19 protein-coding genes and 2 pseudogenes (1 of these 21 running past the window's edge) are annotated in these 53,031 nt (G+C 72.6%); all 21 read right to left on the reverse strand.

Features of this window, described 5'->3' with window-relative positions:
* Window positions 1-681, reverse strand: partial view of an iron chelate uptake ABC transporter family permease subunit gene (locus A4R44_RS41625; protein ID WP_067594153.1) — the 5' portion only. The gene continues 354 nt to the left of window position 1, outside the view; the window shows 681 of its 1,035 coding nt (coding positions 1-681); it begins with the start codon at window positions 679-681; the stop codon falls past the left edge of the window.
* A gap of 91 nt (window positions 682-772) precedes the next feature.
* A complete protein-coding gene (locus tag A4R44_RS41630) occupies window positions 773-1,825 on the reverse strand; it encodes an iron ABC transporter permease (protein WP_067594088.1) in 1,053 nt (350 codons plus the stop codon).
* Window positions 1,826-1,955: 130 nt separating this feature from the next.
* Complete coding sequence (locus A4R44_RS41635) at window positions 1,956-3,839, reverse strand: glycosyltransferase family 39 protein (RefSeq protein ID WP_067594091.1); 1,884 nt, start codon at window positions 3,837-3,839, stop codon at window positions 1,956-1,958.
* A 62-nt stretch (window positions 3,840-3,901) separates the two neighbouring features.
* Window positions 3,902-4,876 (reverse strand): ABC transporter substrate-binding protein, encoded by a 975-nt coding sequence (locus tag A4R44_RS41640; RefSeq protein ID WP_067594094.1) that lies wholly within the window; start codon window positions 4,874-4,876, stop codon window positions 3,902-3,904.
* Window positions 4,877-4,940: 64 nt separating this feature from the next.
* On the reverse strand, window positions 4,941-13,583 hold the full coding sequence (locus A4R44_RS41645) for a non-ribosomal peptide synthetase (RefSeq protein WP_067594096.1): 8,643 nt from the start codon (window positions 13,581-13,583) through the stop codon (window positions 4,941-4,943).
* Window positions 13,580-26,380, reverse strand: coding sequence for a non-ribosomal peptide synthetase (locus A4R44_RS41650; RefSeq protein ID WP_067594099.1), 12,801 nt, complete (start codon window positions 26,378-26,380; stop codon window positions 13,580-13,582). The genes A4R44_RS41645 and A4R44_RS41650 overlap by 4 nt, the downstream gene beginning before the upstream one ends.
* A 17-nt stretch (window positions 26,381-26,397) precedes the next feature.
* Window positions 26,398-26,808 (reverse strand): condensation domain-containing protein, encoded by a 411-nt coding sequence (locus tag A4R44_RS41655; protein WP_067594102.1) that lies wholly within the window; start codon window positions 26,806-26,808, stop codon window positions 26,398-26,400.
* On the reverse strand, window positions 26,805-33,083 hold the full coding sequence (locus A4R44_RS41660) for a non-ribosomal peptide synthetase (protein ID WP_067594105.1): 6,279 nt from the start codon (window positions 33,081-33,083) through the stop codon (window positions 26,805-26,807). The genes A4R44_RS41655 and A4R44_RS41660 overlap by 4 nt, the downstream gene beginning before the upstream one ends.
* 4 nt (window positions 33,084-33,087) lie before the next feature.
* Complete coding sequence (locus A4R44_RS47030; RefSeq protein ID WP_198545654.1) at window positions 33,088-36,837, reverse strand: condensation domain-containing protein; 3,750 nt, start codon at window positions 36,835-36,837, stop codon at window positions 33,088-33,090.
* A gap of 309 nt (window positions 36,838-37,146) precedes the next feature.
* Window positions 37,147-37,443 (reverse strand): annotated as a pseudogene (locus A4R44_RS52880) (AMP-binding protein); the annotation flags it as partial.
* A gap of 55 nt (window positions 37,444-37,498) precedes the next feature.
* Window positions 37,499-42,388: pseudogene (locus A4R44_RS51510) on the reverse strand (amino acid adenylation domain-containing protein); the annotation flags it as partial.
* A 26-nt stretch (window positions 42,389-42,414) separates the two neighbouring features.
* Window positions 42,415-44,418 carry a multicopper oxidase family protein gene (locus A4R44_RS41670; protein ID WP_067594112.1) on the reverse strand — a complete coding sequence of 668 codons (2,004 nt, stop codon included), beginning with the start codon at window positions 44,416-44,418 and terminating at the stop codon, window positions 42,415-42,417.
* Window positions 44,415-44,642 carry an MbtH family protein gene (locus A4R44_RS41675; RefSeq protein WP_202505688.1) on the reverse strand — a complete coding sequence of 76 codons (228 nt, stop codon included), beginning with the start codon at window positions 44,640-44,642 and terminating at the stop codon, window positions 44,415-44,417. Before A4R44_RS41675 ends, A4R44_RS41670 begins: the two co-directional genes overlap by 4 nt.
* 90 nt (window positions 44,643-44,732) lie before the next feature.
* Window positions 44,733-45,782, reverse strand: a complete 1,050-nt coding sequence (locus A4R44_RS41680; protein ID WP_067594118.1) for an iron chelate uptake ABC transporter family permease subunit — start codon at window positions 45,780-45,782, stop codon at window positions 44,733-44,735.
* Window positions 45,779-46,819, reverse strand: coding sequence for an iron ABC transporter permease (locus A4R44_RS41685; protein WP_067594121.1), 1,041 nt, complete (start codon window positions 46,817-46,819; stop codon window positions 45,779-45,781). The genes A4R44_RS41680 and A4R44_RS41685 overlap by 4 nt, the downstream gene beginning before the upstream one ends.
* Window positions 46,816-48,498: an ABC transporter ATP-binding protein gene (locus tag A4R44_RS41690; protein WP_067594124.1), complete on the reverse strand. Its 1,683-nt coding sequence runs from the start codon at window positions 48,496-48,498 to the stop codon at window positions 46,816-46,818. Before A4R44_RS41690 ends, A4R44_RS41685 begins: the two co-directional genes overlap by 4 nt.
* Window positions 48,499-48,542: 44 nt before the next feature.
* Window positions 48,543-50,234, reverse strand: a complete 1,692-nt coding sequence (locus A4R44_RS41695; RefSeq protein ID WP_167545407.1) for an ABC transporter ATP-binding protein — start codon at window positions 50,232-50,234, stop codon at window positions 48,543-48,545.
* Window positions 50,235-50,245: 11 nt separating this feature from the next.
* Complete coding sequence (locus A4R44_RS41700; RefSeq protein WP_067594127.1) at window positions 50,246-51,100, reverse strand: siderophore-interacting protein; 855 nt, start codon at window positions 51,098-51,100, stop codon at window positions 50,246-50,248.
* A gap of 111 nt (window positions 51,101-51,211) precedes the next feature.
* Entirely contained in the window at window positions 51,212-51,412 is a 201-nt protein-coding gene (locus tag A4R44_RS41705; protein WP_067594130.1) for a ferredoxin, read from the reverse strand.
* On the reverse strand, window positions 51,409-52,095 hold the full coding sequence (locus A4R44_RS41710; protein ID WP_067594162.1) for a TetR/AcrR family transcriptional regulator: 687 nt from the start codon (window positions 52,093-52,095) through the stop codon (window positions 51,409-51,411). Before A4R44_RS41710 ends, A4R44_RS41705 begins: the two co-directional genes overlap by 4 nt.
* Window positions 52,096-52,100: 5 nt before the next feature.
* On the reverse strand, window positions 52,101-53,031 hold a 931-nt coding region (locus tag A4R44_RS41715), incomplete at its 5' end, for a cytochrome P450 (RefSeq protein WP_067594159.1).

Here is a 53,031-nt window from a genome sequence, read left to right on the forward strand (position 1 = left end):
GAGCCGGCTGCCGAACGCGGCCAGCAACGGCAGCAGCACCGCGACCGCGGCCAGCGCCGGCCAGACGTGCTCCCAGCCGCGGCCGTTGAGACTGCCGGTCAGCCAGACCTGGGCGGCCATCGCGGATTCCAGGTTCGCCCTGGTCAGCAGGAAATGCGTGAGCACCTGAAGCATGGCGTTGACCGCGATGCCGACGAGCACGAGCTGGTACCCGCGCGCCTGGCGGCGCACGGTGAGGCCGTACACCACCGCACCGGTCGCCAGCCCGCCCGCCAGCGCCCCGCCCGCGATCGCGGCCATCCCGCCGCCCAGCACGGTCAGCACGAACACCGCGCCCGCCGCCGAACCGCTGGTGAACCCGATCAGGTCCGGGCTGCCCAGCGGGTTGCGCGTCAGGTTCTGGAACACCGCGCCGCTCGCGCCGAGCGCCACGCCGACCAGCACCGCGCACAGCAGCCGCGGCACCGCGAGCCGGTAAAGCAGGAACTCGTCCGAACGGTCGCCGTGCCCGGCCAGCGTCCGCAGCACGTCGGCCGGGCTCAGCTCCCCGGTGAACGCGAGCGAACCGAACGCCGCGACCGCCAGCGCGGCAGCCAGCACCGCGGCCACCACGCACGCCCGCCTGCGCACCCGCACGGAAATCCGGTCCCCGCCGAGCCGCAGCGCCGTCAGCCCGGTCATGCCGCCGTCTTCTTCCGCGGAGCGAGTCCGGCGAACACCGACGCCCACAGCGGAAATCCGCCCCCACCGAGGCGCAGGGTCGCCAACCGCCTCACGCCGCCGCCTTCTTCCGCAGCACCAGCCCGATGAACACCGGCGCGCCGAGGAACGCCACCACCAGCCCGACTTGCAGCTCGCCCGGCGGCGCGACGATGCGGCCGAGGACGTCCGCCGCCAGCAGCAGCACCGGGGACAGCACCGCCGAATACGGCAGCAGCCATCGGTGGTCGGGGCCGACCAGCGCCCGCGCGATGTAGGGCATCGCCAGCCCGATGAACACGAGCGGTCCGGCGGCGGCTGTCGCGGCCCCGCACAGCAGGGTGATCGCCAGCGCGCCGAGGGCGCGGGTGCGGCCGAGATGCACGCCCAGCGCCCGGCCGGCGTCGTCGCCGAGGACGATGGCGTTGAGCGGCCGGGCCAGCGCCAGCGCGAGCACCGCACCGGCGGCGAGGAACGGCAGCAGCCGGCCGAGCACGCCGAGGTCCCGGCCGGCCAGCGAGCCCAGCTGCCAGAACCGGTACTGGTCGAAAACCTGCGGAGACAGCAGGAGCATCGTCTGCACGAACGCGGTCAGCGCCGCCGCGACGGCGGTGCCGGCCAGCACCAGCCGCACCGGCGTCGCTCCCGCGCGCCCGCCGGAACCGACGAAGTAGACCACGACTGCCGTCACGGCCGCGCCGGCCAGGCTGAACCACACGTACTGCCCGGGGGAACCGAGCCCGAAGAAACCGATGCCGGCCACGATCGCCGCCGCGGCCCCGGAGTTGATCCCGAGCAGTCCCGGGTCCGCCAGCGGATTGCGCGTCAGCCCCTGCATCAGGACCCCGGCCAGCCCGAGCGCGGCGCCGACACAGATCCCGAGCAGCGTGCGCGGCAACCGCAGGCTGCGCACGACCACGTCGTCCGGACCGCCGCCGTGGTGCGCCAGCGCGTCGAACACCGCGCCGAAGCCGATCGACTTCGCGCCGACCGCGAGGCTGAGCAAGGCCATCACCGCCAGCGCCGCGGCAGCGAGCAGCAGTCCTCCGGCCCGGCGGAGCGCATAGCCGTGCCGCGGTGTCCGCTCCGTCGCTTCCGCTCGCACTGCCGTCACCGGCCAGACCATTGCAGAGGAACCTACCTCAGGCAAGGCTTCCCTAACGTGATCCTCGTCGGCCGTCGTGCCCGGCCGAAGCGGCGGATTCGGCCGGGCGTCCGTTAGCTCCCGTATCGGAGTCTCCGACGGGTTTCGGCGGCTAGCCGCACCGGTAAAGGTCGCCGACGCCTTGAGAGGCACCGGATTCCGCGGGCGGCACCGACTGGCACCGGGAGCGGACGAACTCGTAGCGGCTGCGTTCCGGCAGGAGCAGGACGAAGGCCGCGTCGCCGCGGTCGATCCACTCGCGGAGGCGGTCCGGGGAGGGGGCCGGGTCGCGGCCGGTGAATCCGGCCATGCCGACCACCCCCCGGCGGGTCGCGAGGAGGAACGGGGCGGCCGCGTCGGCCGTTTCCACCGCCAGCGTCACCTTCGCCGGACCGGCCCGGCGTTCCGCATAGGACAGCAGGGCTGCCGAGGGTTCGTCGAGTTTCCCCGCTGCCGCGCGGAAGTCCCGGGCGCCCCAGCCGCCGAGCAGCTGCCGGAAGTCGTCTCGGACGTCCGGGGCCAGGTAGTCCGTCTGCAGGGACACCGGGCCCGCCGCGGGCAGCATCGGCAAGCCCGCCGAGTAGCCGATCGTCGTCGCGGCGGACCAGGCCAGCGGGGCCGCCAGCACGGCGGCCAGTCCGGTCGCGAGCCCGGCCGTGCGCAGGCGCGGGGAGATCCGCCCGGACACGAGCAGGGCGACCGAAAGCAGCGCCGCCGCGGCGGCGGCCCAGGCGATCCAGCCGTTCCAGTCCGGGTCGCGGCGCACCAGCACCCACGCCCACGCGCTCAGGGCCGCGACTGTCACCGGCAGGAGGGGCCACCCGCGCCCGCCGGCTCGGTAAAGCCGCCACAGCGCGGCGAAAGCGGCAGCCGACAGCGCGGCGACGGCCGGAGCGAGCTGTGCGGTGTAGTACAGCAGCCAGATCCCGCGCATGAAGCTGAACACCACCGCGCAGACCAGCAGCCAACCACCCCAGAGCACCCAGCCGGCCAAGGCTTTCCGCGGCGGACGGCGTCCGGCGAGGGTCAGCACCAGCACGGCGGCGACCGCCGCCAGTGCGAGCGGCAGCAGCCAGGAAGCTTGGCCGCCCAATGACGTCCCGAACAGCCGCCCGGCGCCAGGATCGCTTTGGTAGAAGGATTTCCCGTGGTTCTCCGCGTAGCTGGCCGCCGCGGCGAAGTCCTGTCCGAAGATCCGGCCGAAGCCGTTGTAGCCGAACACGAGATCGCGCGCGGTGCCGTCGACGCTGCTGCCGATGAAGGGTTTCGGCGACGGCCAGAGGTCGACCAGCACGACCCACCAGAACGAGGCCACCGCCAGCACCGCCGCGAAAAGCACGGCCGTCCATGTCTTCGTGCGCGCAGGGGCAGAAGAGCCGACCAGGTAGGCCGCGCCGATCGCGGGCAGGACCAGCCACGCCTGCACCATTTTCGTGGTGAACGCGCATCCGAGGAGCACCGCGGCGAAGACCATCCATCGCCGCTCGCGCCCCGCGCCGTCGAGCGCACGAGTCAGCGCGTATGCGGCGGCGACGAGCAGCAGGAGCATCAGCGGGTCGGGCAAGTTGTCGCGGTTGAGCGCGACGACGACCGGCGTCGCGGCGAGCATCGCGGCGGCGAGCAGGGCGACCCGTTCTCCTTGCCAGCGGCGGACCGCCAGGTACAGCAGCCAGACCGTCGCGACGCCTTCGAGCACCTGGGGCAGGATCAGCGCCCAGCCGTGGAAACCCAGCAGCCGCACGGAAAGCACCTGCACCCACAGCGCCATCGGCGGCTTGTCGACAGTCACCACGCCGAGCGGGTCGAGCGAGCCGAACGCGAAAGCCGTCCAGTCGCGGGACATCGAGCCGACGGCGGCGCTGTAGTACGGATACCCGAATCCGAGGTCCCAGCTCCCCCAGCCGTACGCGACGGCCGAGAGGACCAGGACCGCGGCGAGCCCGGCGCGCGGCCGCCAGGACCTGGCCGGGGCGGGCGCGAGCGCGGTGCTGTCCAATGGTTCCCCCTCACGCGACGGGGCTCGGCGGTCCGCTGTGCACCGCCGAGCCCCGGATCCGGTCAGTACTCCTTGAGGATCTTTTCGATCTCGTCCTGGAACGCCATCGCGGCCTTGTAGTGCAGGGCGTAGAAGTTGCCGGTCGGGAACGACTTGCCCGCCTTGACCGCCCGCAGCCCCTGGTACGCGGGCAGGTCGATGATCTGCTGGGTGTCCGGCCCGGCCTTGCCCTGGTAGTCCGCCTGGTACAGGATCACGTCGGCTTCGTTGAGCTTGTCCAGGTTCTCGATGGAGAACTCCGGCGTGTTGTTGCTCTTGTCGGTGACGCCGCCCCGGGCGAACTGGACGCCGAGGTCTTTGAGGATGGTGCCGCCCCACGACTCGTCGAGGTTCAGGTACCACTTCCCGCCGCCGCCGTTGATCAGCGCGAACTTCAGCTTCGCCAGCTTGTCCCGGTAGGTCGACTTGATCTGCGCGGCGCGGTCCTCGTACTGCTTCTTCAGCGCCTCGGCCTCGGGCTTCTTGCCCACCGCGTCGGCGGCCTGGATGACCCACTGCGGCCAGGCGACGCCGGGTTCGCCGGGCGCCCCGCCGAGGATCGCCGTCGGGGCGAGCTTCTGGTAGTCCTCGATCTTGTGCTTTTCCAGGGAGAGGAACTTGTTGCCGAGGATGAGGTCCGGGGCCTGGGCGCCGACCTGCTCGATGTCGATCTCCATCGAGCCGCCGACCTTCGGGGCCTTGGCGTACTCGGCGGCGTAGGGCGGGAACACCGCGAAGCTGTCGGTGTAGCCGGACGCGGTGGCCTTCGGGTGCACGCCGACGTCCAGCAGGCCGAAGTAGGTGTACTGGTCGAGCGCCACCACCGATTTCGGCGCGACCGGGATCTGCACCTGCCCGCTCGGGGTGTCGAACGGCCGCGTGGCGCCCTCCGCGCCGGCGTTCTCGTCGGCCGAGCCACAGGCTGCGGCGCCCAACGCCAGCACCGCGGCCGAAATCCCGGCCACTGTCGTGCGCCACTTCTGGAACTGCGTCCTCACGACGCCTACCTCTCTGCCAAACCCGCTGGTTTTGGTCATGTCCGTCTAATTAGGGCAGGCTATCCTAATCATCTTTCCGCCGGGAAGAGGTCACCAACCGGTCAAGATTGGCCGTCCAGGACCGCGTGATCCTGGCCACCAGCCCGGCCGGGACCACCTCCGGCAGGTACGACCAGTGCGCGGTCAGCACCCCTCGTTCGACCGACGCGTTGATCGACAACGCGTGCGTGGCCCGGGCTTCCGGGTCGACGTCGCCGCCGATGACGTTCTTCCCGGGCGCGACGAGCCAGTCCTCGTCCCGCGCCTGGCCGGTGTCGTTCTGGCCGATGTAGTTGAACAGCACCTCGGCACTGGGAAGCTTCTCCCCCGCGCCGTAGCGCAACACCCCGTACCCGATTCCGTTGTCGGGCACAGCTTTCTGCTCGCCGGACAACCGGCGGGCAGCGGCGGCCAGATCCTTGTCCAGCGCGACGCGCACCGGGTACAGCGACGTGAACCACCCCACCGTGCGGGACAGATCGGCGTCGCCGAGCAGCTTTTCCGCGCGGCCGTGGCTTTCGAGGTCGACCAGCAGCGCGTCGCCGCCCTGGTGTTCGGCGACCGCCGAAGCCAGCGCTGCCAGCAGGAGGTCCTGTACCCCGCAGCCGAGCGCCGCGGGCACCGGCCCGAGCAGTGCCCTCGTCCTCTCGGCGGACACGTGCACGACGTCGTTGCGGCCTCGCGAGATCGTGTCGCCAGGTCCGAGCGGCCGGGCGGCCACCGGCACAGTGCCCGAGATCCCCTGCCAGTACGGCAGTTCCCCGCTCCGGTCCAGTTCGGACAGCCGCAGCGCCCACTCGCGGAACGGCACCTCCACCGGCGGCAGGTCGAGCCCGCGGCCGAGGGCGGCGAGGTCTTCCGACAGCGCGCGCCACGACACCGCGTCGACCACCAGGTGGTGGATCATCAGCAACAGGCGGCCCGGCCGGTCGCCCGCGTCGAACCACACCGCGCGCACGACGTCGCCGGTGAACGGATTCAGCTCGCGGACGGTGCGCTCGAACTCCGGGAACTCCGTGGTGAACAGGTCGTCGTCCGGGCGGTCGCCGAGGTCGACACGGCGCAGCACCGGCTTGTTCGCGGTGCCGACGTGCACGGTCCAGTCTTCGCCGAGCCGGGCGCGCAGGATCGCGTGCCGGTCCTGCAGGGCGGTCAGCACCTCGGCGAGCCGGTCGAGGCCGGCTCCGGCCGGGACGCGCAGCACCGAATACTGGCTGAGCCTGCCGATCGGGCCGCCGCGCTCGCGCTGGGCGAGCATGATCGGCGTCGCCGGGAAGCTGCCCGTCGCCGGGACCGCCGTCCGCTGCGCGCCGTCGAGTTCGGTCGCGACTTCGGCTAGCGCGGCCACGCTGCGGCGTTCGAAGACGGTGCGCGGAGTGATCCGCAGGCCGGCCGCGCGAGCCCGGCCGACGACCTGCATGGACAGGATGCTGTCGCCGCCCAGTGCGAAGAAATCGTCCTCGACGCCCACCGACGGCAAGCCGAGGACTTCGGCGACGATCCCGGCCAGCGCGTGCTCGCGCGGGGTGCGCGGCGCGGTTCCGCCGCTGAGCGAGGACAGGTCGGGCGCGGCCCAGTCCGCGGTCGCCAGCGCGACGCGGTCGACCTTGCCGTTCGGGGTGACCGGGAGCGCTTCGAGCAGCACGACCGCCGAGGGGACGAGGAAGTCCGGCAGCGACTCGGCCAGCGCGGTCCGCAGCGCGGCTCCGTCCACTGTGGACTCGTCAGCGACGGCGTAGCCGATCAGCCGGTCGTCGCGGACGACCACGACCGCGTCCGAGACCGCCGGGTGCGCGGAGAGCTTCGCCTCGACCTCGCCCGGTTCGACGCGGTGGCCGCGGACCTTGACCTGGTCGTCGGCGCGGCCGCGGAATTCGAGCCGGCCGTCCTCGGTCCAGCGCACGAGGTCGCCGGTGCGGTACATCCGGCCGTTCTCGAACGGGTCGGCGACGAACCGGGTCGCGGTGAGCCCGGGCGCGCCGAGGTAGCCGCGAGCCAGTTGGGAGCCGCTCAGGTACAGCTCGCCGACGACACCGGGCGCGACCGGCCGCAGCGCGTCGTCCAGCACCCGGAGGCGGGTGTTGGCGACCGCGCGGCCGATCACCGGGCCTTCGGTGTCCCGCAGCCGCGCGATGACAGTGTCCACTGTGCACTCTGTGGGGCCGTAGAAGTTGTACGCCTCGGTTCCCGGCAGGCTGCGCAGTTCGGTCCACAGTCCCGGCGGCACCGCTTCCCCGCCGACTCCGACCACGGCGAGCGGGCACTGTCCGTCCCGCAAGAGGCCCGCTGCCGCCAGCTGGACGAAATGCGACGGGGTGACCTCGACGAAATCGATCCGACGCTCGATCAGGAACCGGGCCAGCGCTTCGGCGTCGACCCGGACATCGTCGGTGACGACGTGCAGTTCGTGCCCACGCAGCAGGCCTAGCGAGGGCTGCCAGGAGGCGTCGAAGGCGAACGACCAGTTGTGCCCGATCCGCAGCCGCTCCCGCCCGGTTCGTTCCCGGGCGGGCCCGAAAACGTCTCGGTCGTGGCTGTGCGCCAGGTTGACGATGCCGTGGTGCGGGACGAGCACCCCCTTCGGCTTCCCGGTGGACCCGGACGTGTAGATCAGGTGGACGGGATGCTGCGGCCGCAGCGGGGCGCGGCGGTCGGCGTCGGTGACCGGGTCCGCCGCGAACGCCGTGTCGTCGGGCCAGTCGTCGGCGAGCACCAGCAGCGGTTTCGCGTCGGCGAGGAGGTCCGCCGTCCGGTCTTCCGGCTGGGCGGGGTCGATCGGCAGGTACGCGGCTCCGGATTTGAGGACCGCCAGCAGCGCGACGAAGAACCGTTCCGTCCGGCGCAGGCCGATCGCGACGATCTCCTCCGGTCCGGCTCCCCGCGCGATGAGCGCACGGGCGAGGCGGTTGGCGCGGGCGTCCAGTTCGCCGTAGGTCAGCGTCCGGTCTTCGCAGGCGAGCGCGACCGCGTCCGGACCGCGGCGGACCTGTTCGTCGAACAGATCGACCACAGTGGACTCCGGCACCGGCAAAGCGGTCTCGTTCCACTGATGCAGCACCAGGTTCCGCTGCCGCCGCGAAAGCACTTCGAGCCGGCCGACCGGCGTGTCCCGCTGTTCGGGGACTCCGGCCAGCAAGTCCACAAGGGACTGTCCCAGTTCCGCGATCCGTTCGGCGGCGAAGACGTCGGTGCGGTATTCGAGAATCAGTTCGAGCCGCGGGCCGGGCGCGGCGACGATGGTGAGCGGATAGTGCGTGGCGTCCTCGCCTTGGACGCCGGTGACCTGGACGCCCGCCTGCCGCTCGCTCTCGGCGAGCGCTTCGGCGTCCACCGGGTAGCTCTGGAAGATCAGCAGCGTGTCGAACAGCTCGCCGGACCCGGCCTGGCGCTGGATTTCGGCGAGGCTGAGGTACTGGTGGTCCAGCAGCGCGGCCTGCTCCCCCTGCACGCGCGCGAGCAGCGCGCCGAGCGTTTCGGCCGCCGCGGTGCGGACACGGACCGGCAAGGTGTTGATGAACAGCCCGATCATCCGGTCGGCGCCGGGCAGGTCGGCGGGACGGCCGGAGACGGTCGCTCCGAACACGACGTCCCGGCGGCCGGTCAGCCCGCCCAGCAGCAGCGACCACACCGTCTGCACAACGGTGTTGAGCGTGACGCCGTTCTGCCGCGCCCACGCGGCGAGCCGGGTCGTCTGGTCCTCGGTCAGGCCGGCGGTGAGCTTGTCCGGCAGGCTTTGGCCGCGTCCGATGCCGGGCGGGGCGAGCAGGCTCGTCCCGTCGAGTCCGGACAGGGCGTTCCGCCACGCCGTGCGGGCGGTTTCGCGGTCCTGGCGGCCGAGCCAGTCCAGGTAGTCGCGGTACGGGCGGGCCTTCGGCGGCTCGCCGGTGCGGTACAGCTCCAGCAGTTCCTGGCCGAGCAGCGGCGCGGACCAGCCGTCGAGGACGATGTGGTGGCTGGTGATCAGGAGCCGGTGCCCGCCGTCGCCGGTGTCGAAGAGCGTGAACCGGATGAGCGGCGGCTCGGCCAGGGCGAAGGGCCGCAGCCGTTCCTCGGCGGCGACGGCCTCCGCGTCGGCCCCGGCGAGTTCTCGCCAGTCGAGGCCCGCCGAGCGCGGAACGACCTGCACGGCCCGGCCGGAGGCGAGGTAGCGGAAGCCCGCGCCGAGGTTCGGGTGCCGTTCCAGCAGGCGCGCGGCAGCGGTGCGCAGCCTCGCCGGATCCGCGTCGCACAGGTCCAGCATCTGCTGGGTGACATAGACGTCGAGGCTGTCCTCGTCGAACGACGCGAGGAAGAGCATTCCTTCCTGCAACGGCGAGAGCGGCCAGACGTCGGCCGCGTCGCCGATCTCCTCGACGTCTTCGAGAGTCAGGTCCAGCAACGGGAAATCCGCCGCGGAGACTCCGCCGACGCCGTCTGAGGTCAGCCGCTCGGCCAGTTCCGCGGCGGCGGCCATCCACGCGGTGCCGATGGCCTCGGCATCCACGGTGCCGGGCAGGCAGGCCAAGCTCGCTTCGAGTCCGGCGGGCGTCACCGAGCAGTTGACCTCCAGGGCGTGCGACGCCGGAGTGGCGGGGTCGAGGTCGCCGCCCAGCCCGCCTTCCGGGTGCCAGTCGGCTTCCTCGCCAGGCGCCTCGACGTCGAAGCGGCCGAGGTAGTTGAACAGCACCTCGGGATGCCCGTTCAGGTCTCCGGTGAGGTACCGCAGCAGTGCGTACCCGGCGGGAAGCCGCAGCCGGGCGTCCTTGGCCTGTTTGAGCTGGCGCACGGGATCGGGGTCGGCGGTGATCCGCAGCGGAGCCACCGTGGTGAGCCAGCCGACCGTGCGCGAGAGGTCGAGGTCTTCGTCGCGGCCGTGCCCTTCGGTTTCGATCAGCACCGAATCCGTGCCCCGCACGCGCGTCACGGCGGTGGCGAGAGTGCTCAGCAAGGCGTCTTGGATGCCTGCCCGGAACGACTTCGGGACGCCGGAAAGCAGCGTGTCGGTGATGTCGCGCGGCAGCGTCACGCGGACCTCTCGGACATCGCCGACGGTTCCGGTCACCGCAGTGGTGGTCCCCAGAACTTCGCGCCAGTACGGCAGATCCGCCCGCAGCTTCTCGATGCGCGGCCCCAGACTCGCCGCCCACGCGCGGAACGACACCGGCACCGGAGGCAGCTCGCTACCGGAAGCGGCAGTGGCGAGGTCGTCGAACAGGATCCGCCAGGACACGCCGTCGATCACCGCGTGGTGGATCACCAGCAGCAACCGGCCGGGCGCGCCTTCGTGGTCGAACCACACTGCCCGGACCATGGCCCCGGCTGCGGGGTCCAGAGCGGCTTCGGCGGCCGTCGCTTCGCGGTGCAGCACCTCCTGGTCCGGCTCGCCTGGCACCCGCCGGACGGTGATCGCCGCGCCTGGCGGCGGGATGCGCAGCGTGGTGCCGAGGGCGGCCCGCAGCGCGCCGTGCCGGTCCAGCACCGCTTGCAGCACGCGGTTCAGCTCCGGCTCGGTCAGCCCGCGCGGGGTCCGCACGACGGCGGACTGGCTGAACCGCCGGGGCACGCCGCCGCGTTCGAGCAGGGCCGCGATCATCGGGATCTGCGCGACGACTCCGGCTTCGGACACGTCGGCCGGACCGGCCGCGGTCACCGGCTCGGCCAGTTCGGCGAGCGCCGCCACCGTCCTGGCCTCGAAGACCTGCCGCGGGGTGATCCGCAGCCCGGCCTGCCGCGCCCGGCTCACCACTTGCAGCGACAGGATGCTGTCCCCGCCGAAGCCGAAGAAGTCGTCCGTCACGGAGATCGACGGAAGGCCCAGCACCGCGGCGAACGCGTCGGCCAGCGTTTTTTCCTCGGGCGTGCTCGGGACGGCATCGCCGGTCAGCCCGCTCAGGTCCGGCGCGAACCCGTCCGCGGAAGCCAGTGCGCCGCGGTCGACCTTCGCGTTCACCGTCAGCGGCAGCCGGTCGAGCACCACGATCGCGGACGGCACCGAGTAGTCCGGCATCCGGGCCGCCAGCGCGGCACGCAGGTCGCCGGGCACCGGCTCGGCACCGGGCTCGGCCGTCACGTAGGCGATCATGCGGCGGACGCCGGGCTGGTCCTCCCGGATGACAGCGACCGCTTCGACGACGCCGGGCCGGTCGCACAGCGCCGTCTCGACTTCGCCGAGTTCGACGCGGAAACCCCGGATCTTCACCTGGTGATCGACGCGGCCGAGGAAGTCGAGTTCGCCGTCCGCGGTCCAGCGGACGAGGTCGCCGGTGCGGTACATCCGTTCGCCGGGAGCCCCGAACGGGCAGGCCACGAACCGCGTGGAGGTCAGGCCGGGCAGGCCGAAGTAGCCGCGGGCCAGTCCTCCGGCGACGTACAGCTCGCCGGCCGTCCCCGGCGGCACCGGCCGCAGATCGGCGTCGAGGACGTAAGCCTGTTTGTTCGGGTCGGGCGGGCCGATCACCACGCGCTGTCCGGCCTCGCACCGCCAGAGCGTGGAGTTGACCGTGCATTCGGTGGGGCCGTAGGCGTTGAACATCCGGCGGCCGGGGCTCCAGCGGGCGACCAGTTCCGCGGTGAGCGCGTCGGTGCCCGCGATCAGCGTGACGCCTTCGGGCAGCTCGGCCCCGGCGAGGGCGCCCAGCGCCGAGGGCGGCACGAACATGTGGGTAAGACCTTGTGCGGCCACGAACTCCGCGAGGGGTTCGCCCAGGCGGCTCTCTTCCGGGACGACCACCGCGGTCGCGCCGACCAGCAATTGCGTGGACAGTTCGGCGAGCGAGACGTCGAAGCTCGGCGAGGCGAACCCGAGCACCCGGCTGCCCGGGCCGCTGCGGACCGAATCGGCGAACATCGCCACCAGGTCCGGCACCCCGCGGTGCGGCACCAGCACGCCCTTGGGCCGCCCGGTCGATCCCGAGGTGTAGATCAGGTACGCGGCACTGTCCGGATGCGGCAGCGGGAGATCCGCGGGCGGTTCGGGCAGGTTGCTGTCCAGCACGACGAGCGGGACGCCGTGCGCGCCCATAGTGTCCACAGTGGATGGATCGGCGACGATCATGGCCGGGCGCGCGTCAGAGAGCATGTAGGCGATCCGGTCGGCCGGATACTCCGGATCCAGCGGCAGGTACGCCGCCCGGGCCAGCTGGACGCCCAGCATCGCGGTCAGGAACCCGAGGCCCCGGTTGATCGCCACCCCGACGATCTGCTCCGGCCCGGCGCCGCGTTCGATCAGGACCCCGGCGAGCCGGGCAGCCCGCTCGTGCAGTTCGCCGTAGCTGACCGCGACTCCGCCGTCCTCGACGGCGATCGCGTCCGGTCTCGCCTGCACCTGCTGGACGAACAGCTCCACCAGCGACTCGCCCGCGCGCGGCAGCGTCGCGGAGTTGAACTTGCGCAGCACCAGTTCCCGCTCCTCGGCGGTGGTCAGCTCGACCGATCCGATCCTCCGCTCGGGTGCCGCCGTGAGCAGTTCCCGCAGCAGAGCGGCCGCCCGCCGGACCAGCGTCGCGTCGACGAGATCTTCCCGGTACACCAACGCGACGGCGAACTCGTCGCCGGGCAACGCGACCGCGGTCAAGGGATAGTGCGTGACGCTTCGGGTTTCCTCGGCTCGCACCGCGAGCCCGGAAGCTTCGTCGGCGGCGCGAAGTGCTTCGGCGTCCGCAGGGGCGCTCTGGAACACGGTGAGTGTGTCGAACAGTTCGCTGTACCCGGCTTCGCGCTGGATTTCGGCAAGCCCGAGGTACTGGTGGTCCAGCAGCGCGGCCTGCTCCGACTGCACCCGGGCGACGAGGCCGGCGAGCGTCTCCGCCGGATCGAGCCGGACGCGGACCGGGAGCGTGTTGATGAACAGGCCGATCATCCGGTCGACGCCGGGCAGTTCGGCGGGCCTGCCGGAGACGGTGGCGCCGAAGACGACGTCCCGGCGGCCGGTGAGCTTGCCGAGCACGACCGCCCACGCCGCTTGCAGGACGGTGTTGAGCGTCACGCGCTGTTCGCGGGCCCACGCCGTGAGCCGTTCGGTGTCCGTTGTGGACAGCCGGATTTCGTGCTCGTGCGGGAATTCCGCGGCAGGAGTGGCTCCAGGGGCCAGCAGCGTCGGATCGGCGAGCCCGGCCAGCGATTCGCGCCAAGCCGTGCGGGCAGCTTCGCGGTCTTGCCTGCCGAGCCAGGTCAGGTAGTCCCGGTATTTCGGCGCGGGCGGCAGGTCTTCGCGGCCGTAGGCGGTGAACAGCTCCTCCCCCAGCAGCGGACCGGACCAGCCGTCGAGCAGCAGGTGGTGTGCGGTGATCACCAGTTTGTGGTGCTCAGGGGCCAGCCGCAGCAGCCGGAACCGGATCAGCGGCGGCTTCGCCAGGTCGAACCGGCGCGCCCGGTCGGCGTCCAGCAGCGCGGGGACGTCGGCCTCGGCGACGTCCCCGGCCTGCCACGGCACCGGGACCGCTTCCGGGATCAGCTGGACGGTCTCGCCGTTCTTGCGGGGCCGGAAGGCCGCGCGCAGGTTCGGATGCCGTTCCAGCACGACGGCCGCCGCCGCGCGCATCCGTTCGGGGTCGAGCGCCCCGCGCAGGTCGAACACCTGCTGGATGGTGTAGACATCGGTGGCCGTACTGTCCCAAGTGGACAGGAAGAGCAGACCCTCCTGCAACGGGGACAGCGGCAGCACGTCCTGGACACCGCGGGCGGCACTCACGAAACGCTCCAATCACCCGAGAACTCGGCGAACTCGTCCTCGTCCAGTTCGATCAACGGTTCCGCGGCGGACAGCAGCGCCTCCGCCGCGAGGTCGACAGATTCGGCGGCCTCCGCCAGCGCGGCGGCGGTGCGCAGCTCGAACACCTGCCGCGGGGTGATCTTCAGCCCCTCCGGCCGCACCCGGCCGACCAGGTGCAGCGACCGGATGCTGTCCCCGCCGAGCGCGAAGAAATCGTCGAACACTCCTACGCGATCCAGTCCCAGCACTTCCGCCACGGCCGCCGCGAGCACGCGCTCGGTCCCGGTCCGCGGTGCGGCGGAGCCGGTTTCGGCCTGGCGGTCGGGTTCCGGCAGCGCGGCGCGGTCCAGTTTCCCGTTGGGGGTCACCGGGAACGCGTCGAGCCACACGAACGCCGAGGGCACCAGCTGTTCCGGCAGGCTCTCGCGCAATTCGGCGCGAAGCTCGGCTCCGGAGCGCGACGTACCGGTGAGGTAGCCGACGAGCCCGGTGTCTCGGACCGCGACCTCGGCCCCGGTGATCCCGGGCAGTGCCGAGAGCGCCGCCGCCACCTCGCCGGGTTCGATCCGCACGCCGCGGATCTTCACCTGGTCGTCGCCGCGGCCGAGGTATTCGAGAACGCCGTCGGCCCGCCGCCGGGCGAGATCTCCGGTCCGGTACAGCCTCGCGCCGTCCGGCCCGGCGACGAACCGGGTCGCGGTGAGGCCGGGCCGTCGCAGGTAACCGTGGGCCAGCTGGACGCCGGAGAGGTACAGCTCGCCGACACAGCCGCGCGGCACCGGTCGCAGCGCCGCGTCGAGGACGTGGGTGCCGGTGTTCCACACCGGATGCCCGAGCGGCACCGGCCCGCTGCCGTCCTCGCCCGCGGTGTCCCAGGCGGTGACGTCCACCGCGGCCTCAGTCGGGCCGTACAGGTTGTGCACGCTCGCTTCGGGCAGCAGCTCCCGGGCAGCGAGCACCAGGTCGCCCGGCAGCGCCTCGCCGGAGCAGAAGATCCGGCGCAGCGGCAGGCCCGCCGCCGACGGTTCGGCCAGGAACGGCCGCAGCATCGACGGGACGAAGTGGACGGTGTCGACGCGTTCCTCCCGGATCACCGCGGCCAGCTGCGCCGGGTCCTGATGCGCGTCCGGCGGCGCGACGACCAGCGTGCCGCCGGTGAGCAGCGGCAGGAACAGTTCCCACACCGAGACGTCGAAGGAGATCGGCGTCTTCTGCAGGGTTCTGGTGTCCGCGCCGAACCCGTACTCGTCGGCCATCCACCGCAGCCGGTTGACGACGGCTCGGTGGTCCACCACCACTCCCTTGGGGCGGCCGGTCGAGCCGGACGTGTAGATCACGTACGCGGGCGCGGTGTCGGGGACCCGCACCAGCGGTCGCCGCTCGGCGCCCAGCTCGGGCAGCGCCGTGATCAGCAACGCCGGGGCCGAGTCCGCAGCGAGGAACTCGCGGCGCGCGGGCGGGTAGCCGGGGTCGATCGGCACGTACGCCGCACCTCGCCGGTGGACCGCGTGCAGCACCGCGACCAGCTCGATCGACCGGGGCAGGCTCACCCCGACGAGGTCGCCGGGACCGGCGTCGAGGCTCGCCGCGATCCGGGCGACCAGATCCTCGAACTCCGCGTAGGTCAGCGATCGCCCGGCCGCGGCGACGGCCACCGCGTCCGGGGTGGCGGCGACCTGCGCGGCGAACAGCTCCGGCAGGGTCGCCGGTTCCAGGGCGACCTCCGCGCCTTGCGGTTCTTCTTCGGCGGCAAGGGGAATCCGGCCGACGAGCACCGCCGGATCAGCGGTGATCGCGTCGAGGACGCCGGTGAGCCGCGCCAGGACGGCGTCGGCGTCGACCGTGCCGGGCCGGTGGTCCAGGCCGAGGACGACCTCCTCCCCCGGCTCTACGACCAGGGCCAGCGGGTAGTGGGTGGCGTCCGTTCCCGCGACGGCCTCGACGGTCAGCCCGGCCGATTTCTCGGCTCCGGCGAGCCGGTCGTCGTCCACCGGATAGCTCTCGAACACGACCAGGGTGTCGAACAGTTCGCCAGTGCCCGCCCAGCGCTGGATCTCGGCCAGTCCGGCGTGCTGGTGGTCCAGCAGCCGGATCTGTTCCTCGTCCACCCGCCGCACCAGCGCGGCGAACGGCTCCGCGGCGAGCGTCCGGACCCGCACCGGGACGGTGTTGATGAACAGGCCGATCATCCGCTCCGCACCCGGCAGGTCGGCGGGGCGGCCGTGCACGGTGACCCCGAAGACGACGTCCGTGCGCCCGGTGAGCTGGCCGAGGACCAGCGCCCAGGCGGTGTTGAGCAGGGTGCTGACCGTGACGCCGAGATCGCGGGCCACCGCGGTCACCTTCGCCGACCGCCCGGCACCGAGGGCAGTGCTCGCCCGCTCGGGCCTTACGGTCTCGCGCGCGTCGGCTCCGGGCAGCAGCAGCGTCGGGCCGTCCAGGTCGGCCAGCGCAGTGCGCCACGCCTGCTCGGCGGCGGCTTCGTCGCGCGCTGCCAGCCATTTCAGGTACTCGGCGTACGGCCGGACCGGAGGCAGCTCACGGCCCGCGTAGAGCGTGAACAGCTCCTCGGCGAGCAGTGGGCCGGACCAGCCGTCGGCCAGGACGTGGTGATGCGCCAGCAGCAGCCGGTGCCGGTCTTCGCCGAGCCGCCGCAGGCCGAGGCGGACTGCCGGAGCCTCCGCCAGGTCGAAGCGCCGGGTGGCGAACTCAGTCTCGTCTTCGACGAGTTCCCACGGCAGTTCCGCGTGCGCCGGGACCACCTGCACGGTGACGCCTGAGCGCAGCTGCCGGAACGCGGCGCGGAGATTGGCATGCCGGTCGAGCAGCGCCTGCCCGGCCGCGCGCATCCGCTCCGCGTCCAGCGGCCCGGTCAGCTCGAAGGAATGGCAGACCGAGTAGACGTCCTCGCTGTCGAACGAAGCCTGGAACGCGATCCCTTCCTGCAGCGGCGAAAGCGGCAGGATGTCCGCCGCGGCGGCCAGTTCGTCCACATCGGACTGTCCTAGGGAGACCAGCGGGAAGTCCGACGGCGTGCGGAACGGTTCACCGGCCGCGTCGGCGAGTTCGGCCAGCGCCGCGCGCCAGCCGTCGCCGAGTTCGCGGATGTCCTCGGCGGTGAACACGTCGCGGACGTAGGCGAGGTCGCAGTGCAGCCGCAGGCCGTCGTCGTGGCGCACCGCGACGGCGTTGATCTCCAGCGGGTGGCTGACCGGGGTGGCCTGGTCAGCGCTGCTCTCCAGCTGTGCCGATTCCGGCGCCGGACGCCAGTATCCGGTCGCGGCCGGGCCGTCGAGGCGGCCGAGGTAGTTGAACAGCACCGTGCGGCCTTCGGCCGGGCCGGGGAAGGTGAGCGGTTCGGGCAGGGCGCGCAGCTGTTCCTTGACGGTTTTCAGCCAGGCGACGGCATCGCCGCCGGCCCCGCCGATCCGGGCCGGGTAGACCGTGGTGAACCAGCCGACCGTGCGGGACAGGTCGGTACCGGGCACCAGGTGCTCGTCGCGGCCGTGGCCTTCGAGGTCGAGGACCAGGCCGCCGTCGTCGGGCAGGCCGCGCGCCGCCCGCCAGCGGGACACCGCGAGCGCCAGAGCGGTGAGCAGGACGTCCTGGACCCCGGCGTGCGCGGCGGCGGGGACGCCGGTCAGGAGCTTTCCGGTGAGGTCGGCCGGAATCTCGACGGCGTGTTCCTCGACCGTTTCCCGGGCGTGCGCCCCCGGGATTTCCGTGCCCAGCGAACCGGTCCCGGCGAGGACATCGGTCCAGCCGGCCGTCCGTTCGAGGTCGCGGACCGCGTGCGCCCAGTCGTGGAACGACGTTTCCTCGGGCGCGATCCGGGCCTCGGCGAAGTCGTCCATCAGGATGCGCCAGGAGACGCCGTCCACGACGAGGTGGTGCGCGACGAGCAGCAGCAGGCCGCGGTCGAACCACACCGCGCGCAGCATGACCCCGGCCTCGGGATCCAGCTCGCCGAGCGCGGTCTCGAACTCCTCCCGGACGGCACCGGTGCCGCGCCGAAGGACGTCGGCCGCGGTGACGCTTCCCTCGGGCCGGATCCGGTAGACCCAGCCGGGTTCGAGCTGGGCGCGCAGGGCGTCGTGCGCGGTCAGGATCGCGTCCAGTTTCCCGGCGAGCTGAGCCTCGGTGAGGTCCGGCGGAGTGGTCAGCAGCATGGACTGGCTGAACCGGCGGGTGTCGCCGCCGAGGTCGCGCAGGGACGCCATGACCGGCAGCAGCGGGACGACGCCGGTGCGAGTGCCGGTCTTGACCGTTTCGCTGTCGCGGCGGGCGAACGCGGCCAAAGCCGCCGGGGTGCGATGCTCGAAGATCTCGCGAGGGCTGAGCCGGTAACCGACCCGGCGCAAGCGCGCGATCAGCTGCAGCGACGAAATGCTGTCGCCGCCGAGGCGGAAGAAGTCCGCGGACGCGCCCACGGCGCCGAGGCCCAGCACTGCGGCGAACTCGGTCGCGATGGCGGCCTCGACCGGACTCGCCGGAACGTCGCCGCTGTCCTGAATGGACAGATCAGGGGCCGGAAGCGCCTTGCGGTCCAGTTTTCCGCTGGGCGTCAGCGGCAACGAGTCGAGCACCAGGACCACGGTGGGCACCATCGCCGACGGCAGCCGCTCGGCCAGCCGGGCCCGGATTTCCTCACCGTCGACCGGGCCGGTGACATAGCCGGTGATTACCGGGTCGTGCACCGCGACGGCGGCGGATTCCACGCCGTCGAGGTCACGGAGCGCGTGCTCGATCTCGCCGAGTTCGATCCGCTGGCCGCGCAGCTTCACCTGATCGTCGGTGCGGCCCAGGTAGGCGAGCGTGCCGTCCGGGTTCCAGCGGGCGAGGTCGCCGGTGCGGTACAAGCGCCCGGTGCCGAAGGGATTGGCGACGAAACGCGTCGCGGTGAGCCCGGGGCGGCCCCGATAGCCGTCGCCGAGCTGCGCGCCGGCGAGGTACAGCTCCCCGGGCACACCAGGGGCGACCGGCCGCAGCGCCGTGTCGAGCACGTAGGTCTGCGTGTTCCACACCGGACGGCCGATCGGGACCGGCCGGGTGCCGTCTTCGGCGGCGGTGTCCCAGGCGGTGACGTCGACCGCGGCTTCGGTCGGGCCGTAGAGGTTCCGCACGGCGACGCCGAGCACTTCCCGGGCCCGCAACGCCAGATCAGCGGGCAGAGCTTCCCCGCTGCAGATGACCGTGCGGAACCCGAGCCCAGCTGCCTCGGGCAGGAACGCCGCCAGCATCGACGGGACAAAGTGGACAGTGTCGACGCGCTGTTCCCGGATGATCGCGGCCAGCTGCGCCGGATCGCGGTGCGCGTCCGGCGCGGCGACGACCAGCGTGCCGCCGGTGAGCAGCGGGAGGAACAGCTCCCACACCGAGACGTCGAACGACGCCGGGGTCTTCTGCAAAGTACGTGTGCTGGGACCGAATCCGTATGCTTCGGCCATCCACAAGAGACGGTTGACGATCGCCGCGTGTGCGACCGCGACCCCCTTCGGCCGTCCGGTCGAACCTGAGGTGTACAGCAGGTACGCGGTGTCCTCCGGACGGACCCGCACCGAAGCGAACGGTGCCGAGTCCGCTTCGGACAGCCATTCCGGCGTGACGACCAGCGCGGGTTTGGCGTCCTCCAACAGGAAATCGACGCGTTCGGCGGGCAGGTCCGGGTCGATCGGCAGATAGGCCGCACCACACGCCTGCACCGCGTGCAGGACCGCTACCAGCTCGGCCGACCTCGGCAGCGACACCGCCACCACGTCGCCAGGACCGGCCCGCAGGGCACCGGCCAGTTCGCGGACCCGTGCGGCGAACTCCGCGTACGTCCACTCGTGAGCGCCGTCGACCACGGCAATGGCGTCCGGAGTGCGCTCGGCCTGCGCGGCGAACAGGGCGGGCAGTGTCGTGCGCGGGACGTCGTGCGCGGTGTCGTTCCAGGTGCGCACGACGGCCTGGTGCTCGTCCTCGCTGAGGAAGCCGGTGGGAATGTCGCCGCCGCGGACGAGCCACTCGGCCACCGCGCGCAGCCGCGCGGCGAGGCGGGTCACGTCCCGGCGGTGCCGCAGCGTCAGCACCGGGGTTTCGCCCGGCGCGACGAGCAACGTGAGCGGGTAATGCGTGTCGTCCCGTTCGGCGAGCCCGGCGACAGTGAGGCCGGAGCGGCGTTCGGCGTCGGCGAGCGCGGCGTCGTCGACCGGGTAGCTCTCGAAGACCAGGAGGGTGTCGAACAGTTCGCCGGTGCCCGCCGCGCGCTGGATGTCGGCCAGTCCGGCGTGCTGGTGGTCCAGCAGCCGCGCCTGTTCCGCCTGCACGCGCGCCAGCAACGCGGCAACGGGCTCCCCAGCCCGCAGCCGGACGCGGACCGGGACCGTGTTGATGAAGAGCCCGACCATGCGTTCGGCGCCGTCGAGGTCGGCGGGCCTGCCGTGCACGGTGGTGCCGAACACGACGTCGTCGCGGCCGGTTTCGGCGGAGAGGGTGAGTGCCCACAGGACCTGGACGACGGTGTTGAGCGTGGTGCCGTGTTTCCGGGCCAGCTCGGACAGCCGCGGCGGGAGGTCGACAGCGAGGTCCCGGGCGGGTCCTTCGGCCGCGCCGACCAGGGTCGGTCCGTCCACATCGGACAGCGCGGTGCGCCAGGCTTCTTCGGTGGCTTGCTGGTCCTGGCGGGCGAGCCAGTCGAGGTACCCGGCGTAGTCCGCTGCCGGGGGCAGCGCGGCCGGGTCGCCGCCCGCCGCGTAGAGCAGGAACAGCTCGCGTCCGAACAGCGGACCCGACCAGCCGTCCATCAAGATGTGGTGGTGCGTGAGCACGAGCCGATGGGTGCCCTCGGCGAACCGCACGCAGGCGGCGCGCATCAACGGCGGCTTCGCGAGATCGAAGCCGGTGGCCCGGTCGTCTTCGAGCAGCTTCGCGAACTCCGCGTCGTTCAGCGCCAGCTCCCGCCACGGCAGCTCGGAGTGCGCGGGAAGGAACTGGACCGGCCGGGAGGTCTCGCTGAACGCGAATCCGGCCCGCAGGTTCGGATAGCGCTCCAGCATCGCGTGCAGGCACCGGCGCAGCAGTCCCGCGTCGAGGTCGCCGGAGAGGGTGAAAACCTGCTGCACCAGGTAGCCGCCGGGCTCGATCTGGTCAAGGTAGAGCAGGCCCTCCTGCAACGGGGACAGCGCGCGCGTCGGTCCGCCGGCGGCAGCCGGAGTCTCGTCGGCGAGCGGCGTGGCCGCGGCGGCGAGTTCGCCGATCGTCTGGTGCTCGAACACCTGGCGCGCGGTGATCCGCCAGCCCGCCGAACGCAGCCGCGAGACGACCTGGATCGACGAGATACTGTCGCCGCCGAGCGCGAAGAAACCGGTGTCGACGTCGACCTCGCGCAGGCCGAGCACGTCGCCGAACGCGGCCGCGACAGCTCGCTCGGCTTCGGTCTCCGCGGCGCGACCTGCCGTTTCCGGCGGGGCCGCCCAGTCCGCTGTGGACAGTGTGCGCCGGTCGATTTTCCCGCTGGCGTTCAGCGGAAGGCTGTTCAGCCCGACGATCGCGGACGGCACCAGGTAGTCCGGCAGCGTCGCGCCGAGCTTGCGGCGCAGTTCGACGCCGTCCAGACCGGCCGGGGTGACGTACCCGACCAGCCGCCGCGGCCCGCCGCCGGCACGGGCGACGACGGCGGCCATGGAGACCTCCGGCAGGGCGGTCAAGGCGGCTTCGACTTCGGCCGGTTCGATGCGGAAGCCGCGGATCTTGAGCTGGGTGTCGGCCCGGCCCAGGAATTCGAGGTCGCCGTCTTCGGTCCAGCGGACGCGGTCGCCGGTGCGGTACATCCGGCCGCGGTCGAAGGGATTGGCCACGAACCGTTCGGCCGTCGCCGCCGGTGCGTTCCAGTAGCCGAGCGCGAGCGCGTCGCTGCCCACGTACAGCTCGCCTTGGTGCGCGGGCCGCAGCCAGTCGTCGAGCACGTACAACGTGCGCGCGGTGTCGGCGCGCCCGATCCGGACGCGTCCGGCGAACGGTTCCGGGCAGGCCCAGACCGTGGCGTTGACGGTGGTTTCGGTGGGGCCGTAGGCATTGAACAGCTTCCGCCCGGGTGCCCAGCGGGCCACCAGGTCGGCGGGAACCTCGTCCGAGCCGGCCACGATCGTCGCCGACGCCGGCAGCGACCCGGCCGGGAGGGCTTCAAGCGCGGCGGGCGGGAGGTCGACGTGCGTGAGGTCGTGGCGCCGGGCGAACTCGCCCAGCGCCGCGCCGAGCCGTTCGTTCTCCTCCGGGATGCACAGCGTGCCGCCGGAAAGCACGGACATCGCCAGTTCTTCGAGGTAGACGTCGAACGCGGGCGAGGTGAACTGCAGGACCCGCGCACCCGGCCCGGCGCCGTAGGTGTGCACGGCGGTGTGGACCAGGCTCTCGATCCCCGCGTCCGGCACCAGCACGCCCTTGGGGCGGCCGGTCGAACCGGAGGTGTAGATCAGGTACGCGGCGGGCGCGGCGGGACAGGACTCGCCCAGCGTCCGCACGCCGTCGGCGGTGATCTCGGCGACCGGGCGCGCATCGGCGACGATCTCGTCCCGGCGCGCGGCCGGGGCGCCGGACGCCAGTGGCAGGTAGGTGGCACCGGTTTTGGCCACCGCGAGGAACGCTGTGACGGCCTCTGCACCGCGAGCCAGCTGGACGAGCACGCGTTCGCCGCGACGCGCACCATGCGCGTCGAGTCGCGTCGCCAGCTCGGAACTGCGCGCGTCCAGTTCGCGATAGGTCAGGCCGGAAACCGCTTCCGTGTCCGGGAAACGGGTTACGGCGGAGGCGAACAGTCCGGCGATCGACCGGTGTCCGGGCACCGCCGGGCCGCGGCCGAAGCCGAGCAGGCGCTCGCGGTCGGCCGGGGTCAGCAGGTCGAGGGACGTGATCGGGCGGTCCGGGTCCGCGGCCGCTTCGCCGAGCAACCGGACGAGACCGTCGGCGAGGCGGCGCGCGGCGGCCGGGGTGAACAGGTCGGTGCGGTGCAGGACCGCGCCCGCCACCCGGTCGCCGAGGTCGGCGAACTCGAACTCGAGGTCGAATTTCGCCACCGGGAACGGGAACCGGTACGGCGTCAGGGTCAGCTCGCCGTGCTCTTCGGCCTCGGCGTCCACGTGCTGATAGGCGACGCCGACCTGGAACAGCGGATGGTGCGCGGCGGAACGCTGCGGGCGCAGCTGTTCGACGAGCCGGTCGAACGGCAGGTCCTGGTGCTCGAAGGCGGCCAGGTCCGTCGCGCGGACGCGGTCCAGCAGCGTGCGGAACGCCGGGCTGCCCTCGACTCGGGTGCGCAGCACGATCGTGTTGGTGAAGAACCCGACCAGCTCGTCCAGCGCGCTGTCGGAACGCCCGGCGACCTGGGTGCCGAGCGGGATGTCGTCGCCCGCGCCGCTGAGGTGCAGCAGCGCGGCGACGGCGGCCTGCGCCACCATGAACTGGGTGGTGCCGGTCTGGGCGGCCAGCTCCCGCAGGCGGGCGGTCGTCTCGGCGGGCAGCTCGAACTCGGCCGCGCCGCCGTGCTGCCCGGCCACCGCGGGCCGCGGCAGGTCGGCGGGCAGCTCCAGCAGTTCCGGCAGTCCGGCAAGCTCTTTGAGCCAGAACTCGGCGGAAGGCTCGTTTTCTTTCTGCCACAACGCGAAATCGGCGTACTGCACCGGCAGCGGCAGCCAGTGCGGAGCGGTCCCGCCGAGCCGGGCCCGGTAGGCGGCGAACAGGTCGCGGCGCAGCGGGTGCGACGACCATTCGTCGCCCGCGATGTGGTGCAGCAGCAGGACCAGCACGTGGTCGTGCGCCCCGGTGCGCAGCAGCGCGGGACGGATCGGCGCCTCGGCGGTCAGGTCGAACGGATGCGCGATCAGCTCGGCGACCCGGTCCGCGAGGTCGGCTTCGGCGACGTCGGCGACCGGGCACGGCACCGGGCCAGGGTCGAGAATCCGTTGGCAGGGAACGCCGTCGCGATCCGGGTAGACCGTCCGCAGGATTTCGTGGCGTGCGGTGAGATCGGCGAGCGCGGCTCGCAGCGCGTCGGCGTCGAGGGGGCCGCGGATGCGCCAGACCAGCGGCAGGTTGTAGGTGGCGTTGGGGCCGTCGACGCGATGGAGGAACCACAGTTGCCGCTGCGAGGCTGACAGCGGCAGGAACTCCGGCCGCGGCCCCGGGAGCAGCGGAGGCCGGGCGGTGTCGGCGTCGGCCAGTGCGGCGGCGAGCGCCGCCGGGGTCGGGTGCTCGAACACCGTGCGCGGCGACAATTCGACGCGCAGCGCGGACTTGAGCCCGGCGACGAGCTTGATGGCCAGCAGGGAATGGCCGCCGAGGGCGAAGAAATCCTCGTCGGTGAAGACGCGCGGCCGGTCCAGCACGGCGGCGAACCGCTCGGTGATCAGCTGTTCGGCCGCGGTCCTCGGCTCCCGGCGCACCCCGCCCGGCCCGCGACCGGGTTCGGGCAGCGCGGCGATGTCGAGCTTGCCGTTCGCGGTCGCCGGCAAGGCGTCCAGCGCGACGATTGTCGTGGGCACGAGATAGGACGGCAAGGCCCGGGCCAGCTCCGCGCGCACGGACGCGGGGTCGGCCGTTCCCGGGGTGAGGTAGGCGGCCAGTTCGCCGGACCGGACCACCACCGCCGCGTCGCGGACGTCGGGCAGTGCGGTCAGCGCGTGCTCGATTTCGCCGGGTTCCACCCGCACGCCGCGGATTTTGACCTGCTGGTCGGTGCGGCCGAGATAGCTGAGGGTGCCGTCGGAGTTCCAGCGGGCCAGGTCGCCGGTCCGGTACAGGCGGCCGGGGCCGAAGGGGTTCGCGACGAACCGGCTCGCGGTCAGTCCGGGCGCGCCGAGGTAACCGATGGCCAGCTGCGGCCCGGCGAGGTACAGCTCGCCGGGTTCGCCGGGCGCGACCGGGCGCAGGGCGGCGTCGAGGACGCAGGCGCGGGTGCCGCGGACCGGCCGCCCGATCGGGACCGGACGGCTGCCGTCCTCGGCGGAGGTGTCCCACGCGACGAGGTCGACGGCCGTCTCGGTCGGGCCGTAGAGGTTGAGCAGCGTCGCGGCGGGCAGGATTTCGCGAGTGCGCAGCACCTGGCCGATCTGCAACGCTTCGCCGCCGACCGACACCAGCCGCAACGACGTCGCCGCGGCCGCGGCCGGTTCGGCGAGGAACGCACCGAGCATCGACGGCACGAAGTTGACGACGGTGACGGCCTCGCGGACGATGAGACCGGCCAGATAAGCGGGGTCGCCGTGGCCGTCGGGCCGGGCGAGCACGACGGGCCGTCCCGAGTACACCGGCCAGAACATTTCGGTGAGGAACACGTCGAACGAGACCGGGGCTTTGAAAAGCATCCGGTCCGCGTCGCCCGGCTGCACGGCCGCGGCGAACCATGCCATCTTGGCCGCGATCGCCTCGTGCGAGACGACCACGCCCTTGGGACGGCCGGTCGAACCCGACGTGTACAGCACGTACGCCGGGTGCGAGCCGGGGACCGCGGTGGTCCCGGCGACCGGATCCGCGGATTCCGCCAGCAGCTCGGGAGTGACGACCAGCGCGGCCCCGGAATCCTCGACGAGATGACGGATCCGCTGTTCGGGCAGTCCGGGCTCGACGGCGAGGAACACCGCGCCGAGCCGGTGCACCGCGAACAGGGCCGCGACCAGCTCCGGCGACCGGGGAACCGCGACCGCGACCCGGTCGCCCGGGCGAATCCCGCGAGCAGCCAGTATTCCGGCGTACCGGGCGGCCTGGCGGTCCAGCTCCGCGAAGGTCCACCGGGTGTCTTCGGCGATCACCGCGAGCGCGTCCGGGGACTGCCGCACGCGGTCCGCGAACTGGTCCTGCAGCGTCGTGACCGGCCCGGGGTGGGCGGTGTCGTTCCAGTCGCGGATTACCGTGCGGGCAACGTCTTCGGGCAGCAGCGGCAGCTGCCCGACCGGCCGTGCCGCGTCGTCGGCGAAGGCCAGCAAGGCGGTGACGACGCTGCGCAGCAGGTGATCCGCACGCTCCGCCGAAACCAGATCGGCGCGATGGGACAGGCCGATTTCGAGGCGTGGACCGGGAATCACCGTGAGGCCGACCGGGTAATGGGCGGCGTCAGCGGTCGTCACGGAGCGGACGTCGAGCCCGGCCTCGCGCTGGGTACGGGCCAATTCGTCCTGGTCGACGGGGTAGCTTTCGAACACCAGGAGGCTGTCGAACAGGTCGCGGCCGCCGGCGAGCTGCTGGATCTCGGTGAGGCCGAGGTGCTGGTGTTCCAGCAGGTTCGCCTGCTCGGACTGGACCCGGCTGAGGAACGCGGCCGTGGTCTCGGCCGGGCGCGCGGTGATCCGCGCGGGGACGGTGTTGATGAACAGCCCGACCATCTCGTGCGCGCCGGGCAGATCGGCGGGCCTGCCGTGCACGGTGACGCCGAAGACGACATCGCCGCGGCCAGTGGCCCGGCCCAGCACCAGGCCCCAGGCGGCCTGCATCAGGGTGTTGAGAGTGATGCCGCGCCGCCGGGCGAACGCGGTGAGCCCTTCGGTGTCCTCAGTGGACAGCCGGTGGCCGATCCGGTCCGGAACCGCGACGCCGGAACGGCTTCCTTCCGGCACGAGCAGCGTCGGACCGTCCACATCGGACAACGCGGTGCGCCAAGCGGTGCGGGCGGCGGACCGGTCCTGGGCGTGGAGCCAGCCGAGGTAGTCGCGGTACGGACGCACGCGCGGCAGCACCGACGCGTCGCCCGCGGACGCGTAGAGGGCGAACAGGTCCCGGCCCAGCAGCGGACCCGACCAGCCGTCCATCAGCAGATGGTGGTGGGTCAGCNCAGCAGGAGGTGGTGCTCGTCGTCGCCGAGGTGCACCAGAGTGAACCGGATCAGCGGCGGCTGTTCCGGGTCGAAGCGCCTCGCGCGGTCGGTCTCGGCGATCCGGCAGGCCTCGGCCCGATCGGCCGCGACAACCTCGGCGAAGGGCACTTCGACCCGGCGCAGCACCAGTTGCACCGGCCGTTCGACACCGGTCGCGGTGACCGCCACGCGCAGGTTCGCGTGCCGGTCCAGCAAGGCTTGCGCGGCCGCCCGCAGCCGGTCCGCGTCCACCGTCCCGCCCAGCTCGAAGCGCAGCTGGACGGTGTAGACGTCCTGCTCCTCCCGGTCGAGGGAGGACAGGAAGAACAGGCCTTCCTGCAGCGGTGTGAGCGGGAGAACGTCCTCGAATCCCCCGTGCGTCATGCCTTTCCCCATTTCGCTTCGAGCAGGTCGATCTGCTGCTGGCTCAGCGAGACCAGGCCGAAGTCGGACGAGGTGTGCCCGCCCGTGCCCGGTCCCGCGGTGTGGTCGGTGAGTGCGGCGAGCGCGTCGGCCCACGCGTCGGCGAGCGCCAGGACGTCGGTCTCGGCGACCGCGCCCGGGGCGTAGGTCCAGTCGACGGTCAGCTCGGGCTGTCCGTCGTGCTCGGTGACCACCGCGGTGATTTCCAGGGCGTGCGCCATCGGCAGGTCCGGTTCGGTGGAGCCGTCGACGCCGACGCTGCCCGGTGCCGGCGCCCACGGTTGTTCGGACTCCGGGACGGCGAACCGGCCGAGGTAGTTGAAGCCGATCCGCGGAGCGTCGAAGGCGGCGAGTTCGGCGCTGGCGGCAGGGTCGAGATACCGCAGCACTCCGTACCCGAGCCCCTGCTCGCCCGGCACCGCGTGCAGCTGTTCCTTGACCGTCTTCAACGCGCGTCCGGCCGCGTCGCCTCCGCGCAGCGCGTCGGCGACGTCGATACCGGTCAATCGCAGCCGGACCGGATAGGCGGTGGTGAACCAGCCGACGGTGGCCGACAGATCCGCGCCGTCGAGCAGTTCGGTGCGGCCATGGCCTTCGAGCTGCACCACCAGTTCTCTCGGCCCGCGCTTGGCCGCCGCCAGGGCGAGCGCGGTGAGCAGGACGTCCTGGACGCCCGCGCGATAAGCCGCGGGCACGGTGGTCAGCAGCGGTTCGGTCTGCCCCGCCGGGAGGACCCGGCGGATCCGTTTCGCCGTGCCGACGCGGTCCAGTTTGGGATCGGGTTCGCCGAGACCGGGCTGGACCGGAGCGTCGGCGAGAGCCGCCCGCCAGTAGGGCAGTTCCTCCGCGAACTCGCCGTTCTGCCCCGCTTCGGCGAGGCGGTGCGCCCACGCCCGGAACGACGTCCCGGTCCCGGGCTGCTCGCCGGCCAGCGCGGCGGGCAGGACGCGCCAGCTGACGCCGTCCACCGCGAGATGGTGGACGAGCACCAGCAACCGGCGCCGGTCCGGCTGCCAGACGAACCGGGCCTGGCCGTAGCGCTCCGGGTCCAGGGTCGCGGCGGCCGCCTCGACGTCCGGCTCGCCGAGGGACAGCACGTCCTCGGCGCGGACGGTGCCGGGCGGCGGCACTTCCAGAGCCGAACCGGTCAGCCGGGAGCGCAGGATGTCGTGCCGGTCCACGACCTGCTGGACGCGCTCGGTCAGCTCGGCCTCGGTCAGGCCCGGCGGGGTGGCCAGGAGCTGCGCCTGGCTGAACCGGGCGATCGGGCCGTCGAGTTCGCGCAGCCAGTGCATCACCGGGGTGAGCGGGACCGGGCCGGTGGCGGCGACCTCCGGCGCGGCGGCCTCGGCCGGGGTCCGTGCGGCGGCCAGCGCGGCGAGGTTCGCCACCGTTTTGCGGTCGAAGATGTCCCTTGGCCGGATGTCGAGTCCGGCCGCGCGGGCCCGGCCGGACACCTGGATCGACAGGATGCTGTCGCCGCCGAGTGCGAAGTAGTCGTCGTCGAGGCCGATCGAGGGCAGGCCCAGCACGTCCGCGACGATCCCGGCGAGCACGCGTTCGGCTTCGGTCGCGCCGGTCAGGTCTCCGGTCGCGGCGGGTTCCGGCGGGGCGGGCAGCGCCCGCCGGTCGAGCTTGCCCTGGGACGTCAGCGGCAGCTCCGGCACCGCGACGAACACCGCCGGGACCATGTGGTCCGGCAGCTTCGTCAACGCGGCCGCGCGCACCTCGGCGAAATCGGCTTCGCCCGCCACGTAGGCGACCAGGCGGTTGGCGCCGCGGGCGTCCGGGACCGCGAGCACGGCGACCCGGCGCACGCCCGGGCAGGCGGACAGCACGGCTTCGACCTCGCCCAGCTCGATCCGGAACCCGCGCACCTTGACCTGGTGGTCGGCGCGGCCGACGTACACCAGCGCGCCGTCCGCGCGACGGCGGGCGAGGTCGCCGGTGCGGTAGAGCCGGGTGCCGTCCGGCCCGGCGACGAACCGGGCCGCGGTCAGGCCGGGTGCGCGGAGGTAGCCGCGCGCCAGTCCGGTGCCCGCCGCGTAGATCTCGCCGACCGCGCCGGGCGGAACCGGCCGCAGCCGCCGGTCGAGCAAGTACACCGCGGTGTTGTGCACCGGGCCGCCGATCGGCACCGGACCCGGGCCGTCCTCCGGCCCGCACGTCCACAACGTGATGTCCACTGTGGTCTCGGTGGGGCCGTAGGAGTTGAACATCCGGCGCCGCGCCGACCATTCCGCGGCGAGCGCGGGCGGACAGGCTTCCCCGGCGGCGATCACGACGAGGTCATCCGGCGTCTGCTCGGGCCGGATCGACGCCAACGCGGCGGGCGGGAGGGTCGCGTGCGTGACGCGGTGCTCGCGCAGGAACGCCGCGAGGGGTTCGCCCGCGCGTTCGTCGTCGGGAATGATCACCAGCGCCGCGCCGGTCAGCACGCCCATCGCCAGCTCCCACACCGAAGTGTCGAAGCTGACCGACGCGAACTGCAGGACCCGGCTGCCCGGGCCGACGTCGAACGCCTCGGTCATCGTGTGCACCAGGCTGGCGACCCCGGCGTGGCTGACCAGCGTTCCCTTGGGCCGCCCGGTCGAGCCGGAGGTGTAGATGATGTACGCGCCCGCGGCGGTGGACGGCAGCGGCGCGAGCGGGCGGCCCTCCGGCGGCAGGCCGAGATCGCGCAGGATCAGCACCGGGTCCGCGTCGGCGATCATCGCGGCCCGGCGTTCCGCTGGATAGTTCGGGTCGAGCGGCAGGTAGACGCCGCCCGCCTTCTGGATGGCGATCAGCGCGACGATCAGGTCGGCCGATCGCGGCAGTTCGACCCCCACCACGGCTTCGGGTCCGACGCCTCGTGCGGCGAGCGTGTGCGCCAGTTCGGTCGACCGGCGATCCAGCTCGGCGTAGGTGAGCGTGGTGCCGCCGTCGATCACTGCGGGGTGTTCGCTCCCGGCCACTCGTGCGAACAGCTGCGCGATCGTCAGATCCGGGACGGCGCAAGCAGTGTCGTTCGCCGCCGCCAGTTCCTCGTGCTCCGCCGCGGACAGCACGTCGATCTCGCCCGCGGGCTGATCGGGGTTCGCGAGCATAGTGCGGCAGAGCTGGGTGAAGCGCTCGGCGATCCGCTCGGCCTCTCCCGGGCCGAACGCGTTCTCCGCGTACTTCCAGGTGACCCGCCCGCCCGGTTCGACGACCAGCGCCAGCGGGTAGTGCGTGTCGTCCGACGCGCGCACCGAGCGCAGGTCCAGCTCGCCGGAAACTCCGTTGTCCAGCGGGTAGTTCTGGACGACGAGCAGGGTGTCGAACAGCTCGCCGGTTCCGGTGAAGCGCTGGATGTCGCCGAGACCGGCGTGCTGATGGCCCAGCAGCGCGGCCTGTTCCGCCTGGATCCGGGCGGCCAGTTCGGGCAGCGATCGCGTGCCGTCCGTCCGGACGCGCACCGGGATCGTGTTGGCGAACAAGCCGATCGTGGCGTCGGCGCCGTCCACTTCGGCCGGACGGCCCGAGACGACCGTGCCGAACACGATGTCTTCGGCGTCGGTCAGCCTGCCGAGCAGCAGACCCCAGACCGCCTGGACGACGCTGGTCAGGGTCAGCCCGGCATCCCGCAGCAGCGGGGTGAGATCCGGCAGCGTCGTCTCGAACTGGCGGCCGATCCGCTCGCCGGCGGCCGCCGGGGCCAGCAGCGTCGGCTCGTCGAAGCCCGCCAGCGCGGCGCGCCAGGCCTTTTCGGTGGCCGCGCTGTCCCTTGTGGACAGCCAGGCGAGGTGGTCGCGGAACGGCCGGGACACCCGCGTCGGCGCCCCGTCCCGGCGGTAGGCCTCCAGCAGGTCGCCCACGAGCAGCGGGCCCGACCAGCCGTCGTAGAGCAGATGGTGCGCGGTGAGCAGCAGCGTGCGGCCGACCAGGGCGAGCCGCAGCAGCGGCGGGTCCGCCGGGTCGAACCGGTCCGCCAGTTCGGCGGCGGCCAGTGCTTCGACGTCGCCGCCGGGGTGTTCGGCCCAGCGGGGTTCGAGTGCGGCGGGGACGAACTGGACCGGCACGCCCGACGTGGTGTGGCGGAAGCCCGCGCGCAGGGCAGCGTGCCGGGCCAGCAGTGCCGCCGCGGCACGGCGCATCCGTTCGCCGTCGACCGGGCCGCCGAATTCCAGCCGCAGCTGCATCAGGTACGGGTCGGGTCCGGTGGCTTCGTAGTCGCTGAGGAACAGCAAGCCGGTCTGCAACGGCGTCAGCGGCAGGACGTCCTCGACCGCGCCGAGTTCGTCCACATCGGACTGGTTCAGCTCGGCGAGCGGGAAGTCCGACGGGGTGTGGAACGGCTCGCGCACGGCTTCCACGAGGCCGGCGACGGCGTGCCGCCACCGTTCGGCCAGCGCGCGCACCTCGGGTTCCGGGAGGATGCCGGGGACATACGCCCAGGACGCGCGGACGACGTCGCCGTCGACCGAGGCGTTGATCTCCAGTGCCGCCGCGACCGCCGTCGACGGATCGGCGTGCCCGCCCATCGGCTCGGCAACGGTCCAGTCGCCGTCTCCGCCGGTGAACCGGCCGAGGTAGTTGAAGCCGACCTCGGGCTCCGGCAGGCCCGGCACGCGGTCGAGATAGCGCAGTTTGCCGTACTGCAGACCGGCCAGTTCTCCGCCCGGCAGGCCGCGCACCGCGGTCTTGACGCCCTTGAGCGTCGCGACCGGATCGTCCGCCGGGTCGAGCGGGACGGGGTAGCGCGAGGTGAACCAGCCGACCGTGCGGGAGAGGTCCAGGCCCAGGTCGGCGCGGCCGTGCCCTTCGACGGCCACCAGCAGCGGCTGCCCGGCCGCGGTCACCAGCGCGGCGAGCAGGACGTCCTGCACGGTGCCGTGCGCGCGCACCGCCACGTCGGACAGCCCGGCCCACGGCAGTTCGACCTCGAACTTCGCGGCCGTGCCGACGAGGTCGGCCGCCGGATCGACCGGACGGCGGCCGAGCTTCGGGCACGGCCGGGCCAGGGCCGCCCGCCAAGCTTCCGGGTCGGCTTCGACCCGGACGGCTTCCCTCGCCCAGCGCGCGAAACTGCTGCTCCGCCCTGCCGGAGCCCCGGCGAGATCGTCCAGGATGATCCGCCAGGAGACGCCGTCGACCACGAGGTGGTTGGCCACCAGCAGCAGTTTCCGCTCCGGCGGGCACCAGACCGCACGGAACAGGACCCCGGCTTCGATGTCCAATTCGGACAGTGCGCGTTCGCGTTCGCCGGTCAGGTCCTCGACCACGCGGACCTTCGGCGCGGCGGTGCGGCCGGGCACCAGGCCGCGGGCGCCGAGTTCCGGGTGCCGGGCGAAGAGGGTGCCGAGGCGTTCTTGGAGATCGTTCAGGTCGGCCGGTGTCGTGACGACCAGCCACTGGGCGAACCGGTCGAGGTCGCCGCCGCGTTCGGCCGCCCACGCCATGATCGGGGTGCGCGCGATTTCGGCGGGCTCTTCGACGGGCAGTTCCGCCTCGATCGCACCGGTCCGTTCGGCCAGCGCCAGAGGCGTGCCGAGTTCGACGACGTCGCGGGCGCGGACCGCCAGCCCGGCTGCCCGGGCGCGGCCGACCACGCGCAGCGACAGGATGCTGTCGCCGCCGAGACGGAAGAAGTCGTCCCGCTCCCCTACTGACGGCAAGTCCAGGACGTCGGCGAAGATACCCGCGAAGACAGCCGCCGTGGGATTGCTGTCCCCGGATCCGGTGATCTGAGCGGCGGGTTCGGGTAGCGCGGCCCGGTCGAGCTTTCCGCTGGGAGTCAACGGGAAACGCTCAAGAGCAATGATCGCGTTCGGCACCATGTACGACGGCAGCCGGTCCGCGCAGTGCGCTGTCAGATCCACAGTGGACGTACCGGTGACGTAGCCGGTGAGCGTGTTCCCGCGCGCCACGACCGCAGCTCCGGTGATGCCAGGGGCAGCGGCGAGAACGTGCTCGATCTCGCCCAGTTCGATCCGGAAACCGCGCACCTTGACCTGGTGGTCGGCGCGGCCGAGGTAGTCGATCCGGCCGTCTTCGGTCCAGCGGGCGAGGTCGCCGGTGCGGTACATCCGGCCGCCGGGCCCGCCGAAGGGATCCGCGACGAACCGTTCCGCGGTCAGCGCCGGGCGGCCCAGATAGCCGCGGGCCAGGCCGCCCGCCAGGTACAACTCCCCCGCGACGCCGGGCGGCACCGGGTTGAGGTCGCGGTCGAGCACGTAACAGCGGCAGCCGTCCAGCGGCGCGCCGATCAGCACCCGCTCACCGGCGACGACNGGCGACGACCGGCCAGCTGGTCGCGTAGACCGTGGCCTCGGTGGGCCCGTAGATGTTGACCAGTTTCGCCTCGGGCGCGGCGGCCCGGATCGACCGCACCAGGTCTGCGGACAAGGCTTCACCGGCGAGGGCGAACGTGCCGACTTCGAGGCCGGAGAGGTTCTGCGCGAAGACACCGGCGACCGCCGACGGGACCGCGCAGACCAGGCTGAGCCGTTCGCCCGCCGGAGCGTCGGCCAGTGCGAGAATGTCGGGGACGACGTCGATCCGGCCGCCGGACAGGAGCGGAGCGAAGATCTCGAACACCGAGACGTCGAAAGTCACCGGAGTCGCGGCGAGCACCCGGGAAAGCCCCTCGGCGCCGAAGACGCGGCGTCCCCACTCGACCAGCCGCAGCACGCTCTCGTGCGCGACGACCACGCCCTTCGGACGGCCGGTCGAACCCGAGGTGTAGATGACATAGGCCGCGTTGCCCGGGCGCACTTCGACGTCGGCGGTGCCGGACGGCTCGAATCCGGTCAGGGACAGGTGCTCGAACCCGTCGTAGTGCGCATCGGTGGTGAGGATCAGCGTCGGCTGCGCTTCGGCGAGCACGCCCGCGACCCGTTCGGCCGGGTGGGCGAGGTCGATCGGCAGGTAAGCGCCGCCGGCCTTGTGCACGGCGAGCATCGCGACGATCAGCTGCGCCGACCGCGGCAGCGCCAGCGCGACGACGGACTCCGCGCCGACCCCGCGCGCGACGAGCGCTCCGGCCAGGCCGCGGGCCGCCGCGTCCAGCTCGGCGTAGGTCAGCCGAGTGTGCTCGTCGGTGACGGCGAGCGCGTCAGGCGTCCGGCGGGCTTGGGCGCGGAACGCGTCGGCGAGGGTCCCGTGCGGCTCGATTTCCCCGGTGTCGTTGAACTTCGTGACGACCAGCGCGTGTTCAGCCGGGTCGGCGATGCCGAGCGTGCCGACCGGACGCGCGCTGTCGGCGAGGAGGTCCAAGAGGACGCGGACGAACCGGTCGAGGACATCCGCCGCTCGCCGCGCGCCGAAACCGGGCTGGTACTTGATGCCGACGTAAAGCTGTTCCTCGGGTGCGACGACGAGCGTGACCGGGTAGTGCGTGGCGTCGACCGGCGGCCCGCCCGCGACGCGCACTGCGGGACCGGCGTCCCAGTCCGCGACTGCCGGATAGTTCTCGACGACCACGAGCGTGTCGAACAGGGTGCCGATTCCGGCGATCCGCTGCAGTTCGCCGAGGCCGATCTGATGGTGCTCCAGCAGCCCGGCCTGTTCGCGCAGCACCCGGGACAGCAGGGCGGAGACCGGTTCGCCGGAGCGGAGGGTGACGCGCACCGGAAGCGTGTTGATGAACAGCCCGGCCATCTCGGTGCTGCCGGGCAGGTCGGCGGGGCGGCCGGAAACCGTGGTGCCGAACACGACGTCGGCGCGGCCGGTGAGCCTGCCCAGCAGGATCGCCCAGGCGGCCTGGACCAGGGTGTTCACCGTGCAGCCGAGTTCGCGGGCGCGGGCCGCCACCCGCGCGGTCACCTCCGCGTCGAGAGTGCGGTCCAGCTGCTCCGGCCACTGCGGAGCGGCTCCGCCGGGGGCGAGCAGCGTGGGTTCGTCCAACCCGGACAGTGCTTCCGCCCAAGCGGCCTCGTCGGCATCACGGTCCACTGTGGACAGCCAGGTCAGCTGGTCGCGATGCGGACGGCGGGCCGGGGGCTCGGCACCGGCGTAGGTCGCGAACAGTTCGCGCGCGAGCGCCAAGGACGACCAGCCGTCGAGGAGAATGTGGTGATGGCACACCAGCAACCGGTGACGACCGGGCGCGACGGGCGCCAGCGCGAAGCGGATCAGCGGCGCGCTGCCGAGGTCGAACCGGGCACGCCGGAACTCTTCGACGGCGATTTCGCCTTCCTGCCAAGCCAATTCCGGTGCCGGGCGCACGACCTGGATCGGATCGCCGTCCGTGCGCGGGCGGAATTCCGCCCGCAGGGCGGGGTGGCGGCGGACCAGCTTCTCGGCGCACGTGCGCAGCCAGGCCGCGTCGAGGTCGCCGTCCAGGTCGAACGACAGCAAGACCGTGTAGACGTCGGTTTCGTCGTCCTGTGCCAGCAAACCGGCCTGCAGCGGGGTGACCGGCAGAACGTCCTCGACCTCGCCGAGTGCGTCCGCTTCGGACTGCGTCAGCCGGACGAGGGGGAAGTCGGACGGGGTGTGCCCGCCGCCTCCGGTCAGTGCGGTGACCGCGCGCCGCCAAGCCGCCAGCAGCGTGTCGAGATCGACGTCCGGCGAGCAGGACCAGCGTGCCTTCAGCACCCCGTCTTCAACCAAAGTGGACACTTCGACCGGATGGCTCGCGCACAGTTCCGGATCGGCTCCACCGGCCAGGAAGTCCAAGCCGGACAGCTGGCCGGGACGAGCGGTTCCGAGGTGGTTGACCAGGAACGGCCGGGGCACGCCGGGTACGCGGTCGCGCAGCAGGCCGTAGCCGCTGCCGTCGCCCGGGACCGCGGCCAGGGTTTCCTTGACGCGCTGGAGAACCTGCTCCGGGGTACCGTCCAGACCGACGCGCACCGGATACAGGCTGGTGAACCAGCCTACGGCGGTGTCCGCGCCCGGGACACCGTCGCGGCCGTGGCCTTCCAGGTCGGCGCGCAGAGCGGTTTCGCCCCAGACCTCGCGCACGGCAAGGCCCAGCGCCGCCAGCACGACTTCGCGGACACCGGTGTGGAACGCGCTCGCGATGCCCGCGACCACCTCTGCGGGCAACTCGGCGACCACGTGCCGCAGGTCGCCGACCAGGCCGGTACGCAGCCTGACACCGGTTCCCCCGGCCATCTCGGTCCAGAACGGCAACTCGGCCTCGTCGGCGGCCAGCGCGGCGGCCCACGGCCGGGCGGCGAATTCCGCGGGCCGGTCCGGAACTCCGCTTTCCAGGTCGGCGGCGATGACCGACCACGACACCGCGTCCACGACGAGGTGATGCGCGACCAGCAGCAGCCGGTCGGTGCCGAGGAGGACCGCCCGCAGCATGGTCCCGCCGCGCGGGTCGAGCGCGGCGGCTTCGCGGGCCAACTCGGCGTTCGGGTCGGCGTCAGCGGGTGCCGAGCGGAGCGGAACCTCGCGCGGTTCGCCGATTTCGAGCGTGTCACCGGTCAGCCGGGCGCGGAGGAAATCATGCCGGGCGGCCAGCCGGATCAGCAGCGCGCCGACGTCGGCGGTGGGCGACACCGGCAGCAGCGCCGCTTGGCTGTAACGGTCGATCGGGCCGCCGCGGCCGAGGAGCCAGCGCACCATCGGCGTCGGGGCCACCGGCCCGGTCCGGTCGACGGCTGCCGCGGGCGCGACGGAACCGGCCGTCGCCCGGGCGGCCAGGTCAGCCACCGTCGCGGCCTCGACGACGTCACGCGGAGAGACGGTCAGCCCGGCCCGGCGCAGCGCGGCGACCAGGTGAATGGCCAGGATGCTGTCGCCGCCGGCGGTGAAGAACCCGGTGTCGGCCCCGGCCTCGGCGAGCCCCAGCACCTCGGCGAACGCGGCGGCGACCACGGCCTCCCGCGCGTCTCGCGGCGCGACGACGGCCGCGGTCTCCCCCGGCGGTTCGGGCAGCGCGGACCGGTCGAGCTTTCCGTTGCGGCTCAACGGGAATTCCGCCAGCGGAACGAGCACCGACGGCACCATCGCGGCGGGCAGCGCTGCCGCCAGTTCGCTCAGCGCGGCGGAGACGTCCGCCGTCTCGGGCACGCAGTAGCCGATCAGCCGCCCGGCCCGAGCCACGACCACGGCGGCGTCGACGTCCGGCCGGGCCGCGAGCCGCGCTTCGATCTCGCCCGGTTCGATGCGCTGGCCGCGGATCTTGACCTGGTGGTCGGTGCGGCCGAGGTAGTCGAGCGCCCCGTCGCGACGACGCCGCACCAGGTCGCCGGTGCGGTAGAGCCGTCCGCCGTCCGGTGCCGCGACGAACCGTTCGGCGGTGAGCGCCGGACGGCCGCGGTAACCGCGAGCGAGCTGCACCCCCGACAAGTACAGCTCCCCCGCGACGCCGTCCGGCACCGGCGCCAGCCCGGCGTCGAGCACGTGCGCGCCGGTGTTCCAGACCGGCACGCCGATCGGGACCGGCCGGACGCCGTCCTCGGCCGCGGTGTCCCATTCGGTGACGTCCACGGCGGCTTCGGTCGGGCCGTAGAGGTTGTGCAGCGGCGCGGCGAAGACCTCCCGAGCCCGCGGCACCAGGTCGGCGGGCAGCGCCTCGCCGCTGCAGAACACGCGGCGCACCGAACCGAGGTCGCGGCGCACTCCGGCCGCGACGAACGCGGCCAGCATCGACGGGACGAAGTGGACAGTCGTCACCCGTTCCGCCTCGATCAGCGCGGCCAGCCGCTCCGGGTCGCGGTGGTCNGTGGTCGCCGGGTTCGGCGACCACCAGCGCCGCCCCGCTGAGCAACGGGAGGAAGAACTCCCACACCGAAACGTCGAAGGCGGCCGGGGTCTTCTGCAGCACCCGGTCGTCCTCGCCGAAGCCGTAGCGCTCGCGCATCCACCGCAATCGGTTCACAATCGCGCGATGCTCGACCAGGACGCCCTTGGGACGGCCGGTCGAACCCGAGGTGTAGATCAGGTAGGCCGCGTTGCCGGGCTGAACCGTCGCGGGGCGGAACCCGTCCGCCGCCGGAAGGTCCTCCGCGGTGACGACGGCGGCCGGGGCGGCGTCGGCGAGCAGTTCGCGGATCCGCTCGGCGGGCTGGTCCGGATCGACCGGCAGATAGGCGGCACCGGCGCGCAGCACGGCGACCAGCGCGACAACCAGTTCCAGCGAACGCGGCAGCACGACAGCGACCACCGACTCCGGGCCGACGCCGCGGTCTTGCAAAGCCGCCGCCAGCCGCGCAGTGCGGCGGTCGAGATCGCGGTAAGCCAGGCGCGCATCGCGGAACACCAGCGCTTCGCGGCCGGCGTGCTCGGCGAGCGCCTGTTCCAGCAGCGCGGTCAGGGTCGTGTCCGGCACCGCGTGGCCGGTGTCCGGGGCGAGCCGCTCCCCGGGCAGCCGGACGTCGAGCGCGGCCACCGGCTCGTCGGGCGCGGCCAGCAGGTCGCCGAGCACCTGGGCGAACCGGTCGGCGAACAGCGCGGCCTCGTCCGGTTCGAACAGGTCCCGGGCGAATTCGAGGAATCCGGTGAGCCCGCCGCCGGTCTCGGTGACGTTGAGGGTCAGGTCGACCTTCGCCGTCGCGGTGGGCACCAGCTCGGTCTCCGCGGCCAGCCCGGCGAACCGGCCGGTCCCGTCCGGGGTGTTGCGGTAGGCGAACAGCACCTGGAACAGCGGGTGCCGGGACGTCGAACGCGGCGGCGCGAGGCGGTCGACGACCTCGTCGAACGGGACGTCGTCGTGCGCCAGGGCGGCGAGGCCGGTGCGGCGGACGCGGGCCAGCAGCTCCCGGAACGTCGGGCGGCCGGACAGGTCGGTGCGCAGCACGACCGTGTTGACGAAGAAGCCGATCAGCGGATCGAGCGTTTCGGCGGCGCGCCCCGCCACCGGCACGCCGATCGGCACGTCCTCTCCGGCTCCGCACCGCGCGAGCACGGCGGCGAAGGCGGCGTGCAGGACCATGAACACGCTGGTGCCGGTTTCCGCGGCCAGCTCCCGGATCCGCGGCAGCACCGCGGCGGCCAGGTCGAGGTCGAGGACGATGCCTTCACCGGACGGGCGAGGCGGGCGGGTCCGTCCGGTGGGGACGGCGATCTCGTCGGGCAGGCCGTCGAGTTCGGCGGTCCAGAAATCAAGATCGACCGGCAGGCAGCGTTGCCACAGCGCGTAATCCGCGTACTGCACGGCCAGCGGAGTCCACTGTGGAGCGTGACCGGCGGCGCGCGCGGCGTAGGCGGTTTCGAGGTCGGCCAGCAGCGGCCGCAGCGACCATTCGTCGGTGGCGATGTGGTGCACGGTGAGCAGCAGGAGATGGTCGGCCTCGCCGAGCGCGATCAGGGACGCGCGGACCGGCAGTTCGTCCGCGAGCGAAAACGGGCGGCGGCTGAGGTCGAGAAGCCGCGCGGCGGCGGCCGCGGGCAGCACGTCGAACGGAACCTGTTGCGGCGGAAGGATTTCCTGCCACGGTTCGCCGTCGGTCTCGCGGTAGACGGTGCGCAGCGGCTCGTGCCGCTCGACGACGTCGTCGAGCGCGGCCCGCAACGCGGCGCGGTCGAGATCGCCGCGGAGGCGCAGGCTCAGCGGGAGGTTGTAGGCCGCGCTGTCCGGGCCGGACAGGGATTGCAGCAGCCACAGCCGCCGTTGCCCGGCCGACAGCGGCAGGCGGTCCGGGCGCGGCGCGACCGGTATCTCCGGCCGCGCCGGGGCGAGGCCGGTCAGCCGGTCCGCCAGTTCGGCGGGGGTCGGGGCGTCGAAGATCGCGGCGATCGGGACGTCCACGCCGAACTCCGCGCCGAGGCGCGTGCTCAGGCGCAGCGCGAGCAGGGAGTGCCCGCCGAAGCGGAAGAAGTCGTCGCCGGGCCCGAACCCGGGCACGCCGAGGACGTCGGCGAACAGTTCGCTCAGCCGGGCCGCTCGCGGATCGGCCGCGGCGGGGCCGGAGCCGGTGTGCCTACGGGCGGCCAGCGCGAGACGGTCGACCTTTCCGTTGGGAGTCAACGGCAATTCGGCGACCGGCGCGAGCAGGCCGGGCACCATGTAGTCCGGCAGGTGCCGGGACAGTTCGGCACGGAGATCGCCGGTTTCGCCGGCCGGCACGTAGTATCCGGCCAGCCCGGCGCCCGCGGCGACGACCGCGCAGTGACCGACGCCCGGCGCGCGGCCGAGCACGGCTTCGATCTCGCCCAGCTCCACGCGGAAACCGCGGACCTTGACCTGATGGTCGGTGCGGCCGAGACAGTCGAGGGCACCGTCATCAGTCCAGCACGCGAGGTCGCCGGTGCGGTACATCCGGCCGCGCGCAAAGGGATTCGCCACGAACCGCGACGCGGTCAGCCCCGCCCGGCCGAGGTAGCCGAGCGCGACGCCCGAACCGGCCAGGTACAGCTCGCCGGTCGCGCCGGGCGGCACCGGCCGCAGCGCGGCGTCGAGAACGTAGGCGTGGGTGTTGTGCAGCGGCCGCCCGATCAGCGGCCGCTGCGCGTCCGCCGGGCCGATCTCGTGCGCGGTCGACCAGATCGTCGTTTCCGTCGGGCCGTACAGGTTGGTGACCCCGGCAGTGATCCGGCTGAGCAGCTTCGCCAGCGCCGGGGGCAGCGCCTCGCCGCCGACCAGCGCCCGGATGCCGCGCAGCGCCTCGGGAACCGACTCGGCGAGGGCCTGCCACAGCGAGGGGGTGGCCTGCATCGCGGTTACCCCGTCCAGCAACACCGCCAGCCGGGCCGGATCGCGCACGTCGGCGGAATCCGCCAGCACGACGGTCGCGCCGTCCAGCAACGGCAGGAACAGCTCCAGTGCGGCGATGTCGAAGCTGATCGTCGTGACGGCCAGGAACCGGTCCCGCGCGCGGAAAGCGAACCGGTCGCGCAACGACGCCAGGAGGTTGCCGAGGTTGCGCCGGGTGACGACCACGCCCTTGGGACGGCCGGTCGAACCCGACGTGTAGAGGACATAAGCGGGCGCGTCGGCCGGGACGTCCGGCAGCGCGACCGGTTCGGCCGGTTCGCCCGCGTCCAGCCAGTCCGGATCGACGACCAGGACCGGACCCGCGTCGTCGAGCATGAATTCCACGCGCTCGGCCGGGAACCCGGGATCGACCGGCAGGTAGGCGGCACCGCTTTTCAGCACCGCCAGCAACGCCGCGACCAGGCCGGTGCCGCGGGGCAGCCGGACGGCGACGAGATCGCCCGGACGCACCCCCTCGGAGATCAGCCGCGCGGCAAGGCGATCGGCGCGGTCGTGCAACTCGGTGAAGGTGAGCCGGGAAGTCGCGTCCTCCACCGCGACGCCCGCACCGCGCGGAATCTCGCGCAGCAAGTCGAAACTGTCGTGCGGACTCGGCTCGCTCCGCCCGGCGGCCAGCACGCCGGGCACGTCGGCGGTCACGTCGAAGCGGCCGACCGGCGTTTCCGGCGCCGCCTGGCCCAGGGCCGACAGCACGGCAGCGAACGCGTTCGCGTGCCGACGCACTCCTTCGGCGTCGTGCACGGCGGGGTTGGCGTCGATGTCCAAGACGAGCCCGCCCTCGCCCGGCAGGCCCTGCACGGTAAAGGACAAGTCGTCGACCGGTCCCGCGGCGAGGTAGTGCGTCCTCGCGCGCAGCCCGCCGAAGGACAGCTCGGTGGGGAACGGCTTGATGTTGATCCACGGCCCGACAAGCCGCCGGGACCCCAGCAGCCCCAGATCACGGCGGACGTCCTCGCCGCGATAACGGTGGTGCGGCCGGGTCGTTTTCAGCTCGGCCGCCACGGTCGCGACGAGTTCGGCGACCGTGGCCGAGGAGCGGACCGGGACGCGCAGGGGCAGCACGTTCACCGTCGTCGCCGGAACGCGGGCAGCCGGGCCGAGCCTGCCCATCACCGGCAGCCCGAGCACGATCTCGGCGGCGCCGGAGATCCGGTGCAGGTACAGCGCGGTCGCGGCGATGACGACCTCGGTCCAGCCGGTGCCGATCTCCTTCGCCAGCGCGGAAAGCGCGGCGAAGTCCGGCACGGCCGTGTGTTCCCGCAGGAAGCTGTGCGACGCCGGGACCGCCGCGGGCAGCTCCGGCAATCCCGCCAGGTGTTCCGTCCAGAACCGGCGGTCGTCCTCGAAGCGGTCCGACGCGCGGTAGGCGGCGTCCTGCTCCAGCAGCGCGGCCATCGGACGGAACGGGCTGTCGCCGATCGCTGCCCCGCCGGCCAATGCGGTGTAGACCTCGGCCACGCGTCGCTGGATCAGGCCGAAACCGTATCCGTCGAGCAGGATGTGGTGGCAGCCGAAGAACCAGGCGTACCGGTTTTTTCTGCCCCGGTAGAGGATCTGGGTGACCAGCGGCCCGGATTCCAGGTCGCGCGGCCGCGCCAGTTCGGCCCGCATCAGCGGTTCCGGGTCCCCGTCCACGTCCACGACCGCCAGCTCCGGCCGGGCGGCCGCGCCGGGGCGGGCCCAGGGACCGGACCGGTCGTGCCCGAAAAGGACAGTCAGGCCGTCCGCCTCGGACATCGCCGTGCGCACCGCCGCGCGGAACGCTTCGACGTCCAGCTCGCCGTGCAGTTCCACGTACTCGCCGGTCTGGTAGGCCGGGCTCGGCGGATCGAGCCGCGAGCCGAACCAGATCCCTTCTTGCGCGGCGGTGAGCGGGTTGCGGGCGTCCTCGTACCCCGACGACACAGGTGATCCTCTCGTGGTGCCGGAACTCAGTGAGCGTGACCGCCGCCGGGCGCGGGCGGCAGTTCGTGCTCCATCGACTCGGCGACGGCGATGACTTCCTTCGGCTGCACGAGGAACGGGCGCATCATGCTCATGTCCTCGTGTTCGAGCATGTGGCAGTGGTAGACGAATTTGCCGGTGACGTCGGCGAATTTGGCGATCACGTCGACCGCCTCCCCCGCGTCCGCGTTCACCACGTCCTTCCAGCCCGCCTGCGCCGGCTCGACCGGCGGCGACTCCTTCCAGAACACCGGCGTGGCGGTGCCGCCGCCGATGCCGCCGCCGGGCAGGTCGATGAACTTGAAGCCGTCGATGTTGTAGTAACCGCGCTTCACCGGCTGGAAGGCGCAGACGTGCACGTGCATCGGATGCGGCCAGCCGGACCAGTCGAGGTTGAAGAACCGCCAGCGCTCCCAGGCGCCGGTCGCCACGGTGTACTGCAGCGGATCGGTCCACCGGTAGGCCATCCGCTGCCAGGTGACCACGGTGCCGTCCCGCTCTTTGACCTGCACGATGCCGTCGATCGGCAGCTTGCCCTCGGGCGGGCCGTCGATGCGCTTCATCTCCCACAGGCGGGCGTGCGATACGCCGACCGGGGTCAGCATCACCATCCGCTCGGCCTGCACCGGCTGCTTTTCGGTGACCCGCCGGAACGACCTCGCCAGCGTCTTCGGCAGCCGGAACGCCGAGGGACGGCCGAACCCGCTCACCCGGAACTGCAGGAAGTCCGGCCACGGCCCCGGGTCGTAGTTGACGTTGCGCAGCTTGAGGTTCCGCCCGCCCAGCGCGCGGAAATCGATCAGCACGTCGGCGCGTTCGGACGCGGCGAGGCTGAACCCGTCGCGGACGTCCACCGGCGCGCCGAGCAATCCGGCGTCGGTGCCGATCACGAAGACCGTGCCCGGCGGCACGGGTTTGCCGTCGTCGGTGACCAGCTGCACGTTGTAGGGCCGGGTGTTGGAGGCGTTGGCCATCCGGAAGCGGTACCAGTCCGGCTCGACGTCCAGATGCGGCCAGATCACCCCGTTGACGAGCGTGTACGGCCCGGCGAACGACCGCACCTGCTTCAGCGGGTCGGTGCTCATGATCGTGGTCTTGTGCAGCATCGTGCCGGTGAGCCGGTTCCGCGCGTCGGTGTCGAGGTTCCGGTCGCAGATCACCAGCGGGATTTCCCGCTCGCCCGAGGGCAGCCGGAGGGACCGCTCCTCGTCGTCGCGCAGGATGTACATGCCGAGCAGGCCGGCCATCACGTTCCAGCGGGTGATGTGCATGGCGTGGTCGTGGTACCAGAGCGTCGTGGCGGGCTGGTCGTTGCGGTACTCGACCAGCTGGCTGTGGCCGGTCAGCACGGCGTCCTCGGCCCAGCCGTCGCTGCTGCCGTCGCTGAAGTGCCCGTGCAGGTGGGTCGAGGTCCAGCCGGGCAGCGCCGCCACGTCCGCGCGCGGCGGAACGCCTTCCCGTCCGGGAACATCCCACTGATAGGGATCGGCGTTCTCGTCGAAGGGGATCTCGACGACGGGCACCGGCATGGTCCCGGCGATCTCGTTGCGCCACGTGACGCGCAGCGGGCGGCCGCGGCGGGCTTCGATCACCGGACCGGGGAACAGGCCGTCGAATCCCCAGATCTTCGTCGGCGGCAGCTGCGAATGCAGCCGGACGGTCGCCGCGCGCATCCGGATGGTCAGCTCGCCCGCACCGTTCCCGTATGCCGGCGTCAGCCGGGGAAGCGGGTCGAGGAACGGGGTCAGCTCGGTGACCGTGCCGCGGAACGGCGCGCCGGACGGCTCGCGGTTCGCCGCCGGACGCACCACGGCGGTCCGGTCGCCCTGCGCCCGCGGCCGGACGAGCGCCTTCGGGTCGATCGCGACGGGTTCGCCGCGTCCGGCCGGCATCGCTTCGCCGACCGCGGAACCGATTCCCAGCGCGAGCGCGCCCGCGGCCCCGGCTTTGATCAGGAATCCGCGCCGGTCGGTGCCTTCCCGGTCGTTCACGGCCGTTCGGCCGCTTCCGCCGCCATGCTCTCGACGAGGCTCTTGGGCCGGATGTCGGTCCAGTTCCGCTCGACGTAGTCGAGGCATTCCTGGCGGCTCGCCTCGGTTTTGACGATTCTCCAGCCGGCGGGCACCTCGGCGAAGGAGGGCCACAGCGAATGCTGGTCCTCGTCGTTGGCCAGCACCAGGAATCGGCCGCTCTCGTCGTCGAACGGATTGGTCATCACAGCTCCCTCAGTAGACTTAGGGAAGGCTAGCCTAAGGGGACGCGTCCAGCCATAGGCCAGAAAAGTGACAACGGCGGCATTTTCCGTTCAGGTGCGGCCCTTGCGGACTTCGCCGACGAGCAGCCAGCCGAGATACAGTCCGCCGAGGACGAGCGTCGTCACGCCCACCGGCAGCTGGACGCCGGCGATGAGCCGCTGTGCCAGCAAATCGGCCAGTGCCAGCAGGCCCGCGCCGGTCAGCGCCGAGACCACCAGCGAGGGCCCGGCGGAGCGGGCCAGCCGTTTCGCCGCCTGCGGCGCGGCCAGCGCCACGAACGAAATCGGCCCGGCGCACACGATCGCCGCCGCGCTGAGCACCACCGACACCACGACCGCCCAGCGCCGCACCGACCCCACGGACATGCCCAGGGATATCGCCGGCTCCTCGCCGATTTCCAGCGTCAGCAGCGCCCGGCTCAGCGAGAACGCCACCGGCAGCACCACGGCCAGCACGACGAGCAGGATCCGCACCTGGTCCCACCCTCGGCCGTTGAGGCTCCCGACGAGCCAGATCTGCGCGTTGAGCGAATCGTTCAGCTCCGCCCGGCTCAGCAGATAGGCGATGCCCGCGCCGAGCAGCGCGTTGATCCCGACGCCCACGAGGATCAGCCGGTATCCGCCCACTCCGCCCCGATACGCCAGCAGGTAGACCAGCACGGCTACGGCCCCGCCTCCGCCGACCGCGCCGATCCCGGTGGCGAGCAGCCCCGAATCGTGCAGCAGCACCAGGCAGATCAGCGCCCCGGCGGTGGCGCCGCTGTTGAACCCGACGATGTCCGGGCTGCCCAGCGGATTCGCCGACAGGCTCTGGAAAATCGCCCCGCTCACCGCCAGCGCCGCCCCGACGAGCAGCGCCACCAGCACCCGCGGCAGCCGGACGTCGTTGACGAAGTACCGCTGCTGCAGCGTTCCGTGCCCGCCCAGCGCGCGGAAAACGCCGGGAACGCTGATCTCGTACTGCCCGGACAGCAGGCTGGCCAGCACCGCCCCGAGGCACAGCACGACGAGCGCGGCCGCCACGACGGCGGTCCGCCGGTGCACCCGCAGGGAAACCCGTCCGGAGCGGACCGTCCACTGGCGATTCGCGGTCGCGGTCACAGTTTCGCCAGCCGTTTCCGGCGGACCAGGTGGATGAACACCGGCGCGCCGATCACCGCGGTCACCACGCCGGCCTCCAGTTCCCCGGTCGGGAGGACCACCCGGCCGACCACGTCGGCCCCCACCACCAGCAGCGGGGCGACGGCCATCGAGTACGGCACCACCCACCGGTTGTCCGGGCCGGCGATCGCGCGCACCGCGTGCGGCACGGCGAGACCGACGAATCCGATCGGTCCCGCGGCGGCGGTCGCTCCGCCGCACAGCAGGACGATGGCGAGCATGCTGACGATCCGGGTCCGCCCGGCGTGCGCGCCCAGCGCCCGGCCCGCGTCGTCGCCGAGCGCCAGCGCGTTGAGCGCTCCGGTGACCGCGAGCCCGAGCACGACGCCGGCGGCGATGAAGGGCAGCACCTCCCACAGCACGTCGTAGCCGCGGTTGACCAGCGAGCCGATCGTCCAGAACCGCATGACCTGCCACGTTTTCGCGTGCATCGTGGTGAACGCGGTGATCACGCCGGTCAGCACGGCCGTCACCACCGTGCCCGCCAGAGCGAGCCGCACCGGGGTCGCCCCGCCGCGGCTGCTGGCGCCGAGGACGTAGACGAGCACGCTGGTCGCCGCCGCGCCGGCGAGCGCGAACCAGACGTAGCCGGAAAGGCTGGAGACCCCGAGGAAGGAAATCGCGGTCACGACGGCGACCGACGCGCCCGCCTCGACGCCGAACAGCACGGGATCGGCCAGCGGATTGCGCGTCACCGCCTGCATGAGCGCCCCCGCCCCGCCGAGCGCGGCCCCGACCAGCGCGCCCAGCAGCGTGCGCGGGATCCGCTGGTCCCAGACCAGGTTCGCGTCGTACGAGCCGTCGAAATGGAAGACCGCGTCCCAGACCACGCCGAGCGGCAGGTGCTTGGCCCCGACGGCGACGCTGACGAGCATGGCCGCGAGCACCAGGGCCAGGATGACGACCAGCCCGGCGATCCGGAGCGTGGTGAGCCGCCGCCGGTCGGCGCCCGGAGGGGCCGGCGAGACCGCGGTCATCGTTCGCCCGCCAGTACCCGGCCGGATTCCAGGCGCACCGCCGCGGGCAGCCGGTCGATGGTCGACTGCCGGTGCGCGACGACGATCAGGGAACGGCCGGCGTGCAGGCGGTCCAGTGCCCGCTCGATCCGGTCCCCGGTCGCCGGGTCGACGTCCGCGGTGGCCTCGTCGAGCACGAGCACCGCCGGATCCACCAGCGCGGCCCGGATCAGCCCGACCAGCTGCCGTTCGCCCGCGGAAAGCGAGTCGCCGGCCGGGGTGTCGAGCCCGGCGGGCAGGTTCGCCGCCCATTCGCGCAGGCCCAGCTCTTCGAGCGCGCGCGCGATGCGCTCGTCCGGCGGCGGATCGGGAACGAGCCGGATGTTGTCCCGCAGGGTGCCCGCGACCAGGTGCACCCGTTGCGGCACCAGCATGATCCGGCGGCGCAGGAGGTCCGGCTCGATCTCCTCCAGCGGGACGCCCGCGTAGCGCACGCAGCCGCCGTCGACCGGGTACAGCCCGGTGAGGATCTTCGCGAGCGTGGTCTTGCCCGACCCGGTCGGGCCGACGAGCCCGGTGCGCGAGCCCGGCGGGAACGTGCAGGACACCCCGGTGAGCACCGGAACGCCCGCGGTGTACTGGAAGTCCACTGTGGACGCTTCGAGCACGCCGCGTTCGGGCACGTCGGCTCCGCGCCCGGAGCCCCCGGGCCGCTCGGCGAGGTCGAGCAGGTCGAGCAGCCGGGCGAGGCCGGTGCGCGAGGTCTGCAGCTGCCCGATCAGGGTGGTCAGCTGGTTGGTGGAATCGAACAGCTGCCGCATGGCGACGACGAACACCGCCACGGTGCTCAGCGGCAGGCCCCAGGCGAGCACGAGCCCGCCGCCGAAGACGAGGATCGTCGCGTCGGCGACGCTCTGGGCCAGGGTGACCCCGCCGGTGCGGAGAACGACGAACTCCGTGCGCAGCGCGGTCTTCCGCACCTCGGCCGCGTCTCGGTCGAAGCGTTCGCGCCACTGGTCTTCCGCCCCGCGCGAAACGATCGCCTCCCGGGCCTGCAGGCCTTCCCGGTAGGTGGCGGCGACAGCGGCCTGCGCGGCGGCTTCGGCCGCGAAGGCGGGACCGGCTCCGCGCTGGAACCACCGCATGACCAGCACCGACAGCGGCAGGAAGACCAGCACGACGACGAGCGTGAGCTGCCATGAGTACACGAGCAGCAGGATCGTGGTGAAAAGGAGATAGCCGGTCACCGAAAGCAGGTCCGGGAGGTCTCCGCGCACGAACGAGGCGAGGTCGGCGATCTCGGTGGTGCTGCGGCGGAGCAGATCGCCGGAACGCTGCGCTTCCAGGAACCGCAGCGGCGCGGTGGCCAGCCGCGAAACGACGAGGTCGCGCAGGCTCTTGACCACCCGTTCGCCCGCTTTGGCGAGCCAGATCTCCCCGCTGCGCAAGAGAATCAGCCGGGCGAGCACGAGCCCGGCGAACGCCGCGGCCGCGAACCCGAGCCCTTCGCCGTCCCGGCCGGCGACCCGGTCGACCGCCCACCCGACGACCGAGGGGACGAGGGTCAGCGCCAGCGTCGCGGCGGTCCCGAGGCCGATCGCCATGGCCAAGACGCCGCGGTGCGGCCGGAGAAACGGAACGGTCCGGCGCAGCACCCCGCGCAGGCGCGGTTTTTCGCTCAACAGCGGTGCTTCAGGCATCGGGCGCTCCCCTGCGGGAACGGCGGCCCGCGTCGTGCGTCGAGTCAGGCACGGCACGCCCCCACCGCGTCGGGAACCGCCCCGGCGGGCAGCGCCACCACGCGGTCGGCCGCTTCGGCGACGGCGCTCCGGTGCCCGGCGAACACCACTGCCCGGCCCTCCCCCGCGTCCAGCCATTCGCGCAGCCCGGCCAGAATCCGCTGCTCGGTCGCCGCGTCCACCGCCGAGGTCACGTCGTCCAGCAGCAGCACGTCGGCGCCGTGCAGGAACGCCTGCGCCAGCGCCAGCCGTTGCAACTGGCCGCCCGACAACGTGGCTCCGCCTTCGCCGGTTTCCGTGTCGTAGCCTTTCGGAAGGCTTGCGAGATAGTCGTGAATCGCCGCCGCCGCGCAGGCCGAGCGAAGCTCCTCCTCAGTCAGCCGCGGTCGCCCCAGCATCAGGTTTTCGCGGATCGTCCCGGAAAGCAGGGCGGGACGCTGCGGCACGAAGACCAGCCGCCGCCGGATCTCCCCGCGCGCGGCCGTGCGCAGGTCGACATCGCCGTAGCGCACGGTTCCCGTGTCCGGGTCGCTCCAGCCCGCCAGCATCCGCAGCAATGTCGATTTGCCCGCGCCCATCGGCCCGGTGACCGCGACGAACTCCCCCGGCGCGACAGTGAGGTCGAACGGCCCGATCGTCCGGTCCGGCCCCGGGCGGGCCACCGCTCCCGACGCGACCAGAGCCGCCGGTCCCGGCAGCGGCTGCCCCGCGTCCGCCGCCGCAGGCGCGGCCAGGACCTCGGCGATCCGCCGCCCCGCCGTCAGCGCCTCGCCGAGCTGGGTGAACCGGTCGGTGAGCACCCCGACCCACATGCCCAGCATCGCCATCCACGTCGTGAACGCGACCAGGCCGCCGACGGTCAGCGCCCCGTCGATCGCCGCCCAGCCGCCGGCCAGCAGCCCGGCCGCGGTGGCGAGGCCCGGCACGAACGGCCCGGTGGCGGCCCAGTTCGCCGCCGCCTTCGCGGTCGCGACCGTCTCCTCGGCGACCGTCCGGCTGTGCTCGGCGTGCCGGTCCAGCAGCGGCCCGAAGCCGCCGATCCCGCGCACCGCGACACTCGCGGAAAGCAGTTCCTCCACCGAGTCGGCGCGCGCCCCGTGCGCGGCCGCCAGCCGGTTGTTGGCCGCCGAGAACCGTTGGGGCAGCACGATGTTCAGCGCGACCAGCGCGGGCACCGTGGCCAGGCCGACCAGCGCGAGCAGGCCGTCCAGCCTGCCGATCAGCACCAGGATGACGGCGAATCCGCCCAGCCCGGTGACCATCGAGGCGAATCCGGCCAGCCAGTGGTGCACGAAATCGACGTCGCGAGTGCCGCGGGTGGCGAGGTCGCCGCGGCCGAAGCGCGCCAGGCCGCGCCGGTCCATCCGCAGCCCGTGGTCCAGCAGCCCGGCCCGCAGCCCGTTCGACGCGGAGACCGCCGCGACGGTGATCTGCCACTGCATCAGCGCGAGCCCGGCCACCAGCAGCGCCGCCGCCCCGACGATGGCCAGCGCCCACCGCAGCGTCGCCGCCTGGTCCCCGGCGTTGATGCCCTGGTCGATGGCTTTTTCCACGCAGAGCGGGAAAATCACCGAAGAAAGCTGGAAGACCGCACCCCCGGCGATCGCGGGCAGCACGTGTTTCCACTGGGCGCGCAGGCACTGCCCCAGCAGCCGGACGGCGGCGCGCGGCGTCGTCGTTTCCCCCGCGTTCCTCACCTCAGCGGGCCTCAGTCCCGCGGTTCCGGCTCGAACGGGGCGTCCTCGGACTTCCCGTAGCGCCAGTACCCGCAGAAATCGATGCGCTTGCGATCCATCCCGCGTTCGCCGACCAAGTGCCGGCGCAAATCCCGCACCTGCCGCGCTTCCCCCGCCAGCCACGCATAACCGGGCTCGGCAGGCAGGTCGGCTTCGCGCACCGCGGCGAGCAACGCCGCACTCGTCCCGGCCGGAGCGCCGTCGCGCGGCAGCCAGGTCACGGTGACCTCGCCCGCGGTCTGCCACTCCTGGCAGTCCGCCGCGACCGGCACCTCGGCGAAGACGTAAGCCCGCTGGCCCGGAGCCAGACTTTCCACGATGCCGCCGATCGCGGGCAGCGCGGTCTCGTCGCCGACGATCAGCTGCCAGCTCGCGTCGGCCGGAGCACCGTAATCCGCACCCCGGCGGGCAGGGTCGCCGTCGTCCTCGAACCTCGCGTTCGGGCCGTAGACGACGACTCGGTCGCCCGGCTTCACCGCGGCGGCCCAGCGCGTCGCCGGACCGCTGTCGCCGTGCCGCACGAAATCGACGTCGATCTCGCCCGGCCGCGCGGCACGGATCGTGTAAGTGCGCATGTACGGCCGCTCCGCCTCGGGAATCTCGCGGTAGCGGCGGTACCAGTCCTCGCCGGTCGGCACCCGCGCGCCGGCCCCCGGCTCCCGGGGCAGGAAGATCTTGATCCGCTGATCAGGCCCGCACGTCGTCACGTCCCGCATCCCCGGACCGCCGAAGGTCACCCGGACCAGGCTCTCGCCAAGCGGAGCCACGGCGAGCACCTCGGCCTCGAAGTGCACGGTCGGCTCGGTGCCGAGGAGATCGACGGTCATGCGGAACCAGCTTTCGCTCGACGGACGGCAAGGCGAAGGTTAGCCTAACCATATCCGCGAGGGAAAGGCGTCCGGGTGCGGCGAAGACGGCCGGAGGAACCGCGGCGCCGCTTACGAGTTCTCGTCCACGGAGATCGCGACCCCGGGGCACACGCTGGCGGCTTCGCGGACGGTCGCGTGCAGTTCTTCGCCGGGGCGCTGGTCGAGCAGGAGCACGATGCCGTCCTCTTCGCGCTGGTCGAACACCTCCGGCGCGAGCAGCACACAGGTGCCCGCGCCGCAGCACCGTTCCTCGTCGACAGTGACCTTCATCGGCGTTTTTTCCTTTCGTTCGGCGACGCGGTGACCGGCGCCTGCCACAGCCCGATCAGCGCGTCGATCAGTCCGGTGGCGGCCTCGTCCCATCCCGGGCGCGGGGTGGGGGCTTTCCCGGCGAGGGCGCGTTCGCGTTCGGCGGTCAGGTGGACCAGCAGGGTGCGGGTCATGTCGCTGCGCTCGGCGGCCGCTTCGGGCGGAAGGTCGGGCAGCCGCTGCCGCAAACCCTCGACGATCCGCGCCAGCGACGGCGAGGACAGCGACTCCGCCACGACGATCGGCCGCAGCGTCGGATCGGCCATGGCCTGCTCGGCGAACCGCGCGTACCAGGTCGGACTGCCCAGCGCGGCCAGATGCTCGGCCAGCGGACGCACCAGGCAGTCGAGCCAGTCCCGCAGCTGCGCGCTTTCGCCGATCTCGGCCAGCCTCCGCTGCCGCCGCTCCTCGATCGCGGCGGAGTGCTTGCGCGCGATCGCGCGGACCAGATCGGCCTTGGTCCCGAAGTGGTAGCCGACCGCGGTGTTGTTGCCCTGTCCGGCGGCTTCGCCGACCTGGCGGTTGGACACCGCGAGAATCCCGTGCTCGGCGAACAGGCGCTCGGCGGCGGACAGGATCCGCTCTCGGGTCGCGTGCGCCCGCAGCGGTTTGTCGAGGTCGTCGCCAGTGGCTTTGTTCGGCATGGCCGTCACCATCGCACAGGCAGTTCCCGCAACCCGCCCACCGCGAGGCCCTCGATGCGCCGCAGTTCCGCTGCCGGGACGGCGAGTTCCAGCGACGGCAGCATGCGCACCAGCACCTCCAGCGCCACCTGAAGCTCCGTGCGGGCCAGCGGCTGCCCCAGACACGCGTGCGCGCCCGCGCCGAACGCCAGATGCGGATTCGGGCTGCGCCGCAAGTCCATCTCGGCGGCGGCCTCGAACGCGGACTCGTCCCGGTTGGCCGCGGCCATGCTGCACATCGCCGTGGTGCCACGGGGAAGCACGGTTCCGGCGACCTCGAAATCCTCGGTGAGATACCGCGACATCCCCACCCCCGCGTTGGCGTCCAGCCGCAGCGTCTCCTCCACCGCCGTGCGCACCAGCGACGGGTCGGCGAGCAGTTCCTCCCACCGCGTGCGGTCGGCCAGCAGCATCGCGACCATCTTCGCGATCATGTTCGCCGTCGTTTCGTGCCCGGCGATCAGCAGCCCGATCCCGGTCGCGGTCAGCAGCGCGTCCGACCAGTGCTCGCCGTCCGCGTCGGTGTCCGTGATCAGCGCGCTGAGCAGGTCCTCCCCCGGCTCCGTGCGTTTCGCCGCGATGTGGGCGCCCATGTACCGGCCGAAATCCGCCTGCGCGGCGTCGAATTCTGCTTGCGTGTAGCGGGTCATGCTGAGCATGACGTCCGACCAGTGCGCGAACCGGTCCCGATCAGCGTCCGGAACGCCGAGCATGTCGCAGATCACCCACACCGGCAGCGGAAACGCCAGCCCCGCCTTCAGATCCGCCGGACCGCCCTTCGCCACCATCTCCCCGACCAGCTGCTCGGCCATCGCCGCGATCCCCGGCCGCAACGCGTTCATCCGCTTCGCCGTGAACCACTTCCCGATCATCCGCCGCCAGTTCAGATGCGCCGCG

It is taken from the genome of Amycolatopsis sp. M39 (genome assembly GCF_001651785.1).
Lineage (GTDB): Bacteria > Actinomycetota > Actinomycetes > Mycobacteriales > Pseudonocardiaceae > Amycolatopsis > Amycolatopsis rubida.

Coding starts and splice junctions, on each gene's coding strand:
- A4R44_RS41700 (WP_067594127.1), bottom strand. CDS start 51,100: ATGACCGTCGATCTCCTCGGCACCGAGCCGACCGTGCACTTCGAGGCC.
- A4R44_RS41690 (WP_067594124.1), bottom strand. CDS start 48,498: ATGCCTGAAGCACCGCTGTTGAGCGAAAAACCGCGCCTGCGCGGGGTG.
- A4R44_RS41685 (WP_067594121.1), bottom strand. CDS start 46,819: ATGACCGCGGTCTCGCCGGCCCCTCCGGGCGCCGACCGGCGGCGGCTC.
- A4R44_RS41705 (WP_067594130.1), bottom strand. CDS start 51,412: ATGAAGGTCACTGTCGACGAGGAACGGTGCTGCGGCGCGGGCACCTGT.
- A4R44_RS41630 (WP_067594088.1), bottom strand. CDS start 1,825: ATGGTCTGGCCGGTGACGGCAGTGCGAGCGGAAGCGACGGAGCGGACA.
- A4R44_RS41675 (WP_202505688.1), bottom strand. CDS start 44,642: ATGACCAATCCGTTCGACGACGAGAGCGGCCGATTCCTGGTGCTGGCC.
- A4R44_RS41650 (WP_067594099.1), bottom strand. CDS start 26,380: ATGGACGGCTGGTCGGGTCCGCTGCTGGGCCGGGACCTGTTCGCCCTC.
- A4R44_RS41710 (WP_067594162.1), bottom strand. CDS start 52,095: ATGCCGAACAAAGCCACTGGCGACGACCTCGACAAACCGCTGCGGGCG.